A 57671-nucleotide genomic window follows, 5' to 3' on the forward strand; every position below is an offset into this window, starting at 1 on the left:
AATTTCTTTTGTTGGCTTAGTCGGAATTGTTCTTCCAACCATTTGATTTTTGCCTCTAGGACTTCTTTTTGTTTTTCTAAATCCGCATTTTTCGCTGCGAGTTCTTCAATTGTATCTTGTAGTTCATTCGTAGTTTTTCCCATAAAAATAGAATACCATAAAGAGAGGTGACATAGTTGGTCAATTCTCTCTAAATGATAACTTTTGCACTCATTTTTGGATGAGCTTGTTTTTGTTCAAGTGGAAGTCCATCCAGCAACCAGTTGAATTGACGAGGACTGATCGATAGCGGCTTAGTAGTTTGTCCATCTGGCCATTGAAAAACGCCATTTTCCAGTCGGCGATAATATAACCAAAACCCATTATGATCCCAATGAAGGATCTTTAGTTTATCTCGTTTCCGATTACAGAACACAAATAGATTGGAAGAGAAAGGATCCAGTTGGAAACTCATTTGTACAATCGCTGCCAAACCATCAATGGACTTTCTCAAATCTGTTGCACCCATCGCTAAATAGACTCGTTGAATAGGTGTTTTACTTAACATGGGATTGAAGAACCTGAAGTACTTCATTTAAAAGTGAATGGCTGAAGCCTTCTTTAATTTCAATTGAAACATCGCCTACCTTAACCGTTAAAGTAGCTGTATCTTCAATTAAGTTGGATGAATCAATGGCAACCCATTGCTTAAGAGGATAAGCGACGTGAGTCGCCTCAGTTTTCAATCTTTTCATCCAGCTATACATACTTTGAACACCTACTTGATTTTGTTTACACCAAGCTTTGACACTTGGTACTCGACTAGATCTGTAAGCATTGATGCGATCTTGCCACATTTGTTTACGTTCATCTACTGACATAAAAAACCTCCTAACAATTGATGTTAATGTGATTATCACAAAACACGGCAATTATTAGAAGGTGTGGAGTATTTGTCGCTTACATAAGTGGAAAGTAACCGAAGAAGCTCCTAGAGATCCAATCAGCGGAAAACGAAGACAAATAACTAGAAGAGCTGACACAAAAAAGAAGCCCTCGCAAAAATCGACGAGGCATTTAAAAAGCTACAGAAACAGGATAACGGCGAAGTCTCTGCAGATCTAACTGAAATAACAGTAAAAGATTTATTTGCGCGTTGGTTCGAACTAACAATGAAACGAAAAATAAAGGAAACAACGTTTAAGGAATATACGAATGCTGTTAATTATCGAATTGTACCTGTGTTAGGGGATTACCAAGTAAAAAAATTAAATACTCTACTCCTGCAAAAGTTTATAAATGATTTAACTGATGAAGGACTTTCCCCTCGGTATATAGAGTATCTTAATACCATTCTTTATGGCGCATTGGATGCTGCACGTAAATGGAAAATTATACAGACTAATCCTCTTATTGATGTGGATAAGCCAAGACCTAGAAGAGTAGAACAAAAAACGTGGTCTGTTAAAGAGATGCATATATTTTTAGATGTAACTAAATTAACGAATCCTCGTCTTTATGCACTTATCCACACCGCATTATTCACTGGTTGCCGTCGCGGTGAAATTTTATCCCTCACTTGGGATGATTTAGACATAGAGAACCAGTATCTTAATGTGGATAAATCATTGATATATAATAAAGATGGTTATAAGTTTTCCACAACAAAGTCGCAATCTTCTAACAGAGTGATAAAAATTGGTGACTCCGCAATAAATGTATTAAAGGGATGGAAAGCGCAGCAAAACAAAATGAAAATGGCTCTTCGTAACAGTTACGAGGACCTTAATTTAATCTTTGCTACACAAACAGGAAAACCCATTTATCCTAGATCGTTGACCACAGAATTTAATAAAGCAATAAAAATTGCTAATGTTCCCAAAATTCGCTTTCATGATACTAGACATACCCACGCAACTATTTGTCTAGAAGCTGGTATGACATTAAAAGAAGTTCAGGAACGCTTAGGACATAGCAGCATAAAAACTACCGGAGATGTCTATGCTCATGTCACTGAATCAATGAAAGAAAAATCAGTTGATCTACTTGAGAAATTCATCTCAAAATAAGTTTTTTGCAAGGTATGTGGTCAAATTGTGGTCAATGTGTACATACCTTGCAAAAAACCCTTGTTATACCAACGATAGCCTCGCCACTGCCTCCACATGTGTCGTCACTACTATGTGAACACAATTTATTATCCTCGTTGACTGTATGTGAACACAATTCGTTAGATGTTTTTGTGTTTTCTTTTTTCGCATTTCTTCGTGCAGGTTTAAATTTTTCACCATCAAGACTATTACTTAAACCTGTTTTATATACAAACGTAATCATCGCAGGATCTTTGTTTCCATCTTCATCTACTCCACCTACAATTACCTTATCAACGACACTTTCAAATACATATCGGTCAAAAGTTTCAATCACTTCATTTTGTTCCAAAACTTTCTTGAAAGCTAATAAGCGTTTTTTAATATCCTTTTCTTCTTCCAAGTTTGATAACGACTTTTCTTTTGTTTGAACCCTTTCATTAATATCTTGCATGAGTGAATTATATTTATCTTCATACGTATCTTTATCGATAATATTCTCCAGTCTCATATCCACTAATTTATTCTTTTTGTTTTCTAATCCTTGAATTTCTTTTTCCATTTTAGCTATTTCTTTATGAATCGTATTGGAGCTCAATGTTTCTTCCATTCGTTGCAAAAATTCCTCCAATACGTCTTTGTTATTATTACACATAATTCGGTAACTTTCTAGAAAAGCTTTTTCAATAGCTTCTTCGGGTATTCCTTTACTGTCTGGACAAAACTTTTTTCCCTTCTTTGTACTTGTAACGCACTGCCAAATCGTTTTACTATATTTCGTTGAACTATGCCATCTGCGTCTTGTTAATGTACTTTCACAGTAACCACAATCAATCATACAGCTAAACGCATATTTACGACTATACTTCTCTCGCTTCCCACCATTATTTTCTACTGTATTTCGCCCGCGATTTCTTCTTATCCTGATTTCCTGTGCTTTATCAAATATTTCCGCACTGACAATTGGTTCATGGTGATTTCGTAAATAGTACTGATCTTCCTCACCAAAGTTTTCTAATCGACGTTTTGAAATGGGATCTAATGTAAAAGTTTTTCCCATTAAAATATCGCCTTTATATTTTTCATTCTTTATAATTCCAAGTACAGTTGTTTCAGCCCATGTTGGAGTACCTCTCTTTGTTTTGTAGCCTAAATTCTCTAACTCCCTTGAGATGATACTACCTCCTGCTCCTTCAACATACCTTTGAAAAATATAACGAACAATTTCCGCTTCTTTTTCGTTTATTGAAATACTTTTATCTTCCGGATGATAGTCATAACCAAGACACCCTTGAAAACCGACTAGCTCTCCACGTTGCATTTTCATCTTTAATCCTTTTTTAACATTTGCAGATATATTTTCAACTTCCTGTTGTGCGACTGAACTTAAAACAACAAGTAACAATTCACCATCCATTGTCAGCGTATTGATTTTTTCATCTTCAAAATAAACGGCTATATCTCTTTCTTTTAACATACGAACATATTTCAACGTATCTAATGTGTTCCTTGCAAATCTAGATATTGATTTCGTAATCACCATATCAATATCTCCATTCATACAGTCATTAATCATTCGTTGAAAATCTTCACGTTTAGTAATCTGTGTACCTGTGATGGCTTCATCCGCATAGATATCAGCTAACACCCATTCTACATTTTTCTGAATTAAATCAGAGTAATAAGAGACTTGTGATTTATAGCTACTTAACTGATCTTCTGAGTCTGTACTTACTCTACAATATACTGCTACCCTAAGCTGTTTTATTTCTTTTCCACGTTTCTGGTTGGCTAAGTTACTATTGGCACGAATAACTTCTACCTTTGACATAACAGTTCCTCCTTTTGTGTTCCTACCTATTTTCTATTGTATCGCCAATAGAAACACAATTCAGCCTGTAATATCAGAAATAATGCCATATTCTTTCATTAATCTATTTTTAACCATGTAATATTCCTTTTCAGTAATCAATTTACGGGTTAGCAGTTGTTTTAACATAGCAATTTGCATACTATAAAGAATCAAATTCTGTTTCAAAAAACACGCCCCCTTATAATTAATCAATTAAAAATCAGACGGCTGTTGGTACAGCTCCACGGGAATTTCACCCCTGCAAGTATTCCTTCCAGCTCTATTCATAGCTTGCGACGCTTTGAACGCTCGAACCATGACGATAGAGGAGTATCATTATCCTATTTGATGGGTTATCGCCAGCAATCCACCACAATTGCATTAGATTCATAGATGATCGCACGTTTCTTCTATTGAAAGTCATAGCGCATGAATCAAGTGGCTCATCATCAGTAGAAAGTATCTGATTTTTCCAATATATACTGCAAGACGTTATCTCCCTTGCTTTCTTTGTCAAAGAACAAATATATGATTAATGAAATGAAAGGGAAAACCTAACCATATAATCAAATCTTGAAAGCTAAAATAGCTTGCATAAGCTTCGAACGTAAACGATCACGGGTATCTTCATCAATGCCCCAATACGTATTTCCTTGTTCATCATAAAGTTTACGCATGGACAAACTTGTCATGTAGCTTCCATAATGCAGAATAACCACTTCTATTGCTTCTGGCTCACCCTTATTTGCAGCTAAAATAATTAGGTATGGTAATAAACCACGTTCGTTGTCCTTTGTGTTAGCATCAATCATCCCATTCATCTGCATGTTCCTCCAAAAATCGCTTTAACCCATTAAAAGAGCTTGTCCGTCTATACTGAACAGTACTACGTGGAATCTCTAGTAGTTCAGCAATTTCTACATCTGATTTATCAAAAAAGTAGTAGAGTAGGACTGTATTACGCTTTTCTATTGGTAAAGTACGCATCGCTTCAGCAAGTAACCTTGGAGTGATTCTCTTACCAGCCACTTGTAGACTTTCTCCTTCTTCCCCTTCATATTGCTTATCTAAGGTATAAAGTAGATTTTTCTCTTGTGGTGTAAGATCAGAAAATGTCATCTCCTTTGCCTGCCTTTTTTGCCTTTCGTTGTAAATATTGATTGCTTCATTCTTCAATACACGTTTACAAAAAGCATTAAATGCACAGCGAATTTGCCACTCGGTACGATCTGGTTCTATCATGCATTTCCTCTCCCTTCGCAACTGCAAAGGCGGGTGATGATTTCCCCTTTCATAACCTTCAACAAGATTTTTTATGAAATGCCAAAAAAATCAGCACTTTTATTAAAAAAACCCAACTGAACTTCAGCCAGTTGGGCATAAATTTTAGATATTTCATTAGGTACTGTATGTCGATAGATTGAAAAACTTGCCATTTCATAGTGCATTAAAATTTCTCTTAAAATATTGAATGGTATATAGTTAATAGAGAAATTAATATACATGGAGAATTCCTCCTTTTAACCGCCATATCATTAAATTAGAACAAACTTAATACACCTCTAAAATCTTAATTTTTAGAGAAACCACCATTTTCAGCATGTTTATTTTGATTAATTTATTCTATGACTTATTTACAACTCGACAACGGCTTTACATAACTACTTTTTTGGAAAAAGTGTATAAGACCACGAATAAATAAAATCAGCTATAAAAACAATTCCCCAAATTACTCCAATCCCCAAGGTTACATCATTAGGATAAGGTGATTCTTCGGCTATTCCTTTATTTATCCATGAAAGATTACTTAAATACATTTTTATTTCTGAAATATTTTCTGTACCCACCCGCCAAAAAATAGCTTGAACTGATACAAATATAATTAAATGTATAAAAGAAGAAAGACGATACTTTTTTGCAATATATTCAGGGTTATTATTTCGATTTATAATTTTATAATCTTTATCCGACAATAATTCAATTCCACGTAATGTACCAATCTTTTTACGCATCCAGCGATCCAATTTCATAAAATCGAATATGCCAAATGTACACGCATAAATGATGAAAACAATAATAACAATTTGGAAGGTTGAAATTTCTCCCGTTTGCGAATAGACATATATCCCAAGCGCCCCTTCAATTATTAACATAAAGAGAAAGATAAAAATAAACATAATACTAAGTCTAGATTTATCAAAAAAGTATCGAAATATACCAAATAAAACTAGCGATCCAAATGACAACAATTCTATGAAAATAAACAGTTCCCAATTATATTTAATAATTAAATCCATAAAAAACTTCCTTTTTAATTTTTTAATTAATTAGTTAAAACAACAGTAATAGTATATAAGGGAACGCCTTGATATATTTATGAACGATTTCGATTTTCAATCTGATGTATCCAATTTAAATCTGCATCTAAATGTAAGAGCGTACCACTTATTAATAAATATTTATTCTCTTCACCTTTAATAAGTAACTCAGTCTTTAATTTAGTCAACTCCATTACATCTTTCATTATTAGTGCTTTTTGTTGATCAAGCATAATAATTTCTTGATCAAAATGGATTTTGCGAGCACAACTCCATTTGAAGTGGAAATCGTCTTTAGTAGAAGAGTAAGGTACAGGCTCTAACAACCATCTTGTTAATTCTTTTTCACCTTCCGGCTCTAACTTGTATAACTTTCTTTCTTGATCATCTATTCCTGCCGTGGAAACAAGTTGATCACGAATTAGACGATCAAGGGTAGTATATATTTGACCAGGATTAATTTTACCTTTGATTCCTAAAAGAGACTCTAACTCAATTTTTAATTCGTATCCATGATTTTCTTGATGGAATAGCAGTGTTAATATTCCATATTTTACTGACATATTTTCTCAACCTTCTTTGAGTGATGATAAAATATTTGTTTTACTAGCTGTCGTACTGGCAATCCAAGATGCAAAGAGACTTAGTAAAAGACCAGCAATCAATGCTACCCCAATATTATTAATAGGCATCTGAAAGGATATAAAATCCCCTAAAAGCTTTGATTTACTAATAACGTAGAGTAAAATCACACCCGATGCCACTCCTCCAATAACTCCTGCTAAACCTATGAGTAAACCTTCTCCAATCACCATTTTCCTTACTTGCTGTCTAGTAAATCCAATAGCTCTCATTGTTCCAATTTCAGATGTACGTTCCAAGGTATTCATCAAAAGAGTATTAGCTGTACCAATGCTTGCTAGACCAATAATTAGGAAGAGCATGATTAGTATTAATTCGTTCATACCAGACAGCGCAGAAGTAGTTGATTTAATTTCATCCTCGACTGTTTTAACTTTTGAAAGGTGCCCATTGAAATCCTTCCATAACTGATCACGTAATTGCTCACCGTTATATTTACTGTTTAATGTTAATAGCATATCAAAGCTATTTCCCCAACCAAATTCTTTATTTAAATGCCCCTCATCGATAAAACCAACATATCCTGAATAATGTGAGGTATCTACGACATCAATAACTTTAATTTTTTGTTTCCCTGAGGGAGTATTTACATTCATGTATTCTCCAACTTTTCCGCCCCATTCATCAAAAGCTCGTTTACCAAGCAGAATAGATGGTTCCTCTTGTAACTCTAGATATAGTGAATCTTTTCCTGAATCTTCAAATAAAGCTGGCCCATTATCATTGATGGCAAAAATAGAAAATTGTCTATCCTCAGCATTAATAGTTTCCCATGTAATAGGTGTCGCTTCTGTTAAAGGGACAACATTTGCAATAGAATCATAAGAAAATAAAGTTGTTATATCCTCACTAGACCAAGGAGCTTCTGATGTAATTCTTATATCACCTCCATACGTATTTCTAATTTCACTCTCATAACCTTCAGGTGCTGATTCTATAACAGAGCTTAACAATAAAATTACTGCTATCCCTATAGCAAGTATAGCGGAAGTGTTGGCATTTCGATTTAACTGCTTCGTAAGGCTATGGGTAGCTAATATTCCTGAATAGCCGAGAAATATTTTGAAAATAGGTTTAAAGATTTTACTTATTCCTTTTAACAAGAATGGGAACAGCAAAATAATACTTGCTAAAATAGCTAAATAGGAAACAAAATGATCGATAAATATAAAAGTAAGTAACCCCACTCCAACAATACCTCTAAATACATATTGTCCTTTTAATGAGTCTGTATGATTACCCATTTTTAATGTTAAGAGGACTGACGTTTTTCCAGCATTGTATATAGGGAATAAGGAAAAAATAATTGGGAATACAATTCCTATTACTATAGCCACAACTGTAGGCATTTTCCAATTTAGAGTGTAAACCATATCAAAATCAAACACACTGAGTAATGTTTGCATAAAAATGTCACCAAGCCAAATACCAATTGGTACCCCAATAATGGTACCAATTAATGACAATAGTATTACTTCAATCAAAACAAGCTTAGAAATAGAGGTTTGCAGATAACCAAAGCTTTTCATTATTGCAAATTCCTTTTTCCTTTCCATCACACTTGTATAAATCATATTAAAGACAATGAAGCCACTAATGAGCATTGATAAACCAGCAATTAAGTAAAAGAATGTATAGAGTCCCCCAATATCATTACTTTGTCGATCATCCGCGACAACTGGTTGAATATATACATTTGAATCCTTAAGTTCTTGCTGTAAAGATTGAAAAAGTTGTTCTCCTTCTTCATTTGTTTGAAATCTTACATAAGAAAGCTCATCATCCATACTTGTCCACTCTCTTAACATGTTAAGTGGAGCCATTACTCTAAAGCTGGTGGACTCAGCATCTTCCCAATTACTTGGACTTGCAAGTAATTGGGTATACTCAACAATTGCAGAAATTTTAGCTTCTCCCAAATCACTAAACCGAATGGTGTCTCCAACTTTTTTGTTTAATAGATTGGCTAGGACATCCGGTAATATCAATCCCTCATTGTCTAAACTACCTTCAATAACAGGAAGTTTTAATAAAGAGCTATTTTGATCATTTACACCTGTAATTCGTACGGACCGTTGATTCAGCGATTTATCGCTTAGATCAATGAATGCTTGTTTGTCAAGTACAAACAATGATTCAGTAACCATTGTATTATTTAATTTGGCTGAAACACTATCCTCTGAAAAAGTTTGTTCATCGCTTAAAAGCCAATAATCAGCATTTGCTACATACATTTGTTCATAGTACTTAAAAACTTCATTTGTTGTTCTATCTGCGATTAGCATGGATGTAATAAAAGCGACACCAATAATTATTCCAAGCAATGAAAAGAAAAATCTTTTTTTGTTTTGTGTTACGTTACGCCATGAAATTCGCCACATATTTAGCATAATCTTCTTCCTTTCTAGAAATCATTTGATCGATTACCCCGTCTTTGAACAGAATAATTCGATCCGCAAACCCAGCGGCGAAAATATCATGAGTAACCATGATAATTGTTTGATTGTATTCTCTATTGAATTTTGTAATTAAACCCAGAATGTCCTCGGCTGTATTCCTATCTAAATTTCCTGTTGGCTCATCTGCTAATAATACTGTTGGTTTGCTAACCAATGAACGGGCTATAGCCACGCGTTGCTGTTGCCCACCACTGAGCAAATTAGCTCTTTTACGGCCTAGACCTTTCAATCCAACAGAATTAAGTAACTCTAAAATTACCTGCTTTTTTTCTTTTGTTAAATTTCCATCGGCGTGAAGAGGAAAAGCAATATTTTCTTCCACACTAAGGTTAGGTAATAATTGATAGTTTTGAAAGATAAAACCTATATTTTTCCTGCGAAATATTGTTCTTTCCTTTTCTGTCATATTATTTAAATAACTATTATTAATAATTATTTCTCCTTCAGTAGGTACATCAAGGCCACCTAAAAGTTGGAGTAATGTACTTTTCCCTGACCCACTCGGGCCCATAATTGCCACAAATTCTCCTTCCTTAATTTGTAAACTGACGTCTTTTAATACTTCGGTTCTTTCTTGTCCTTGCAAGAATTCTTTTGTTAGATTTTTAACCTGGATCACTTTATCAAACCTCCTAATTCTAATATTATTATATACTAAGTATACAATAATTCAAACGATATATTTTTATAAAGGCTATTAAATTCATAAAACACCTTTAAACCAATGATATTCCCTGTTTATCGTATATACTAAGTATTTAAAATGAAATTTAAATACAGAGTTCAATAGTTCCAAATAATGAAAAAAAGAATATTAATAAAATGTCCAAATTAATAAGTAAAAGTTTTAACAATTTTATCTAACAATCATCCAGTTAGTATCTTTTTCTAAATAAAGTATATATTGTGAGACTTCCATTGTCTTTGTCGTTTCGTTCAAATACTTCACCGATAACCAAACTTTTATCTGTTTTCCAGATTGTTGGACCATAGGGTTAATCAGCTCAGAAAATATATAGTCTTTATTAATTGAAGGTAAGGCATAATTTTTCACATAATAAGCAAGCTCCTTCTCTGTTGCAGTCGGATAAAATGTAAAGAATATCTCCAAAAACTCTGTCACTTCTTGTACAGTATCGGAATCGACTGTACCATTACTTTCAGGTTGTTGTGGTTCATAATCTGATTTATTCGGCGTATTCCATAAGGTAGGACTTTGGGTAATAACTATGTTTCCTATGCTATCTTGATGAAGTAAAATTCGATAAGTAGAACTGATTTCTTTGCTATTCTTATCTTCTGTAATTTTTTGCTCTACTGTATAAACAACCGCATAAGTATCATCATCTTCTTGTGATATCGACCAAATATCAATATCACTCACACTCGAACTAGTAGGAATATCTGCTCTTACTGTATCGGTATTTAATGCTTGTAATTCCTCTGTTAGATAAAGACTTAATTTTTCTTCTCGTCGTTCAATAGACTCTTTATTGTTTTGCCACGTATAGTAATCTTTCACAAAGTTTTTCGTAAAGCTTTCAATTGCACTTGTGTCCACAAGTTTTGTTTCAATGACTTCTTTTTCATGAACTGTATGCTGATCAATTGCCGTAAAGTTCTTATAAATCCCAAAGACAAGGCTACTGATTAATACAATCCACAAAACCGTGACGGATTTCTTACGCGTTCCAACACTTTTTACTTTTGCTTTCGATGACTTTGTTTCCACCGTTTGTTTTTCTTTTTTTCTAAATATGTTTTTCATTTATTCCAACCCTTCCTATTGTTTAATGCGCCCTGCCCCAATTAAATGTTTTTGCCAATAAGCAGTCGTTAAGTCTGCATAGCCAATTGGATCACCTGCGTTATACATTTGATTGTCTCCAAGATAAATTCCAACATGGGTAACATACGTTCCAGAGTTATACGTTGAATGGAAAAACACTAAATCACCCGGTTTTGCTTCCGATAAAGATATATGTTCTGTAAAGTCATATTGTTGTTGTGCTGTTCTTGGCAAATTAATTCCGGCTTTTTGATAACTCCATTGTGTAAGTCCACTACAATCAAAAGAAGTGTTTGGGTTATCCCCACCAAATACATAAGGGTAGCCTTCGTACTTCAACGCTTCATCCATCACTAGTTGCACGATATCACCATCAAATTGTGGGGAGTGAAAATATTGATTAACTAAATCAGCGTAAAACATATTGCCATAAAGGTATCGCCAACCACCGTTCTTTTTTACCGCAATTGGGTTGGAATAAGCGGTTTTACTTCCTTCTGAATGTTTTTTCGCAAAGCTTTGGGCTAAGTCAAAACTATATTGTTTTCCTCTTTCCGCAACATAATTAATAAAACCGCCGCCATAGTTATACGCTTGTATAACCGTATTTCCATCCACTCCTTTAGATTCTGCTGATTGAATTAAATCCGCAAAATATCTTACCCCTTGTTGGATAGATGCTTCTGTATCTAATGAATTCGGCGGTAACCCCAATGACTCGCTCGATTGCATCACATCAACCAATCTTCCGCCACTTTCCACTTCCATAATTGCAAGTAATGTTGACACATATTCACTAATGCCATATTCTTTCGCATATTTCTCTACCATTAGTCGATGCTTTAATACATCTGCCGACACAGAGACGCTTCCCCCGCCATCAATGCCCGAATAATTTCCTCCTGATGAATCATCTTCATTAAAAATGAAGAGAGCCACAAAAACTAACAATCCCAAAAAGAGTATAAAGCCTACTCCATACGTAATGATCATTACTTTTAATCGCATGACCTTCATTGGCGTTCCCTCCTATTTGTAGGTACGGAACGTTTCTGAAGCTGTCTTTTCTTCATTACTTTGATTGGTTTACCTGGACGCTTCATAACTTTTCGTATTTCTTGTTTATTTTCCATTTCTGGACGTTCTTTAGAAGTTGTTCTTTTTCTTTGTAAATGCGACTGTTCAATTTGATTATGCATCCCATGGGCTAGCTGTTCTTGTTCGTTTGATGATGTCTTTTGTTGCCGTATAATTCTTCCCACAATCGATTCTCTTTGAGTAACTGGTCGTGTATGAGTAGCCTGATCACGAGAAGGTGCACGTTTTTTATCCAATGCTCGTCGTTTATCTGCAATCGTTTGGCGATGTTTCACTGTTCTTTCTTTTGTTGCTTTTTGTCTTTGTTCTTTTGCTTGTACCACACCTTCTTTAAAATCGTGAACTGGCTTTTTCAACTGTTCTGTTCCTTGCATCACTGCATATTTCGTATTCGTCGGTAAATCAACCAATTGTTCTTTTCGATGTTTGATATTTGCTCGAACCTGACTTTTTGCACCAAGTACTTTCCCAGTTACTTGACCAAACTTCTGACTTAATGAAGTTGGATTCGTCTGTTCGTCCGCCTTTTCTCGATTCTTTTTTGGTGATGATGTGAGCCGTTGTAATGGATGAAAGGGGGATGAACTCCCTTTTGTTTTTTTAGACTGACCAACTAATGCGCCAGCCGTCGCTCCAGCAGTTGCCCCTGCAAGCGTACGAGTAATATTACGTTGCAATCGGCGGCCACCTCGATTAAACATGCGATAAGGCCGACGCATCACTTTACGACCGACGTTTTGTGAATCATTGCTTTGTAAGCTGAACATACTCATGATGTCACCAAGTTTCATGTAAATGCCTGCGAATGTCACAATTTGCAAGAAAGCAATTAAGAAAAATGGATAGCTTGTTGTTAAGCTGTACAACATAGATGAAATACTAAAAGCAACTGTAATAATTAACGTGATACCCGCACGCAGCATAATCACATTAAATAACTTCATAATCGCTTGTTTCCCCATGTTTTCAAAAGTTGGTATCATGGATAATAGGAAGCTAATCGGTAAAAACATCGCATAAATAATAAACAGAATTTGCGAGAAAATCATAATACCCGATAATAAAAATACGAAAATGGATATTCCAATATTAAATAGAAATAAAAAGAAGACCATTCCTAAACGTGTCGTGGTCTTCGTAATCGTTAAATTTTTATTGTCATGATCCTCAATTTCCGCTTTAACCGCATTCTCACGATCTTTTCCGTTATTGGCATCTGGACTAATGGAAACTAATGTTTCAACTCGATCTTCGCCAATCTTTTCCTTGTCTGAATCATCAAATTGCAACAACATCCAAGGTTGCTCCACTTGAATAGAAAAGAGATTATTTCGTATCATATCCACACTATCTCTTCCTTGACTGGTGGAACTTGGCATCAAGATTTTTGTTCCTAAATCTAAACTTGCTTGGCTAATATCGGCTGAAAAATCATTGATTTTTGTAATGTATGTTGGTGCGTAAGCGATAAAGGAAGCAGACAAAATAAACACGACCAAAAAGTTTAAAATCGCTCGAATCGCTTTCGTTGTTTCTCGTTTCATTAATCCTGTATAAGCCACGTAAATTCCAATGACTAAAATAAACAGAAGTAGAAAACCGACATAAAATCCTGAACTACTAAAACCACTTGCTGTAATCCCGGCCAATGTTTGCATATTCTTCCCAATCGCATCTGCTGTTTGGGAAATGAAATCAAGAGAATAAGCTTGTTGAATTAAGTAGCCTGTGGCATTTGATAAATACAAACTGATAATCCAAATGAAGTTGGTAATCGTATAAAGTCCATACATGACTTGTTTACCAATTCCATCATTCCAGTTCCATGGCAACCAATCCCAACCTGTATCGACATAAAAGTCCAATTGGTAATGGTCCAATGGATAGAGAGAATACAAGTTATCTTCTGATACCATATCGTCGACTAACCCCGCAGCTTGCGCAAAAGTTCCAAGTAATAGAAGACATAGAAAAACGGCAGCACTAATGAGTACTGCCGTTAAAATTACTTTTTTAAATTGTCGTTTCTTCACATCATCACCTCGTCTCTTTTTCATTTGTAGGTGGCCGCGTATCAAAGGCATCAAATAAATCTTCAAAAACAGGATGGACTTGAATAATCCCAACACGTCCATATAAATCTTGAATCAAACATTGACCGTTTTCAAGTTCACGAAGTCTTCTTTGATTTCCTTCATCTTCTTTATCGACGCCAAAGAATTCTAATGTCTTTTTAATTTCATTAATATCTCTAGAACGAAAGGCAAACTTCACACCGATATTGTTTTTTAGTTTTTCATCGGTTAAATCATCCGCATTTTGTGTGACAAAATATACGCCCGCATTCATGGCACGTCCAGCTCTTACTAGTTTGTTAGACAGTGTTTTCCCTTGAGCGACTTGCAGGAAGGACCAGGCTTCATCTAAATCAACAATTTTAAATATACTTCGGTCAGAATGGATAAAGTCTAATGCAAAGGTAGAAATAACAATCAGCATAGAGACACTAAGCAACTCCATCGTCGTATATTCTTCAAAATTTGTTTCTGCATCTGGTAACACCAAATCCGCAACTTGAATCATATTTAACTGTTTTTCTAAACTAATCGAATTTTCCACAGTCCCATCCGAAAACAGAAGGTGAGCGAAGTCATAGTCAGTAAAACTTTCGATATGATCAGCAATAGGACCAGCTAATGGATTGGGGTCACTTCTTAATTCATGAATGACGAGAAGTAAGCCACGTTCTTCCTGTTGACCAACAGCTCGAATCGCTCGTCGTAATACAGGGAATTTATCTCCATCCCGACTCGATATACCTGTAAGGAAGGTAAGAATATCAATCGCAAGACTTTCCGAGTCCTTTTTCTTTTTCATAATGACAAAAGGATCAAGTAATCCTTTGTTGGAATCATCACTTGTTAAATTGACAATATTTATTTCATGAGCAATTTCAGGCAACGTTTCTTTCCAGTTTTCTCGTTCCGCTTTTGGATCAACAATGAGAGCTTGACCACCAAAGAGAACGGCATAATATACGAGTAAATTATTCGAGAATGATTTCCCACCACCAAGTGAACCTAAAAATGCGGAAGCAAGCGCATTAGTGACGGAACCTTTTACCCCTTGGCTTGCTAAACTAGGATTGAGATATACATTTCTTCCCGTATCTAAGTTGTAACCAAAATAAATTCCTTCTGTTTCACCAAGCATTTGTGTCGCACCAAATCCAAGCCCCGCTAAAAAGTCAGATGTAACGTACTGAATATAATCATTCATATACCGTTTACTAGCGGGAATAAATTCACTGTGTAACCCAATCATATCGCCAAATGGACGAACGAGTTTTACGTTTAAATCATCATAAAAATCTTTCACTTCATTACAACGTTGTTTGAGTTCATCTAAAGTAGGTGCAGAAACTCGAATAACATAGCTTAACTTATACATTGATTCTTTACTTTGATCGAGTACATCTTCTAATTCATTTACTTGTTCCAACGCTTCTAGCACATTACTTCCTGTTTCATTGTTGGATTCCCACGCATGATTATCTAAATCTTTCAGTTCTTTTTTCTTATTTCGTACAGTCGATAATGCTTTTTTATTCGTCACAATTTCTACATTCATGGATGTATCAATAGGGAAGGTGAGTTGTTGTTGCTGGTAATAAAAGATTTCATCTGAAGGGAATTCCAAATCACCTACAATCGAATTAATCGTAAAATATGCAACATAAGTTGTTTGTTCTTCCTGTTCGATTTTTAAATAACGCTGGTTTTCTTCCATTAAACAACGTGTTGGTTTGATAATATCATAACGTTTCACTAATGTTTCTTGTTTTAATTTTTTTAGTGGAAGCACGTAGTCATACTCTTCATAAGCAATATTTGATTGACCATGCAGATGTTCAATCAAATATCCAAAATCGTTTTTATCTAAGGGCCGTATTTTGAAACGCCTTGAAATTTTGTTTTGTAGCAAAGATTCCATTTTAGAGAAACGTCTCATTTCATCATGAGGCATGGAAACAAAATCGCCCATTAAATGATGGTTCACATCACGAACAAAAGAAGATAGTGAATTTTTGATTGATTTCCCCATTGATTTCATGCTGACTTCTTCTTCATTCAACAATAACTTAAAACCGATAAAGAAACGATAGTCTACCTGATGTTCTCCAATCATTGAAACAAGTGCTTCGGTTTGATCATCAATCCGTGCATAAGCAACATCTTTTAACCTTCCAGTAACTAAATCCTTACTACGTTCTTGAACAGAACGAATACTACTAGCCGTACTAATTTGTAGGGCATGAATTTTTCCATCTTGATTTTGTGCAATCAATTGGCGAAAGTGATCATGTACTTGAACTTTTTCATCTGGTGACAAAAAAGAATAATTATAGGGAAGCAATTCATAATAAGCAAAACATTCGCCGTCATGATTAAAGACGAGATTATTTTCTATATATTTAATCGGATAACGCATGCAGTTCACTCCTTACTGTTGTAATATTTTCTTTCATTTTCACTTGTTGTAATTTGATTGGTTTCGCTGCATAGGTTACTTTGGGACGAAAAAAGTAAGTCAACACAGATTTCAGAAAGCTATATGGCTTTTTTCCATCAAATGTTTTTTGACTCATAAACCATGTTAATCCAACTGGAATTCCCACATATTTTAATAACGCTCCATTGATCAATGAGAGTGGGGGAAGATTCCCGAGTAACATGACGAGTAGTAAAGAAAGTACAAACCACGACATTTGATTAAAGGTAACAGGGAAGGGCAAGCGAAAATCATTGATTGCATAAATGACTTTTTCAACTGACCAAATACGTGTATAACTTTTTAGTTTTTTCATAATTTCTCCTTTCAAAGAAGAAAACAGCCTGCATGTACACAGACTGTTTTCACATTTTTATATTTACTTATCCAACATATTCAAACACACCATGTAACGTAACAAGAAAACTCCCGTTTATTTCTAAATCTCTTCCAAGTGCTTGATAGTCAATATAGTTTTGTAAATTAGTAGGTACTTCACCAAGCATGCCTGTTTCTTCTACATAATATCGAGCCACATCTTCCATATCTTCACAATCTACATAACAGATAATATCATCTTGGTTTTCTAGTAATTCTTCCAAACTATCAAACCAGTAGCCTTGAATTTCAGATAGCTCATGGTAAATTGGTGAACCTTCTAATTCCTCTACCATGGCACATAACCGATTAATTTCAGAAATTGGGGTGTATTCACCAATATCAAATGGTAATTCATAATCATGTATGGCATATTCTTCATATTCACTATTTAAGCCAATGCGTTCTTTGACGTCTTCCATATCGATTGGTGGTGTAAACCAATCCCCAACCAATTCGCCCTCATTATATTTTCCGAGATTAGCGATATAAACTTGCATGTCCATTTAAGGTTCTCCTTTCCAAAAGGACTTTACTAGTAGATAAATTTTGTTATTTATTGTTTATATTCAAAAATTCCACGTGATGTCATCATAAAGTTTCCAGTAGCTTCAAGATAATGACCATAAGCTTCATAATCCATATACACTTGTAAACGTGGAGGAATATCGACACTTTCTTCTATAAATATTTTTGCAACATCAATCATACTTTCACTATTTGGATAATAGATAATTTCATCCATATGTTCTATCAACTCTTCAATACTACCAAACCACTGACGCTGAACTTCAGAAAGAACATCATATAAAGGGGAACCTTCAATATCACCAAATGCTTTACATATTCGATTAATTTCGGAAATAGGTGTAGTTTCTTCTATCTCAAAAGGTAAATCATATTCAAAAATAGCGTACTCTTTATATTGATCATCCAATCCAATACGTTCTTTCATTTCTTCAAAATCAATTGGTGGTTCAAACCAAGCCCCTCTAATTTGGTCCTCTTTATACCGATCAACATTTACAATAAAAACTTGCATCCTCATAGAAAATCACCACTTTGTAAAAAAAGATATAAAAAAACAGCAGCTCTCTATCTGCTGATACACAAGGTATGCTCATACACCCCTACCGCACTACCGTTTGGTGCACCATTTTTTTACAGAACATAAGAAGATCACTTATCTTCCGCAAAAAAACGGTATAATTTAAGCCCCTATAATTCTATTGAATAAACTTAACAATACATCTTTCACCCCACTTGCATTAAATACCAACCCTACTGCAACCAAAGCAACAATTAAAAATCCAATCAATTTAGAGAACTCTCGTTTAAAGCCTAAATAAATACCAATGACCACAATCGCCATTAACACTAAAGACTGCGCATTACTTAAAAACCAGTTATACAAATTTTGTCCAAAGTTCATCTTTCATTTCTCCTTTCAATTTCTAATATTTTGTCACTTGACGCATGCATTCGATAAACCATAAAACGATACCGCCCAGGATTGTAATAAAATGTATTTTAATAGTTTCATGGCAGTTCTCCAATCTATCATTTAATGACATCCTCTGTTTCAAGTGCCTGTTGCATCAATAATTGTTGATGACGTTTGGTTAATTTCGCTTGATCTAACATATCTTTAATCACGGTCGTTTGATTGATTTCATCTAGTTTAGTTGCCAGTTTCCAAGTAGGAGCGACTTGTCGAGCCAACCATCTAAGTGTTTTATCAAATGTGTAAGGTTCAGGTTTTGTTGTTAAATAAATTTTTCTATTTTCACCTAAATCTAAAAAACGCTGCCACTCTGTATTCATTGGCCAACTGCTTCGACGTTTTTTCTCGTCTTTATCGACAAATCGAATATACCGATTAATAATAGAAAAAGCAGTTCGTCCCGCATCTTCATACGTCATTAAATCAACAACCGCATGATACGCACGATCATTTTTCAAACGTATTTCAAAACGGTTTTTAATGTCTGTATCTTCAAGTGATGCACCGTGTTTCACGTATTGTTCGTAATCTTTTTCATACACACAAAAATACACATCGCTTTTTAAAGAGCCAATATATAACGTATTTCCCATATCACGTTTTTCTTCTCCATGAACCAATTCGCCAGAACGATAACTTTTAAAGCTGCGAAAAACGGAAATACATTCTTCATTTCTACATTTGTTCGTTAGAAACGGAATATCCAATATGCCTGTCTTATCATTGATCGCAAGGTCAACCCGTTTAAAGACACCATTTACTCGAAATACATCCATGAAAAAATCAAACCATGTACGTTGTTGAGCTAGTAGGAAATTTTCAAATTGCCGACATCCTTTTCCTTTCAGTTCAAGTAAACAGCCTTTATCCTCATCTGGCGAAACCATAACGACAATGTCGCCAAAGACATATTGTTCCATGTAAGAGTAAAACGCATAATCCTCATGGATCATATACTCCATTTTTAACCGTAAGATTTCTTCAATAACTGGCTTCGGGTTCGTTGTCAAAAAACGTATTCGCACGTAATCAAATAAAATTTCGAGTGGTGCTTCTGGATTAAATTGCTCTAAAATATCGAACATCGCTTGTTGTAAGGTTTGAGTTGGTGTCATTTTTCCTGTTTCAATCTCGCTAATATATTGCCTTGAAATTCCTACATGTACCGCTAGTTTGTTTTGAGATACGCCATATGCCAATCGTTTTTCTTTTAATTGTTGATACCAAGGTACTTGATTCATGTACATGCCTCCCAACACAAAAAAGATGTCAACTAAATCGTAAAAGCAGACATCTTCTTCATATGCTCCAAATCGTTGTGCCATCAGGTGTTATTGGCTTTTGGAACAGTTTCTTATTGTTTTTCTACCCCCCTGTTAGAAACGGGGGGTAAAGCGTGGCTGTCGCCACGCAGGCTTTGCCCAGCACAGCGGCTTACGCTTCGCACGCCGCCGCACTGGGCAGCCTTCATTGAGCTAGTTTCTCTATCTCTTTTAAAAAGTCATGATTCTTTGGCACAAGTGGTGTGTAAAATTCGGTAATCACATTATCTCCTTTATCGACATACCCGCGTCCTTTAATTTGTTTTAGGAAAAATTGCTTTTGGACATCCGATCCAAACATCATGCCATACCCTAGTTCGGACATTCTTCCTAAAGCAACCCGAAAATTAAATTGATCACGAATCCCATCCCCTAAATATTTTGCATCTGGTCGCTGACAGGCGAGAATAAGAAAGAAGCCGGCTTGACGTCCTAACATGACAATCTGTTTTAGTTTCGTTAATACAGCCGTACTTTCTTTAGAAGCAAGCATTTCCATAAACGCAACGTATTCGTCAAAGACTAAAAAGTGGGGAGCTAAGCCCAAATAGGCATAATTTTCTCCTGTTTTATATCCTTGCATTTGTTTCATTTCTTCACTTCGAGCCATCATCGCTTCATAAAAATGGTCAATACATGCCATCATGTCTTCCTTTTTATAATATACATCAGGCATGACCGTATTTAGATCGGCTAAATCTGCATTTTTCGGATCTAAAATATATAACTTCGCATTGGTTTTTAACAGTGCTTCAATCAACGTAAGAATAAAATACGTTTTTCCACCACCTGTTCCGCCAGCAATCAACATATGTGGCAGCTGATCATATTCCCAATCCATCGATTTCATGAGCTTTAAACTACCGTTTTCCGCAATGACGTCATCAATTGAAATACGGTTCGCAATCATATCATAAAAAAGAACGTACTCTACATAGGAATCATGTAATTCCTTTGACACTAATTCACAATACAAGCCACTTTCCAACTTCTTTTCTAAATTTAAAAGTGGTTCTTGATATTTACCAAGCGTTATTTCCACTTGAATATGAATCATGCCTTTTTCATACCGATAATACATCTTTGGAAAACGACTAATTTTTTCTTTCGCCTTACTAGATGGGATATCTTTGAAAAATCCTTCATTCATCACTTGTTTTGTTTCATACCACTGATTGTCTAAAATCATCTTTGCGAGCTTTTGTCGATGCATCAATTGTTTTAGATGGTTATAACAATACCGATAATAAACAAAAGCACATATTGCCACTATGATCAAACTAATGATTAATGAAGTTAATCCATATATACTTACAAATTGAGTTTGAAATGGATCAAGTTCCCACGTTGTCGAAAGTAAAAATTTTACATGAAAAGGGATAAAGTAAACAAGCCATACACCAAACAATCCAAAGAAGATAAATTGAAAAAAGAGAGATGCGTCACTTGGTCGGATTCGCTTCCCTCTTTTTTGATAAAGTTTCATTATTTATCTTTGTTAGGCGTAGATTTTTGATTGTTAGTGCTTGGTGTCGCTGTTTTCCCCTTTAAAATCAAGCCATCTGCCTTGATATACCAATCAACATCTGCACCACGAAAAGTTGCATTTGCGACTGTATCTGCGACAGGATTAATTAGTTCCACTTCCGCATTATAATCAAAATCTTTTAATGGAACAGAAGCAGGGATACTCACTTGAATCATGCGACCTTGTTCACGAGACTTTAAATCATAGGTGCGTTCTTTTACTTCAGATGATACTGTACCATCTTCATTTTGTAAAAACACTTCCCGACGTAGTGACGAAAACTTTAATAATCCAAATGTCTTTTCTTTATCAATCACAATTCCTTCAGCTAATCTCATGTTTTTTCCTCCTTATGCTTTAATCATGTCGTCAGCATGTAAAATGTATTTTGTGAAACCACGATCACCAATTTTATAACCTTCAGCAGTGATTTTAGCATTAACCAACTCCACTTTTTCTTCATGTTCAAAGAATTTCTCTCCAGCTTCTTGTGGCAAGTTCACCTCAATATCATCTGCACGTTGAATATCAGAATACAAATTATAACTACGTGACAATGTTGTCATACGCCCATTTATACGGCGCTGTTCCACCTTACCTTCACCTGCATATTCTAAATTTCCAAACGTTTTTTCCATATTTGGAATAACATATTTTAGTTCCATTATTCATTTTCCTTTCTGTACATTATTTTATTTGATTAAAATCTTTACTATTTACCTTCTAGCAGTTGGAGAACGAATTGTAAATTGTTTCATGCAAAATAACCCTCCTTAGTGATTATCAAATAAAATTATTCTCAATGAACTGCGACGTGAAAAAAAATAAAATCAATAAAAGATATTGATTTTATTTAACAGATCCTTTTGAAAGATACAAATACATCATGACATTTGTAGTTAAAATATCATTTCCCATAAAAAAACACTCAGAATGTTTAACTTCTGAGTGTAATCAAATCAATATATAATTATTCAACAATCGCGCCCGTTTGCGGAAAGACCGCTTCGAAAACCTTATTAAAGTAAAACACCAGTTGCTTGACATTACATTACTCCACGATATCCTATATTTAAAAAACTTTTTTCATAACCAACCCAGTAAACGGTGTCTCCCCTAAAACAAAAGTGATTGTTTCCACTCGTTTAAAATGATTTTTATGATAAAAAGAAATTGCACCATTATTTTCTTCCCACACCGCAAGCCAAAGTGATCCTTTATCTAATTGTTTTGCTATTTCAATAGCTTTATTAAGCATTTGTTGTCCGAATCCTCGATGTTGGAATTCATCTAACACATAAATTCTCTCAATTTCTACACTGTCCTCATCGTAAATCTTACTTTGTTCCTTTTCCTTGTTTAATTTAAGATAACCAACTAAATTTTCATTATCAAACATAAGATAGAAAAGCGAATCAGGATTGGTCACTTGTTCCGTTAATGCTTTATGCGTCAATGTGTTCTGAATATACAAAGACATATCTTTCTCTGTATTATCTTCCCCATACGTATCCACAAACGTTTTTATAGAAATTTCCTTAAGTATTTCAATATCTTCTAATCTACATTTTTTAAAATTAATCAAAGCTTCTCTACCCCTTCATACCAATCTAAATTAATCTTACTAAACTAATGATTTTCCTCAACATAATGGCCTTATATGCAAGATGGGCGCTGCTCTCTATTAAGGAATAGAGCCCGATTACCGGAGACTTGAATCCAAGATAATTTGCGTATGTTCTTCGACTAAAGCCTCCGTTTATGTAAGACTTGATTTTGAGATATATTGGAATAGATCAATAATGTAAAATATCCGTATTACTAGTAGAGGTAAACATTTAAGCAATCGGTCTAAAATATACTGTATAATTAAATGTTTCCTATTGGACTTCTGCATCCCCCCATTGGAATCCCCTTATGATTAATGTGCTTTTTCAGATTCACAATAGCGTTACCTTGATAAACTTGTTCCATAATTTTTTCTATTTTTTCGCTTTCTTGTTTACTTACTATTTGCTTCATAAGCATTTTTTTGAACCATTGACTAATTTCCGTCGGTAAAACATTCCCAGCAATGGAAGAAAGACGATCATATCCATGTAATACTTTTTCTTCTAAATCCATTTCTCCACCAGCATAAAAGGACAAAACGTTATGCATACCTTTTTTTATTCGTTCAATTTTTTCTTTATTGCCAGCATCTTTTATTCCAACCACTAAGTTATTCTTACTTAATTGAATAATATTTTTTTCCGATAGATCAAATCCAGTTCTTTTTGGATTGTTATATAAAATTGTAGGTTTATTACTAAGGTGGATAATCCTCTCTGTATAAACAAATGCTTCTTGTTGAGTCGGTATAACATAAGGGGGATACCCAAGCATGATACCTGAGATTTTTGAATGACAAATCTTTTCGGCTAATTCCTCTGCTTCTTTCTGTCTAATTGAAGCTACACCAAATATAATTTCCATATTACTAATAAGTTCTTCTTCCAGTTCTAATCCGTTTATTATTTCAATTTTCTCTTGGAGGTTTAGACTATGCTGTTCTCCAGTAGTTCCCGAGACAAGAACAGATTTTACTCCTTGTTTATACAGGCCTTTTATATGGCTTATTGTTCCTTGAACATTTATAGACTCATCTTCAAAAAAAGCTGTTGGTACGGCAATATGAACTTTTTCGGTTAGCATTTTATTATCCCTCTTTTCCTTTTTATATACTTGTACTAAAGTGCCTGTTAGCAGAATAATCGATATCCACTGGGCTGCTTTCCCGCAATTGTTTAAAAATCGAATTCACGATATAAACATCTAAACTATAAGATAGAATTGATCACTTCGTTTTCCTAGCTTTCATCACTTCGGCTAATTGTCGAGAGTTTGAATCTTTTTCTTTATTTAGTTTATCAATAATATTGATATAGTCCTCTTCATTTCGATTTTGACTCAATTTAAAGGCTGCTTGAACTTCTTGCACTTTTACTTTAAATCCAACAATACCTTTAGTTTGGTTTTTGGTTTTTGGTTTTTGGAGAGAAGTTCTCCCATAACGCAGCATTTTCACGGTGTTGTTCATACTTTTGCAATAGAGACTTTAGGTCTTCCAGCAATTCTTGTTCACTCATCAGACTAGCCGTTCCATATACATGGACAGCTTGATAATTCCATGTGGGGACATTTTCAGACTTGTACCACGAGGATGAAATATAAGCATGGGGCCCTTGATACATAACAAGAACAGGATCATCCCCGAAAGTTTTCCACTGTGGATTCGCATAAGCGAAATGTCCAGTGAGATAGTAGTCATCCCCTTGTTTATGCAACTCCAAAGGTAAGTGAGTCGCTATAGGTTTTCCTTCTTCTATCGTTACGATCGTGCCGAAAGAGTTCCTCTGAATAAAGTCTTTGATTTCAACAAAGTCTGTGACTCTAAAATGCTTTGGGATATACATCCTCATTCACCTCTCCACTTAATTATTAGAGCTTTTTAACCATTATTAAGTCCCTTTGTTCTTCATCCCCCATATAAAAAGAGTGCGCTCCCGTTTGAGTAAAACCCAATCTCTTGTAAAAAGAAATGGCATTTTTATTTTTTTCCCATACGCCCAGCCAGATCTTCTTTTTATTCTGTTCTATAGCAATATCCATAGCTTTATTGAACAGGTATTTACCAAGGCCAAGCTTTTGAAATTTATTAATAATATAAATCCGCTCAATCTCAAGGGTGTCACCATCCATTTCTTCAGTCTGGGCATCCCCGATATTAACCTTTAAATATCCAGCGACCTCATCATTAAAAGAAACTAAAAAGAAATGGGATAAAGGATTGGATAACTCATTTTCTACTTGGTTTATGTTAAAAGCCTCTTTCAAATAAGCCTTCATATTTTCTGGAGAATTCTGATCCTCAAACGTCTCCTTAAATGTTTCATAACCAATTTCTTGAAGTTTTCGTGAATCTCCCAATGTACATCTTGTCATATTTATATTCATAAAAACCTTTCGCTCCTCTCTACAATCAGTAACTTCTCTTGTTTCCTTTTTTTACGAATTCCCAGTCTTTTTCTATGTTTTTTCTTACTTTTAGAAGCAGATTGAAAATCGTTTCTACTTCTCTTCCGGAAAATCCCTCTAATGCAACATATTTACACACAAATTTTGCACCGATTCCAGTTGATCGATTAACATGAATCATACAACAATTAACTAGCCCAAATATTTTTTCGAGAACATTCATTTACCTTATATTCTTGATAATGGCGATAATTTAAAATGGACCAATTGGAGTTGGAACCTTATTAACCGTTTTTTTAGGAGAGCTAATACTTATTTATTTTTTACAATTTAATTGAGAGTTATTAGACCGCATATTAACACACGCTAATACATCACCAAATTGTGATAAATTCGATTAGCTCCATCCGCAAACTATTGATTTGATTGCTGTCCAGCCTTGTATATGTCATACACAACAGGTTAACATAACGCCACGGTTAGGAAGTATTTAACTCCATTGCACAAGAAGAAAAAGTTGCCCTGTAAAGGCAGCCATTACTTTAAGTTTCTTCACAATCTGAAACTTATCTATTTCTCTAGGACATTTGAAACTCTAATTTTTTACTGTAGTAAAAGTGCAACCGCACACTGCAAAAGTAATAACGCCAATATAATATTTATTATTCGATAATGTTTGAAATATGTCTTTTGTAATAACCCGCCGAAAAATATCCAAGTCAGGGTAGCAATCGTACCTACTATAGCAATAATCATTTCAAAAAATAAAAGCGTCTCCAGTGATGAGTAATAAGGTGTAATATATCCTGTTAATGCGGTAATCCCAAATAAAAATATTTTTACATTAACAATTTGCAGGACAAAGCCAATCCAAAAAGAGGGCTGTTTGTCAGATTTTTTATTGTCAGGCTTACTGATTGCAACCCCATAGGCAAGCCATAAAATATAAATAACTCCTGCATATGTAAGTACATTCATAATTGGATTTATTAAGTTGTCTAATCCAAAAATAAAGAAGGCACATAACGCTTGTACAAAAAAATAACCAGCAAAGATCCCGAAGTATAAAGGCTTTCCTTTTTTCCATCCATAATTCGTCATCGTATTTAACGCCAGAATATTACCCGGACCCGGTGTAAAAGCATTTATTAGTGCGTAGATAACAAATGAAAACAATACTTGAATTCCCATACAACATTCACTCTCCAATATAAATCATCAACATCCATAATTATAAGGGAGTTTCCCGAGTATAGCATAATACTTAAAAGCCATACCTCGATATAACTAAAAGTTATAACAGGCTGAATGGGAAGACAAATTTTCATTTATAATTCCTGTTCAACATTTTTTAAAGCATTCACATATATTTCACCAAGTCGCGACAACGTGACATCCCTATGCTGTATTATTCCTACACGTATAAGTTCATCTACATTAAGGGGAACAGCAATAATATCATCCCCATGAAGATACTTGGGAAAAATTCCCGAAGAAATGGTGTAACCGTCGAGACCAATCATAAAATTTACAATAGCTGCCCTATCACTGACTTTGATTCTTTTCTTCACACTTCTAGTACTTAAAATTTCTTCTGAAAAATAAAAAGAATTGTACTCTCCTTGTTCGAAAGAAAGGCAAGGGTAGTCATCTAATTCTTCCAAATTAATCGATTCTTTGTCAGCTAATGGATGTCTTTTACTAATAAACACATGTGGTTTTGCCATAAATAATTCTGAAAAGGTCAAATCCCTTTCTTTTAATAATTTTAATAAAATAGATCCATTATAATTACTTAAATAAATTACCCCTAACTCACTTCGTAAATTTTTAACATCTTCAATGATTTCATAAGTTTTCGTTTCACGAAGTGTAAACTCATATTCAGAAGCCCCAAATTCCTAAACAAGTTCTACAAAAGCATTAGCTGCAAAAGTATAATGCTGGGTTGAAATGGAAAAATGTTGCTTAGCTGGTTTGTCACTTAAATATTTTTCTTCTAGCATGTTAAACTGCTGTAATACCTGTCTAGCATAACCTAGAAACCCAGCTCCTTCATTAGTAATAGTAACCCCTCTATTTGTTCTAATGAATAGAGTAATTTTAATTTCCTTCTCTAGTTCCTTAATCGCATTCGACAAACTTGGCTGGGAAATGAATAAACTTTTTGCTGCTTCATTCATGGACCCCTTGCTTGCTACTTCTAATACATATTTTAATTGTTGTAAAGTCAAATTGAACACCTCTCTTTCAAAGTTCCAATCATTAATTTAACAATAGATTTTACGACTTTTCTATCGAACACATTCAAATTTATAGAATCCTCAAGAAGTTTTATTCCATTAAATGGCCCGTTTACCGAATATCATACTCATATATAATTTAACATAAAAATAATACTTCATAAAATAAAATGTATAGCAAATATTACTGAGAATTTCAGCGTTAATTAGTACTAAGTTGTTTTTAACATATAGTTTATATATGTTAATAAAGTCAAAACGGAAAGATTTATTGTATTTTACACAACTTATACTTCTTATAAACAATCATTCACACACCAAAAGACAACCATGTTTTCCCTATTTTTATCATGTACCAATTTACCATGAGGAAAAAACAGAAAGTCTTTAATCTCTATCTCATTCAAATTAAAGTGATTGTCAATCCAATCCATCACTTTTGCTTCATTTTCTTCCAAAAAAATCACGCTCCTACTTGTTTTAGACAATTAAAAAGCATGACAGATAGAATTTGTCACACGTTAGTTTGGTTATATTTATAAAACTTCTGCAATACCAGCCATAATATATTCGGCACATGGTACAGCAATCGCATTTCCAATTGCTTTGTATCTAGCATAATCACTTATAGCTTCATTTTTATTCCCAAGGGCTGTCCATCCCTCTGGTAATCCCATCAAACGTTCACATTCTAATGGAGTAAGCTGACGGATAAACCCTTCCTTTTCTTCTCCTTCGTACCAAAATGTAAAATAGTTCACGGATCCTGCGAGTAAAGTGGGAAATGGATCTCCTGTTTTTCCGAAACTGCCGTGAAACCCTTTTTCGTTTCTTTCCTTTGCCGTACTTCGCATTCTTCTTTCTTGAAAGGGACGGATGATGGGTATTTTCCCCCCTGCTTTTTGAGTAGATATTCTACTGGCAATGGTGGAGGATAGCTTGCTCTCTCCGCAAGACGTAAAAACCGATTGCAAATCGCGGGCTTTAAATAATATTTCTGTGGCACGTGACTCTCCAAAATCTGCCACGAGGAAGATACGTCTTCTTCTTTGAGCAAGTGTGGGCCTTCCCCAATATTGGGCATCCAACAATCGCCAAGCGATATCAACATCATTCCCTCGGACCATTCCGGCGTTTGCCCAGACTTCAGAATCAGGCATTGGAATTTCGGTATTTGTGAACGATTCAAGCACGGCCTTAAAATCCAGCCTGTTATTTGATGAAAAAGCTCCCATGACGTTTTCCCAAACAGCGATAACTGGATATGTTCCATTCGTTGCACACCTCATTTCTTCTATAATTCGGATTGCGTGAAAAAATAAACTCGATTGACTTCCTGTAAGACCTTCTCGTTTACCAATATTGGATAGGTTCTGACAAGGAGAACCAAATGTAATGATATGAACAGGTGGAATTTCTCCCTCTTTTACTTTTGTAATATCTCCTAAATGATAGATGTTAGGAAAATGTCGTTTCGTAATAGATATAGGTGCTTTTTCAATTTCACTTGCCCATATTGGTTGAATCCCGTAACGAGAAGCAGCTAATGGAAATACACCAATACCATCAAATAAACTTCCTAAAGTTAGTTTTTTCATATTCCACCTTCTATTCTCCATTTTTAGGCGTAAAAAAAAGACGCTCATTTTAATTGAACGCCTTACATTTTTTTATTCTATTGTGTTCCCACACCCCAGATCAATTACCACCGAAACGGTAATGTGTTTTTTCAGTACTTTATTTCTCGTTTTTTCACCTTCTCCCACAAACACGAAATGCTTGTGAAAGTGTTTAAAACTAAGGATTTCTATATAGTTTCTCTTTGTAGCAACGATACACACTCCACATGCGTTGTCTGCGGAAACATATCCACAGGCTGCACTTCTTCTGTCTTATAACCTCCATCTTCCAATACGCGTAGATCACGAGCTAAAGTCGCTGGATTACAGGATACATAGACTACTTTTCTCGGCTTCATATCAAGAATTGTCTGTAATAATGCTTCATCACAGCCTTTTCTTGGAGGATCTACAACTAACACGTCTGCTTCATTCCCTGCTTTATACCAATTGGGGATAACTACTTCTGCTTCTCCAACTGCAAATTCCACATTGTGGATATCATTTATGAGGGCATTTTTTCTTGCATCCTCAATTGCTTGTGGAACAATTTCGACACCGAATACTTGTCTTGCTTTTTTTGCTAAAAATAAAGAGATTGTTCCAATACCACAATAGGCATCGATTACTTTCTCTTCCCCATTTAGATCAGCATATTCCAATGCTTTCTCATAGAGCACCTTTGTCTGTTCTGGATTCACTTGATAAAAGGAGCGAGCAGAAATAGCAAACTTTACATCACCAATATAATCAGTAATGGTCTCTTCTCCCCATAGCACTCGAGTTATTTCTCCCATTATCACATTCGTTTTTTTGTTATTCACATTGTGGATAATTGATTTAATATTTGGGACTTTTTCAACAATTTCATCAACAATTGCCTTTCGATTGGGGATATCCTGTGTACGAGTGATTAATACAATCATTACTTCCTTCGTAATGGCCCCTCTTCTTACCATAATATGGCGTAAATCACCTTTATGGCGTGCCTCGTCATATGCACGAACTCCATATTTCGAACAAATATCTTTTACTGTATTTACGACATAGTCATTTTCTTCTTGCTGAATGAGGCATTGTTCCATATTAATGATTTGATGGGAGCGTTGTTGATAAAATCCGCCGATGAGACCACCTTCTTGTTCCCCGATTGGAACTTGTGACTTATTGCGGTAGCGCCAAGGATCTTCCATCCCTAGTGTTGGATGTACCGTCGTGTTAATTTTTCCAATCCGCTCTAGAACATCCATAACATGCTTATGCTTCATTTTCAATTGTCCTTCATAGCTTAAATGCTGTAATTGGCAGCCTCCACATTCCTTGTAAATAAGACATGGTGCTTCCACGCGATAAGGACTTCTTTCTTTTATTTCTACTAAACGACCGAAACCGTAATTCTTATTTGTCTTGATTACTTTTACGGTTGCTTTCTCTCCTGGAAGTCCATTGGGGATAAATAGGGGATAACCATCTACTTTTGCCACTCCTGAACCTTCATGGGTTAAATCTTCAAAAATTATATCTATTATATCGTTCTTTTGAACGGGTAATGTTTTACTCATTATCGTCTTCCTTTACATCGATATTTCCGAAAAAAATAAGCGTGGTAATTGTAACATATTATCAGGAAAGCGTCATGGGCTTACGGGAAATCTTAGGAAATCAAAACAAAAAGTGAGGGGATTTCTTATTCCTCTCACTCCTCGTTATTGTCTGTTTGTAACATTCCTTTATAATCCTTGATATCTGGTCGGTCTTCATCACGAATTTCTTCAATTGGTACATATAACTCAAAGTGACGATATAAATTAATAAATTCAGCAGGCAATAAGCCGCCAAATTCTCCATCAAGATTTAATTGTACTTTCTCATCGGAGCTAACTTTAATGTGATTGGCATTCGTATAAATGACATTCGGATCATTGATATGTTCCCCACGTAAAGCCAGTGAAGCAATTCGAATAAAGTCTGCAAGATTTGCCTTTTTTAAGATTAACAAAGAGAACAGCCCATCATTAATAGAAGCTCCTGGTGCTAACTTCTCAAAGCCGCCGACAGAATTGGTCAGGCCAACAAGAAACAACATCGCTTCTCCTTCAAACAGCTTGCCATCATATTCGATTTTCACATGTGATGCTTTAATGAACGGTAGCATTTCGACGCCTTTTAAATAATAAGCAAGCTGTCCAAGCATGGTTTTCAGTTTACTTGGAACCTCATAAGAGATTTCTGTTAAGTGTCCACCACCACTAATATTAATGAAATATTTATCATTCATTCTTCCAATATCAATCGGGATTGTATCGCCCTTTGCGATTACATCTACTGCACCTATAACATCTCTTGGAATATGCAGTGCTCTTGCAAAGTCATTTGTTGTTCCTACCGGTATAATTCCAAGCTTTGGACGATATTCTTGTTCTGCCATTCCGTTAACCACTTCATTGATGGTTCCATCGCCACCTGCAGCAATGACAAGATCAAATCGTCTTTCTACTGCAACTCTTGCTGCATATGTTGCATCCTCTGGTCCAGTCGTTGCATGACAAGAAGTTTCATAACCTGCCTCTTCTAATCTTTTTAGCACTTCTGGTAAATGTTTTTTAAAAGCTTCCCGACCTGAAGTAGGATTATATATTATTCTTGCCCTTTTCATTTTCATCATCCTATAATCAAGATTCATTTTTTTTCCATAGCCATTAACATCATATACGATACTTCTTGCTTAAGCAATTTTTAAATCTATCTATTACCATCGTATGTGACCATTGAATAATAAGTGTCCATGTTTCCAAGTATCTTCCCACATTATAACCCAATCTATCAGTTCACCATACTTTCCTAATTCTTATTACTGTTTTTTTCTATTAATCAAACGTTTGATTAACTTTTTTCCGACACAAAGCTCCATTATTCCGCTCCCTTAGAAGAAATCTGTAAAAAAGAAAGCAAACATTCGAGAAAATCAGCCATGCATATTCCATTCAAAAAAGGATGATTTCCCTCAAATAATACCCTGTCTGAGTCAAATCTATCCTCTTTTTATTATGATTAGTGATTCGTTAACTCTAACGTACCACTGTTAAAGACATGTATAGCAGAACCACCTTTTCCTTTTTGCAAGACTGCATTCGTCTTTCCTTCCTCCATTGTATTTTCTGTATTAGAAAACTCCCATTCTGCACGATCACTATTATTTATTACTGTATCATTTACAGAAACCTTCACATTATTTGTTTCATCCAATATTAAATCGATTGCTGGGACATTATTAACCGTCCAATTATTTTTTAAGTCACGTGGATTTAAAGTGACATCATTATTTAAATCAATAATATCTAATTTCTTACTCGTTGGCACAAGAATCGTCGTATGTATAGAAGAATAATCAGTATAGAATTCAGACATGCGATACGGTAATTGCTTTAAACGAATAAACAAAGTATCTCCCTTTTGAGAAACATGAAGATAATCTTCTGGTTTGGAAACAACTACATCCTTTGATTGAACTGTTCGGAAAGTTCCAAATAAGGATAGGACGTCATCGTTTGTTCCTTCAATTGTAATCGGACTTTGCTGATTTTCGGACTCAATGACAATTCTTTTAATATCAGCCTTCATCGCATAATTGAATTCAGGTAAATCTCTAGTTATCTCTTCTCTTTTTAATCCTTGTTCCAGAATATCCATAATTCCAGAGGATTGGAGAAAGACCATTGATATGCCTGCTGTCCCAATGATCCCAACGACAATAATACTGAAAAGATCAAAGCTTAAATACGGCTTTTCTTGCTTAGAAGAAAACAGATATAGCAAAATCTCTATTCCCAAAACAACTAAAATAACCGGCCACCAAACTTTTAAAACACTCACAATTTTCCAATGAAAAAACTGTGTCAGTAACAAAAATACGCCAAGGAATAATAAAGATAAACCCATTGAAAAAGTGCCCACTCGCCATTGCCTCATTCTCTTCTCCCCTTCTGTCAGCATTGGCTTCTTGTATGAATTCAAAAAGCCAATAGCCATCTCTATCTTTCTTCTACATTTCTTATATTTTTTTCTTCTTTGTTCCTTTTAGCAGATGAATACCGCCGATTATAAGAACTAGGCACACAATTCCCGTCTGAAAATATTGATAAAAGAAAAATCGTAAATCTATATCTATTACTTCTCTGATGATGGGTGAAAAGATCGGTAAAATAATATTGATTATTAAATAATATAAACCAATTACAAGTAGACCAATCCCAAACCATTTTTGATAATTAATCAAATAAGCAATGACCGGGACATCCTCCAATTCCTCTTCTCCTACTTTTGATGCTTTTTGTAATCCATCAAAGAAGCTGTAGAACCAAATGATAGGAATAACGAATAAAAATAGTCCTAATCGTAATTCATTAAGGATAAAAATAGAGAACAAGAAAGCAGCCATTAGCTGAATCCCTCTTTGCTGCAAGCCTAAATATAAATGGCCCGCTCCTGGAAAAACAGATAAGAAGGTTGCAATAAATTTACTTTTCTTTCCCTCTTCTCTATTCTTTTCAAAATCCTGAAAGATTGTAATATCTTCAAGCTTTTCCCCTTTCAGTTTTTTATTATACTGCTGGGAAACGTCATAAAAACCGTAAATCCAAATAACAGGCAAAATCGCCAAAAATAACAGGAATTCATTCGTATAGGTTAGGAAAGCAATAAATAAAATCATAATCCCTAACCCTAGAAAAGTTGTTAATAATGTTATTCCTCGATAGACTAAGCCTAACTGAATATGACCTAAGCCAGGGACAAATGATAAAACAATCGTATAAAAACGCTCTGATTCAGCTGTTTTTACTAATACAGGTGCTACGTCTCCAGCCTCTGTATTACTAGCCAAATTAACCCGTTCTTTTAAATAGCTACTGGTCGTGATTAATGTGTCGATAAAACTAATACAGTAGATAATGAAACCAATAATAATTACTATAAATGTTAACTCATTGAGGTACCCTGAACTAAAAATCACAATGGACATAAATGCTAGTCCAAAGACAGCCATCCCATATAAAAAGCCTCGCAACCTTTTCCCAATATAAAAAAGACCACCACCTGGAAAAAATGCTAAGATTGTTGCGACAATCGGGTTTTTCATTTCTTAAAATCCTCCTTTTTACTACTATCAAATGAATCCATCCAGGCAAAGGTCTTATCCACTAAACCTCCTGATTTTGGCTCTTCTTTCAAAGAAACTTCCGCTTTTTGGATTGTTTCTGTATGTTTTATAATCGATTGAAAAAATCCTGCCGACATCAGAATCAATGTAAGACTCGCGGCAATTGCATAATGGAATATGGATGATTGATAAAAAGGACGTTTCCTTTCCTCTATTTTTTCTATCTCCATATTTTCAAAGGATATTTTTTGCATAATATCATTCATAAAAGCTGCTTCATCTGAAATCGAAGGAAGTATCTCCTCTTGCATGTCTACTGCATCTATATACAATTCTAAACATTGATCGCATGTATACAAATGATTTTCAAGAAATGCTCTTTCTTTCTCATTCAGTTCATCGTTTACATACTTCATCCAATCATCTTTAGAATAATGTGTTGTCATAAAAATTCTTCCTCCTTCCAATGTGTTTTGATCCAGAGTCTTGCGCGATACAGCTTCGTTTCAATTGTTTTCACTTGAACATTTTGCTCTAATGCCATTTCTTGATAACTTTTTTCTTGAATGTAAAAACCATAAATGACATCCCTGTAATTAGCGGGTACTTCCTCCAGTCTTTTTTGCACAAGCTTTTGTCGTTCCCGCTTTAGCACTTCTATTTCTACATCATCGGCCAGAGAGCCTCCTATGTGGGATTCCAATTCTTCTGTCATCTCTTCTTTTCTTCTTTGTTTTTTTCTTCTCATATCAATAGCATGATTGACAGCAATTCTTGTTATCCATGTTTTAAAACCTTGATTCTCGTAATTGGGGAGAGAGGTATAGATTTTAATAAACACTTCTTGAGTAGCATCTTCTGCTTCTTTTTGATCTTTCAAAACACTGTATATAGAACGAAACAAATAGTCCCGATGCTTTTCCACTAACAAACGAAATGCGTGATCATTTCCTGCTTTTACTTTTTCAATTAACACTTGATCACTAATGGCCTCTCCCCCCTTTCCTAGCCATTCTATAATAATAGACGTACAGTGTCGGTCATTCCCCTACAGTTTTTTATTATTTTGGGCTGATTATTTTTTTCATTTACCGAGCAGCGTAAATATACGATGACTTTCTGGGGAAGATGTGATCCCGCAGAGCTCATTGGCCCTACGGAAAGCAACGTATATTAAGGCTACAGGTTATTAGTTACAAACTTTATGAAAATGCCTCAATATTTTCTTCCTAAATGGTTTCTCCTTTGTAATAGTACCATTATTACTTGAAACTTTTTAGCCTTACTTTCGTATTTATTCTGTAGCAATTTAATCAAAGGAGAATGTGTATGCATTATTTATTTGCATTACTGGCTTTAACATTAAACCCATTTCTATGGAAAATCCATCTAAAAAAACGAAGGTTTCTTATCTTTCAAGTCATGCGATTGCTTGCTGGAATCCTTATTATTTTTTGTCTAGATTATTTTCAGTTAATCGATCATTCCTTACAGGCCCTTTTTAAATATGGTGCTATTTATTTTGCTTTCTTCTTATTACTAGATTTACTTTTTGGAAAAGTAAAGGGGTATAAAATAACTGGAATTCTCTTTTTATACTTTGTCCTATTTAGTCTATACGTCCAATTTGTCTATCCATTAACCATTACCGGAGATAAATATCATTTTGTACAAGAAAAGGCTACTGTTATTGAGAAGGAAGCTGTTTCTACTAATGAAAAACATATCGTAGTTGTACCGGAGAGCTATGCACGATATCGTAGTGAGAAAAAACTCGGGGAACTTCCTCATCCTTCCTATTATGATTTAGGAAACTCTACTCTACAAAAAATTGACGATCATCTATACTGGGTAACGCCAATTGAATATACTGGCTTTTTTAAATGGATAAAAGGGGATGACGTCCCTGGTTTTATTAAAATGAGTGCAGAGGATGAAAATGAAGATGCCGTCTTAGTTAAAACTTCTATGAAATATGTTCCATCTGCCTACTTCCAAGAAGATTTAAAAAGACTAGTCAGAAATAAACATAAAGATACGATTTTGCTTGAAGCAAGCTTCGAACCAGATGATAATGATAAGCCATACTATGTTGTACCTTATGGACAATACAATAAATTCCGAGAAATTGTTGACATTAAAGGGATTTATATCGTTGACCCAGCCACTGGAAAAATTGAAGACTATACAATGAACAATATACCTGCATTTATTGACCATGTTATTCCTACAAGCGTAGCGGAAGATTGGAATGAATGGTATGGTAAATATATTCATGGCTTCTGGAATACCCTTTTTGCAAAAGAAGATATGAAACTACCAACCGCCTGGGACAACATGGATGAAGTGAATGGTGTCTTCAATGAAGAATTACAATTGCATTGGTTCACTGACTTCACCCGTCCGAAATCCGATAGCGGAAGTATGGTTGGTTACTCCATGATTAATGCTCGTACCGGTGCACTTACCTTCTATACAGAGGCAAATGGATCGTTAAATGGGAAATCTGCTATCAATGTGGCAGAGAAAACCTTTCGAGCGCAAAAATATGAAGCCGGCACTCCACTACTCTATACGATTTATGGGCAGTTCACATGGGTTGTTCCACTCATGGACAGCAATCACGTGTTAAGAGAAATCATGTTGATTAATGCTAAGGATGAAAAGGTTTATAGCTATAGCACAGAGAAAACAAAACTTTTTAATGATTATAAATATGCCCTTGTCACGCTATTGAAAAATGATAAAACCGTTCCTAACAATATTGCCGATCAAAAAACGATAACTGAGACTGTCAGCTATGTATATAAATCAGAGGTTGAAAATAGTACGATTGTAAAATTCATGGTGAAAGACAATAAAACTATTTTCCAAGTTTCTTCAAACGATTTCCCTTATAGTATCTTCCTAGAAAAAGGGATGGAAATTTCCGTTGATTATGTTGATACAGATGAAGTAATTGTAACGGTTGAAAAATTGGAAATTAATAATCAAGCATTAAACGAATAAAATAAGATTCTTGGATATTAAAAATGCAACAAAAAAATTGCTCTATTATTTATAATATAGGGAGAAGGGAACAAACTTCTCCCTCTTTCTGCATAGAATAAAAGGAAGAGAACAAAGATAGTGTTTTAAACTAGTAAACTTTAAATGATGGAAAAGGAGAAATGCATTTGATTATTTTAATCCTATCTTCCTACTTAATCGGTTCTTTACCGGCTGCCTTAATTATCGGTAAAGTTTTTTATGGCATTGATATTCGGAAACATGGCAGCTTTAATCCAGGAGCGACTAATTCCATTCGCGTATTAGGCAAAAAAGCCGGGATTGCTGTTCTGCTGCTTGATGTTGGGAAAGGAGCTCTTGCGGCAAGTCTACCGTACTTGCTTATGGTAGATGTTAATCCGTTATATACTGGATTAATAGCTGTTATTGGTCATTGTTTTCCAATCTTCGCTGGGTTTCGCGGTGGAAAAGCTATTGCCACAACAGCCGGCACTCTTCTCGTTGCCAGCCCAGCCTTGTTTTTAATTGCCTATTTCGCCTTCTTTGCTGTTATTTTTGTAACAAAATATGTATTCATAGGTAGTATTTCCGTTGGGATAACGATTTTCTTATATGCATTATTTTCTCCCAACATCCAGCATGACTGGCTCTTTTTCTTGTTTTTATTACTATTAATCTTTTTACATCGCTCTAATATTATTAATTTTATTCATCGTCAAGAACCAAAAATAAATGATAAAAACATAAAAAAGGATCGAATTAACCCGAAGAAAATAGTCTAATTCCCCTTCATTGGACAAGCTTTTTAGGAAATTGTTGATTGTCGACTTTTCCTGGGAAATACTGTCGAATGAATGGAAATCAAAATAAAGGAGTTGCTCTTTTTGGAATTGCTCCTTTACTTTGATTTTGGAGGTTGTGGAGGGGAGTGCTGGATGAGGGTGGTTTGGCTGATTTATTGTGGGTTTGGCTGATATCCTTCTTACTTTGGCTGATTTATCGCTGCTTTGGCTGATATCCTTCCTACTTTGGCTGATTTATTGCTGGTTTGGCTGATTTATTGCTGGTTTGGCTGATTTATCGCTGCTTTGGCTGATATCCTTCTTACTTTGGCTGATTTATCGCTACTTTGGCTGATATCCTTCTTACTTTGGCTGATTTATCGCTGCTTTGGCTGATATCCTTCTTACTTTGGCTGATTTATCGCTGCTTTGGCTGATATCCTTCTTACTTTGGCTGATTTATTGCTGCTTTGGCTGATATCCTTCTTACTTTGGCTGATTTATCGCTACTTTGGCTGATATCCTTCTTACTTTGGCTGATTTGTCGCTACTTTGGCTGATTTGTCGCTACTTTGGCTGATTTGTCGCTACTTTGGCTGATTATTCTTCTTACTTTGGCTGATTTATTGCTGCTTTGGCTGATATCCTTCTTACTTTGGCTGATTTATCGCTACTTTGGCTGATATCCTTCTTACTTTGGCTGATTTATCGCTGCTTTGGCTGATATCCTTCCTACTTTGGCTGATTTATTGCTGCTTTGGCTGATATCCTTCCTACTTTGGCTGATTTATCACTGCTTTGGCTGATATCCTTCTTACTTTGGCTGATTTATTGCTGCTTTGGCTGATATCCTTCCTACTTTGGCTGATTTATCGCTACTTTGGCTGATTTCCTTCCTACTTTGGCTGATTTATCGCTACTTTGGCTGATATCCACGTTCGACTAGAATATATATACTTATTCCCCTCCTTCATCCATAAAAAAAGCCGCCAACAAAGTCGTTTTTCAACATTTACTGACAGCTATAAGGAGATAAATCCCCTTCTTATCTTTTATTCATTTCTTCGACTAACAATTTATTGACCATTTGCGGATTAGCTTGTCCTTTTGTTGCCTTCATCAACTGACCGACAAGGAAACCAATTGCTTTTTGTTTTCCATTTTTAAAGTCTTCAATGGATTGAGGATTGTTATCCAATACTTCGCCGATGATTTTCAGCAATGCACCTTCATCGGAAATTTGGACAAGTCCTTTCTCTTTAACAATTGCTTCAGCATCTCCGCCATTTTCAATCAACTCTTTAAACACTTGCTTTGCAATTTTACTAGAAATGGTGCCATTTCCAATGAGTTTAATCATGCCCGCAAGGTTTTCTGGAGTAAGCTTTACTTCCGCTAGCTCTTTTTGCTCTGCATTTAAGTAGGCAGAAACATCTCCCATTACCCAGTTTGAAGCAAGTTTTGGTTCTGCTCCGTTTGCAACGGTTTCTTCGAAGAAATCAGCCATTTCCTTCGTAACGGTTAATACTTTTGCATCGTACTCTGGTAAGCCCCATTCTTCCATATAACGTTTTTGTCTTGCATCTGGTAATTCTGGAATTTCTGCGCGAATTCTTGCTTTCCAGTCTTCATCGATATACAAATCTGTTAAATCCGGTTCTGGGAAATAACGATAGTCATCTGAGCCTTCTTTTACACGCATTAGCAATGTTGTATTTGTCGCTTCATCAAAGCGACGTGTTTCTTGATTAATTACTCCGCCTGAAGAGACAACCTCTCTTTGACGTTGTTCTTCATATTCTAATCCTTTACGTACGAAGTTAAAGGAGTTCAAGTTTTTCAATTCCGTTTTTGTTCCGAATTCCTCTTGGCCTACCGGACGAATCGAAATATTGGCATCGCAACGCAAAGAACCTTCTTCCATTTTACAGTCAGATACGCCTGTATATTGGATAATGGATTTCAATTTTTCTAAGTACGCATACGCTTCATTTGGTGTGCGGATATCTGGCTCAGAAACGATTTCAATTAGCGGCGTTCCTTGACGGTTGAAGTCCACTAACGAATATCCTTTTTCATGATTCAGTTTCCCTGCATCCTCTTCTAAATGAACACGGGTAATGCCGATTTTTTTCTTATAGCCATCGACTTCAATTTCAATCCAGCCATGTTCACCAATTGGCTTATCAAATTGGGAAATTTGGTATGCCTTCGGATTATCTGGATAAAAATAGTTCTTACGGTCAAATTTTGTTTCTGTCGCTATTTCGCAATTTAATGCCATAGACGCTTTCATGCCATATTCTACTGCCTTTTTATTTAAAACAGGTAGTACGCCAGGATAGCCTAAATCTACTACTGTTGTATTTGTATTCGGCGCAGCACCAAAGTGATTGGGACTTGCTGAGAATATTTTTGATTGTGTTTTTAACTCTACATGGACCTCTAGCCCAATGACTGTTTCAAATTCCATTTTTTTCACCCCTTACAGCGTTGGTTTTTGGTTATGATAATCTGTCGCCTGTTCAAATGCATAAGCTACTTTATACACAGATGCTTCATCAAAATGTTTTCCGATAATTTGTAAACCAAGTGGTAAACCGTTAGAGAAGCCACAAGGAACCGAAATCCCTGGAACACCAGCAAGGTTTACTGGAATCGTTAGAATATCATTGGCATACATTGTTAATGGATCGTCTACCTTTTCCCCTAGCTTAAAAGCAGGTGTAGGGGTAGTTGGCCCCACAATAACATCATACTTTTCAAATACATCTTCAAAATCTTTTTTGATTAGAGTACGTACTTTTTGTGCTTTTTTATAATATGCGTCATAGTAGCCAGAGCTTAAAGCAAAGGTTCCAAGCATAATTCTACGCTTTACTTCATCTCCAAATCCTTCTGCGCGAGAACGTTTATATAGTTCAATTAATGTTTCGGCATTATCCGTGCGATAACCATAGCGAACACCATCAAATCGAGATAGGTTTGCTGATGCTTCTGAAGAAGACAATAAATAGTAAGTTGCAAGGGCATATTTACTATGTGGCAAAGATACTTCTTCCCATGTAGCTCCTAATTTTTCCAATACTTTTAATGCATCAAGAACAGATTGGCGAACATCTTCGCTTACTCCTTCTGCTAGATACTCTTTCGGAACCGCTATTTTCATGCCTTTGATATCTCCAGTTAGACCTTTTGTAAAATCAGGCACAGCTACATTTGCCGAAGTGGAATCCATTGGGTCTAATCCGGAAATAGCATTAAGCAAGAAAGCATTATCTTCTACCGTACGTGTAATTGGTCCAATTTGATCCAGTGAAGAAGCAAATGCAACTAAACCAAAACGAGAAATTCTTCCATATGTAGGTTTTAAACCGACAACCCCACAGAATGCTGCTGGTTGACGAATGGAACCACCAGTATCTGAACCAAGAGAAAAAAATACTTCTCCTGCAGCTACGGATGCTGCAGATCCACCTGATGATCCACCAGGAACTGTTTCAAGATTCCATGGATTTTTCGTTTTTTGATAATAAGAATTTTCTGTAGAAGATCCCATAGCAAACTCGTCCATATTAAGCTTTCCAATTGTTATAGCTCCTGCTGCTTGCAGCTTGTCCATAACAGTAGCATTATAAATCGGCTGGAAATTTTCTAAGATTTTGCTAGAACATGTTGTTCTCAAGTTTTTTGTCACAATATTATCTTTAATACCAATCGGCATTCCAAATAAGCTACCTGAATGTTCCCCGTTTACTAATTTGTCATCTAATGCACTTGCTTGTGATAAAGCATTGTCTTCATCTAAGGTTAAAAATGCTTGTACTTTCTCATCTACATCTTTTATGCGATTATACGATTCTTTTACTAAATCAGTTACTGATATCTCTTTTTTATGTAATAGTTCTTGTAAATCCGCCATCTTTTGATCAAAAAGACTCATGTAATTTCCCCTCCTTACTCAATAATAGATGGAACTTTAATTTGTCCATCTTGATGATCTGGTGCATTGCGTAAAACTTCCTCAACAGGTAAGCCTTTTGTTGGTACATCTTCACGTAGCACATTTTTCATATCTAAAACATGGGAAGTTGGCTCGATTCCCTCTGTATCTAATTCTTTTAGTTCTTCTGCAAAAGAAATAATAGCATCTAATTGCTTTTGAAAAAGCTCTGCTTCCTCTTCTGTTATTTCAAGTCTAGCAAGATTGGCAACATGCTTTACTTCTTCCTTTGTAATTCTTGACATATATATGTCACCTCCATCATTATACGTACAACACAATAATCTGATAATATCAAACAAATCATTAGGAAAGCAACCGAAAGAAGGAATATATCTTATTAGAAGGCGTTTTCCTCAAAGATTATGAATTTCCACCGCTATCGACAACTTATTTCATCTCATTAATTTCCAATAAAACCAGTCTATTAAAAAAGCTCTACCTTTAATCAGCACAGTTTATTCTATTATACCATCTTGTCTAACAGGGTGTTCTTACCTTACTATTACTCCATAAAAAAGAAGAGGTACTTTCCTCTTCCTTTTTACTGCATCTTTTCACTTGATGAAAGAAGTGGTTCATACATCATTAATGCATGATTTTCTGTAATATACTCTTCTTCCAATAAGACACCTCTTTTATTAAATTTTTTTCGATAAATTTGATTGTGACGAATATAGCCTCCGAAATAAGCTGGCATGATTTGATGCGCCTTTTCAAAAACCTCATAACGAATTAAACTGGGCGATGCCCCTCTCCATTCTCCTTTTAAATGGGAATTCGTCACTTCCAGGCATAGCTGAAAAGTGGCATCTGTTTCGTTCTTGATTTGTAGGTCCAAATAATTATAGGAACATGTTGCTCCACTACCAAACGGCTGTGTTCGGTTGGAATCTGGAAAAACATCATAACTGTGGCGATGTCTTTCTACTACAGTTAAGGGTGTATGCAATGTCATCCAATAGATAAGATTAGAAAGCTGGCATAAACCGCCACCTACTCCGGTTCGATAGCTTCCGGCATAAAGAACCATCCCATCAACATAGCCTTTTTTATAAGTTGGCTTTCCAATCGTTCTCCAATACGAAAATGTTTCTCCTGGTTCTAGGACAATCTGATTTAATGCCGAAACCGCAATCTTTAAATTTATAATTTTATTATATTGCAGCTTCATATCAACATCCTTTAATTCCCTTAGCAGCATGGTTTTATGGGTAAAATAGGAATGAGGTAAAAACGCCATCTGTTTTTTCTTCGCATATTGTTTCCTTGATATAATCCATTGGGCATATCTCTTGGTTATATAAAACTTTTTTCCGAAGTAAATACGAAGGGGTGACCTTTTTTTAGGTCTTAACGATGTTATATCCATACATACTCTCCATTAATTTCCTTTTTTCTAATAATTTCTTCAAGCTTAGAAGAAACTCCTTCCTTTCTATACTTATTGTTAGATAAAATAAATTTTGAAGAAGATAAATTGCTTTATTTCTTTCCCTTCTTGGCAAATCGATAGGAAATTAAAGCAAAATTCGATACAATAGTTTATATTTAGAAGAAGACTAAAAAGCTAGGTGACGAAAGATGAATGAATTAGACGCTTTAAAATTAGAAAATCAACTTTGTTTTCTTTTATATGCGAGCTCGCGAGAATTAACGAAGAAGTATAAACCCTTATTAGAGGAACTAGATGTAACGTATCCCCAGTACTTAGTACTTTTACTACTTTGGGAACATAGAAGTCTTAGTGTAAAGGAGATGGGGAATTACTTATACCTTGATTCTGGCACATTGACACCGATGTTAAAGAGAATGGAACAGCAGCAATTGATTCAGCGGAAACGTTCCCTTGAGGATGAACGCTCTGTGCTCATTACCTTAACAGAAAAAGGTACGTCTTTACAGCAAAAAGCAGAATGTATTCCGACAGAGATTACCAAGCTTTTTGGCAAAACGCCTGAAGAGGTCAACAAATTAAAGCAAGCTCTTCTAAAGCTTTTACAAAACCTGACTTAATTCCATGCAGATGGATAAATTGAGATGAACAAAAAAAGAGAGCAGAAGGAATATCCAACCTCCTTCTGCTCTCTTTTATCTTATTAAGCTGTAACAACTTCTAATTGGACATCAATATTTCCTCTTGTTGCTTTAGAGTATGGACAGAAATTATGCGCCTTGTGTACAAGATCCTCTAGAACGGTCTTTTCAATCCCAGTTCCTTTTACAGATAATTTCACACTTAATTTGAATCCTTGATCTGTTTCGTCTTTAAGTAAACTAACACTTGCAGTCGTTTCTGATTCGAATTTCACTTTTTCTTTTTGTGCCATTAATTGTAATGCTCCGTCAAAACAAGCTGCATACCCTGCTGCAAATAATTGCTCAGGATTTGTTGCATCCTCTAATTCCTTTGCTCTTTGCGTGCCTGGCATAGCTGTATCAAATTGAATAACATAATCTTCAGATTCTACTCTACCTTCTCTTCCTCCAGTTGCTGTAACAGATGTCGTAAGTATTGTATCGCTCATCATTCATTCCTCCAATAATATATTATTTTTACCACTACACACATGGTACACAATTTAATTTTACAAAACAAATATTTTGTACTCTTTTTTTAAATTACCTTTTTAAAGAAAAATAAACATGCCTATGTCACCAAAAATATGCCCCTTAACTTACGCTCCAAATAACTCGAGATAGATTAATTAATTACTTACAACAACTTCCCTCCATCATTAAAGGCTATTTTCGTAAAGTTTGGTGCTATTGCACGCAGCCTGAATACACTTCGCTTTCCCTGAGGCTACAGAAATCTACGTGTATTCATACTGCTCAGTTTTTCCAAATAATTAATTTTTAGATATCCCCTAATAAAAAAGCCCAAAAAGATTTCTCCTTTTGAGCATTTCCTTATTTACTAAACCATTTTCCAATCGTCGTAAATAATCCCTTTTTGTTATTCTCTTTGAAAGTTTCTGCTTCTATATCATCTGTTTTTTGTTGGCCTACATAAATATTTTCTGTATTTATCGCATGATCGTACGCAATTAATAAACCTATATCACTATCTGCATCTTTATTAGTGACAATCGTATATTCCATGTGTACTTGATTCGCTTCCTTGATGTACTTGGATAAGTATGAATAGTCTAAATGGCCATTTAAATATAATTTTGCTCCACTATTTTTTTTCATAGCATTTGTTATCTCTTCATAGAGTGATGGTTCAATTACTTGTGACTGGTTTAATGCAACCACCACTCTTTCTCTAAGGGTACCAAGAAATTTTCTACGTTCCTCTGGCTTCGTTTCCTTTGCTCCGTACATGCCCTTTTGCATATAATCATCTAAGTTAGGGTTTGACGACATACTCACAACTCCTTCAAATAGATTCCTCTTCCATACTATACTCTACTCTGCTTATAAAAAACCTTGTATCTTTTGAAAATTTTTAGTCATTATACAAAAAAAGAGGACAAGCATTACTTTCCCTCTTTGAATGGGGAGCATAATGCCTAGCACTCTCTCTTGTCATTACTGATAAATATGAATATACGGTTCGTCTGCATCAACATCACGAACAATTAATGATTCTGGACCGTATACAGAAGTAATACTAACCTGTACAGAGGAATTATTATTTGGTGGAAAATGTTCCATAACCTTCCCCGCTACAAATTGGGTGAAGCCGAGCGCCTCTGCTTCTCCATAAAACTGAATTGGGATCTCGATACTTAAATTCTGCATTTTATCATTAACATAGAAGGCTCTTCCTACCACACCGTTAAAGTTTGGAAAATACTTTTCTATATCTTGTTTAAAATAAGAAAACGAGTCAACTTCTGATTTATATTTTGTATCTGAGCTTGGGAATAATACATATTTTTCATTAATGCTTTCCCAGTCACCTATACTTTTGCTGTTTCCTGCAACTTTTGAGTAAGCAAAGAAGTTTCCAGGTACAACAGAAGAGCTTTCTTTTTGTTCAAAAAGAGAAATAATGATTGGAACCTGTTCAAGTCCTTCCACCTCTCTAATTCTTTTTACTACTTCTGCTGCAATTTTCTTTCCTTCTTTTTCAAGCTTTGTTCGATCTAGTTTAAGTTCTTTTGCCGCTCCCTTTTCTTCATAGGAATAGACAGAATTCATAGCTAAACCAATTGATATTCCACCAAGCTTCAAACTATTATCATCGGTTTTCACTAAGTAATCATGCTCCAGTATATGGGCTAAATAAATAGGCTCTTTTCCGTTTTCCTTGCCAGCTGGATTTAAGCCTTCAGCATTCTTACTTGATTTTCTCCCCAGCCAATTTGAAATCAAAGTACGATCTAAATACTGCCCTTCTTGGAAGAAGTATTTTTCTGGGTCATAGGCATTTTGTGCTATTCGCATTAAGCCTGTTTCAAATTCGGCAATATCATAGCGTGTATTTAAATTATTAACAACTAATCCCCTTGCTTCAGAGGCTTTAAATGGAACAACCACCTTATAATAATCGTCGGAGATTTTATAGTTTGGCAGGATGGCCGTTTCTGTTGTATTACTATCTACATCTTCTGTCTTTACTTTTTCTTCTTTATTAAAGTTTGGTGCACAAGCTGATAGGATCAATACTAGTACCAATAACATCATCACGTGTTTTTTCATTCATTAAACACACCTTTATTTTTCAATTCTTCCATAAGTCTTTCCTCATCCCAAACTTCAATGCCAAGTTGCTCTGCTTTTGTTAGTTTGCTGCCTGCATCTTCTCCTGCAATAACCAAATCTGTTTTCTTGCTTACACTTCCTGTTATTTTCCCACCAAGTAATTCGATTTGTTCTTTTGCTTCATTACGAGAAAGTTGTTCTAACTTTCCAGTTAAAACGATTGTTTTGCCAGCAAAGACGGAATCTGCCTCTTCTGTCGCTACTGGTAATGGACCTGTATATTCCATATTAACGCCATAAGCTTTTAACTCCGTAATTAATTCCAATACTTCTTCCTGTTCGAAAAAAGTGACGATGGAATCAGCCATTTTTTCCCCAATTTCATTAATGGCTGTTAAATCCTCTTTGGTTGCTACCATAAGCTGATCCATATGTTTGAACTCCATCGCAATCGTTTTTGCTGCTTTTGCTCCCACATGTCTAATCCCTAAGCCAAATAATAGCCTTTCAAGGGAATTTTGTTTTGAATTCGCAATTGCCTGTAATAAATTATTAACAGACTTTTCGCCCATTCTTTCTAATTGAATCAATCGTTCAAATTCCAATGTGTATAAATCGGCAACATCTTCAATTAATTTTTCAGAAAATAATTGGCTTATTACTCGTTCACCAAGTCCATCTATATTCATTGCATTTCTAGAGACAAAATGAATTAAGCCTTCCCTGATTTGCGCTGGACATTTTGGATTGATACAGCGTAATGCCACTTCTCCTTCTAAACGGACAAGTTCACTAGCGCATTCCGGACAATGAGTAGGCATTAGAAACTCTACTTCTTCTCCAGTTCTTTTTTCCACTAGAACATTCACTACTTCTGGAATAATATCGCCGGCTTTTTTGACAATTACCGTGTCACCAAGTCTAATATCTTTCTCACGTATGAGGTCCTCGTTGTGTAAAGAAGCCCTTTTCACTGTTGTCCCAGCAACTTTTACTGGTTCTAGTAATGCTGTTGGTGTTACAACACCGGTTCTACCGACATTTAGTTCAATATTAAGAAGCTTTGTCATTACTTCTTCTGCTGGGAATTTATAAGCTATTGCCCATCTCGGACTTTTCACTGTTGTTCCAAGCTGCTCTTGATGAGCTAAATTGTCTACTTTTATAACAATACCATCTATTTCATATGGCAAGTGTGGACGTTTGTCCTGCCAGCTGTCGATGTACTGTATAACATCATCAATCGTTGTACATTTTTTTCTTTCTTTGTTCGTCTTAAAACCAAGTGTATCTAATAAATCAAGACCTTCGCTATGTGATTGGACACCAGTCTCACCCACATCTCCGATTGCATAAAGAAAAACATCCAGATTACGTGATGCAGCGATTCGTGGATCTAATTGGCGTAAAGAACCTGCTGCAGCGTTTCGAGGATTTGCAAATGGTTCTTCCCCAGTTTCGTCTTTTATTTTATTAAGAGCCTCGAATGATTTTTTCGGCATAAATGCCTCTCCACGAACTTCTAAACTCACCGGTTGATTTAAGCGAAGAGGAATGGAACGAATCGTTTTTAGGTTGGCTGTAATATCTTCACCAGTCGTTCCATCCCCTCTTGTTGCGCCTTGCTCAAATAAACCATTTTCATATCGAAGAGAAACAGCAAGTCCATCTATTTTTAATTCACAAACGTACGAAAAATTATCGCCGATAACCGCGCGGACCTTCCGATCAAAATCGCGTAAATCCGCCTCATTAAATGCGTTCCCTAGGCTCAACATTGGTTTTCGATGTTGAACCTTCGAGAACATATCCAATATTTCTCCACCAATTCGCTGGGATGGTGATTCATTGGTTTTTAAGCTTGGAAATTGTTCTTCCAAACGAATCAATTCATTTAATAATGCGTCGTATTCTGCATCAGGAACAGAAGGATTATCCAGAACATAATATTCATACCCATATTGATTTAATAAATTATGCAGCTCTTTTACTCGCTTTTCTGCAAGGTTTTGTTCCATATACCCTTTTCCTTTCTTCCTTATCCTTTTTGAATCGGTGCAAATTTGGCCAATAGTCTTTTAATGCCTACTGGACTAGGAAAAGCAATGTCTAGCTCTTTTGAATCGCCTTCTCCTTTTACACTAACAACCGTACCAGTACCCCATTTTCCATGAACAGCTTTGTCTCCTATATTCCATCCAATCCCTTCTCCACCTGTAGCAACAGTAGCAGGACGAATAACAGCCTTTCTTGTTGGCTGTTGTTGCACATAGGAGTTTCGAGTTCCACTTTGTGATGGAGCCATTCTTTGTCGATTGTTAACTGGACTTAGACCTTCTAGTAAATCTTCCGGAATTTCTTTAACAAAGCGAGATGGTGGATTCATATTAGTACGTCCAAATAACGTTCTCATCTGCGCATTTGTCAAATATAATTGCTTCTCTGCCCGTGTAATCCCTACATATGCAAGGCGGCGTTCCTCTTCCATTTCCGTTTCTTCCATTAAAGAACGGGAATGAGGGAATACGCCTTCTTCCAAGCCGATTAAGAAAACTATTGGGAATTCTAAACCTTTTGCTGAGTGCAGCGTCATTAAAACAACAGAATCTGCTTGTTTTCCATCTTCATCTAATTTATCAATATCAGCAACCAATGCTAGATCTGTTAAGAAAGCAATTAATGATTTATCATCGTTTGCTTCTTCAAAGTTCTTCGATACTGACATAAATTCTTCAATATTTTCTAATCTGCTTTGCGCTTCAATCGATTTTTCTGCTTTTAACATGTCTACATATCCAGATTTATCGATAACTTCTTCAACTAGCTCTGTCACAGATAAATATTCCTGCATTCTCGTGTAATTTTGAATCAAATCACGGAATTCACTCGCAGCCTTTGTAATCTTGGGACTTAAGCCAATTAATTCAACAGCTTCTAATGCTTGATACATGGACATATCATGCATTGCTGCGAAATTCGCAATCTTATCAACCGAGCTAGATCCAATTCCACGTTTAGGAACATTGATTACCCTTTGGAAACTAATATCATCATCAGGATTAGCAATTAAACGTAGATAAGCAAGCGTATCCTTAATTTCCTTTCTATCGTAGAACTTTATACCTCCAACAATCGAATATTCAATATTTGACTTAAGAAGCATTTCCTCCATTACACGGGATTGTGCGTTCGTACGATAAAGTATAGCTATATCTGATAAATTAAGGGAACTTTCTCTTCTTAATTCTTGAATTTTCCCGATAACAAATTGTGCTTCCCCTTGCTCACTATCCGCTCGGTAATAGTAAATCTTGTTGCCATCTTCATTTTCTGTCCATAAGTTTTTATCTTTACGACCAGAATTATTAGCAATTACCTGATTTGCAGCCTGAAGAATGCGTTTTGTGGAACGGTAGTTTTGTTCCAACATAACTACTTTTGCATTCGGATAATCCTTTTCAAAAGAAAGGATGTTTGAAATATCAGCACCACGCCATGCATAAATGGACTGATCGGAATCACCCACTACACATAGATTGCGGAATCTGCTTGCTAGAAGCTTTACAAGCATATATTGCGATCTATTCGGTTGCGATAGGTAAGACTTTGAAGTAATCTCCATCTTTTCCCCCGCTTAGCACCGTACGTGAGACTTTCACCTCATACGGCGCCCCATCAACTACTAGCTCGTTACATTATCAATTACACAGTTGCCCACTTTTTTACGAAGAGCGTTAACTTTACTCAGTTGTTCTTCATTAAGATTCAGTACATTAAGGTACTTATTAATGGCGCTTTCCTTTACCGCATGGATTAACTTATGGACTTCCTTACATATAAATATAAGGTTTTGATAAGCGTCCGTTCCACCTTTATTTCTAGGCTTTTTATGATGGAGTTCCATTTCCCCAATGATTAAATCTTTACGTGTTATTGCACATTTACCTAATTGAGCAATATATTTTGAGAGTCGATTGTCATTGTATTCCATACTCTCCGATTTTATTGGGTTTTCCATCAAATAATGTACCATGATCGGTGGTACAGCCTCTTGGCTATTGTGAACCAAGATTCGTCCACTTTCGGTATAAGAGTTTTTCTCCTGAGTAAAGTTCAAAGGGCTTTTGTGTTTCACCCCATCTATCGGGAATAAAATCATGCCACACGCAAAGAATTTCTTTTTATTAAGATAATCTTTATATGCTTTTTGAAAGAATGGTGTGATAACTCCCTTTGAACTCTTTGCTTTTTTAAGCTTGTTATACAGGATTCGTTTGACTGAGTAAGAAATTTCACTGAAATCCTTTGTCGTATGTGTCGCATACCGATAATAATTGTGAATTCCCAAGATAGTTGAGTTAAATTTAGTTACTTCAGCCTTATTCGGTTTTCTTCGAATAAATTCAGCTTTTGTTTTTATTTTCTCAATTACCTTGCGTCGTGATTTATCTGTCATATGCGATTTAACAACACGCTTTTTGCCTTTTGGAACTACTTTGAACTTAAACCCTAGAAACTCCGAATAGTTCTTACGTAAATTGACTACTCTCGATTTCTCATTGCTGATTTCAAGGCCTAATCTTTCCTTTAACCACTGCTTAGAAGATTCAAATATAATAAATGCGGTTTTGTGGTCTCGACAAAAGATTTTAAAGTCATCTGCATATCTTACAATAAACATTTCCTTTAACTTGGTATACCTTTTAAGGGTGGCGTATTTCACCGTTTGGTCAAACCGCTGTTTTCCACCAATTACACGTATCTTTGTGTAATCCTTTCTCGTCTTAAATGTTTCCCACTGATTACTTATCCACCAGTCGAATTCATTCAATACTACATTTGAAAGTAATGGAGAAAGAATTCCTCCCTGTGGAGTTCCCTTAGTAGGTTTCCCAATTCCTTTAACCTCAGCTTTGAGCATCTTACTTATAATCGAAAGAATACGTTTATCCCTAATTCCAATTGTCCATAGTTGTTTAAGCAACTTCCCATGATCAACGTTATCGAAGAAACCTTTAATATCAACATCTACTACATAATGTAGTTTGTTTTTGTTTGCTAATGTTACAGCCCTTGAATATGCGTGGATTTGACTCCGATGAGGTCTGAATCCATAGCTATGTTTATGAAAGCGAGCCTCGCATATAGGTTCAAGAACTTGTAATAAGCATTGTTGAATAAGTCTATCTTCAATAGTAGGAATTCCTAAAGGACGAATGCCGCCATTTGGCTTTTGGATTTCCTTACGTTTCACTTTATGAGGTTTATAATCATCTAGGCGATTTTTAACATATTGTACAAGCATATCAGGGCTTCTAAGTCCGATTTCGAATATAGTGTTTTGATTCACTCCTGCTGTCTTACTTCCCTTGTTTTTCTTGATGTTACGAAAAGCAAGTTTAACATTTGCAGGGTTTACAACTAATTCATATAACTTATTAAAAGTTTTTCCTTCCGAACTTAGCTGATATAACTGGTCAAACATGTCTTGCGTGTTGTAATACTCATTGTTTCTCAGCTTTTGACTTTTTAACTCCTTCGGCTTTGCATGGGTTTCAGTCAATTACTCACCTCTTTACATTCCCAAATTGGGTTTGTAATTTCAGCTTTCATTTCTCTTAGTCATACTCGAACCTGAAATTTCTGTGATAATAATGTCGTCTTCTAACAGTTGACTAATGGCTATCCCTCCACTGTTTGTTATCACAGTTTCTTTGGTACTGTGCCATTACCTTCACCGACATAAAAGAGGTTATACATATACACTTTCGACATATATGCTTTCCCTGCTACCGCTTCATAGAGTGCAAACTCTCCACGTTATCGGCTTACCACGTTCCAAGAATCCTATCTATTCATTCACAATCCGTAGGTGATTCCTCTAGCCCTGTTAGCTGGATGGTGCCTGTAACACCATAAGGTATTTCATAAAGACAAATTTTACTCTACCTCACTAACCCCGACATGCGGGACTATCCATTTCGAATAGCTATACCTCTAGAGCCGTACATTCGGAATTTCGTCAATAGATGGCTGTGACATCTAATTTCTCACCATAGACTATCTTGTAGAACCCCGGTCTATCAGCCATACCCTCTGCCTCCAGAGAGCTTTCCTCGTCTTTCTCGTTAGGATGACCTTCAACCGACTTCACCGAGCTTATAACCTTCAAGTGTTTTGCACCACCTGAACGCTATTCGGAGGATTAGGCGAGCCTTTCAGGGCGTTACCCCATCATTCGACTCTTCAGATTCTTAGTTCTCCTAGCTTTAAGCTAGTGGCTAATCTTTTCAATTAGCAACGTGTCGCACTATCCTGATACTCATCCACATGAATATATTGAAATTTACGCTGATAGTATTCCAACACTTCTGGTACTCTTTGAAAAAGATGGATTGTCTGCATAATTAAATCATCGAAATCTAACGCTTGGTTTTTGCGTAAACGTCTTTGATACTCTGTATATACATCACTAACAATTTGTGAGAAGTAATCGCCTGCAGTCTTCGCAAATTCTTCTGGAGTAACGAGTTCATTCTTTGAAGAACTAATACTTGCTAGAATAGCACGGGGATCATATTTCTTCGGATCAATATTTCGGTCTTTCAATATACCTTTAATAACAGACTGCTGATCTGTTGTATCCAATATCGTAAAATTCCGGTTATAGCCAATTCGATCAATATCTTTTCTTAAAATGCGTACACACATAGAGTGAAAGGTTGATATCCATATATCTTCACTTGCGCCACCTAAAACAGCTGCAATCCTCTGACGCATTTCCTTTGCTGCTTTATTTGTAAACGTAATTGCCAAGATATTGTATGGATTCACTCCCTTTTCCACCATAAGATAAGCAATTCTCTGTGTTAAAACTCGAGTTTTTCCACTTCCCGCTCCAGCCATAATTAACAAAGGGCCATCTGTTGCTTTAACAGCTTCCTTCTGTTCAGGGTTTAATCCATTTAATATTTTATCTGTTAAAAATTGCATCTTTTCACCACCATAAGAACATATATTCTATTTTAACTTAGATTTATTGTATATTCAACGATTGCTCTTTTTTATTTCAACAGTACGCAATGCAGCAGATAAATCTTTGTAAATAATATTTCCGACTACCACGACATCTGCATAGTTTCCCATTTCCTCTGCTTGTTCTAGCGTTTCAATTCCTCCACCATAAAACAGTACCGTTTCGTTCAACTGACTTTTAGCTGCCTTTACAAACGAAGGGTCACCATAGGCTCCACTGTATTCCAGATAAAAAATAGGCAAATGAAACATTTTCTCTGCCATCAATGCATATGCAGCAACGTCCTCTTCGGATAAATCCATTTTCGCACTCGTTAACTTCGCTGCTTTACAGTCTTTATTTAACACACAATAACCTTGGATTAAGAATTCATCCCAATCCATTAGTTCTCCATATTCTTTTACTGCTTCATGATGAAGACCAGTAATCCATTTTGTATCAGTACTATTTAAAACTGTAGGAATAAAATATAAATCAAATCCGGGTGAAACCGAATCTATTGTTGACACTTCTAATATACAAGGAACCGTGTAACGACGGACACGAGCCATTAGGTTTAGTACATTATCTAACGTAATACCATCCGTTCCACCAATGATGATTGCATCTGTACCAGATTCACATAAACTATCAAGTGCCTCATCAGAGATATCCTTATTTGGGTCTAATTTAAATACATGACGCCATTCGCGCACATCATACATGCAAACTTCCTCCATTCTAACCATTACATCATTTCATTATAGCATTAGATATTCCATCAAAAAAGAAATCCTTCTGTTTAATTGCTTGTAAATATTTCATAAACATTAGAAAAGGGCAAACACCTTGCTTACCGCCATACAAACGGGAATGGTATCGTCTGAAATAAAGGAAACACGGTGAATGGTCAGAAAGCCCATCAGCACCTGGGGATCGGAGTTAAACACCAAATTAACTTCCAAAACCTATTCTTTTTCAACTCTTAAAAAGAATAGGAGGGAACCTCTCTTTTTACTATTGGACGAAAAGGAATTCTCGATTGTTTCATTTTTAACAAAGTAAATATATTTAGATTTCTTCTAGAAAAGGTTAATTTCCCAATAAAGTGAAACTTTCATCAGTGGGGGTTTTCCTTCTTCTCCCACTGATGGTTAGTTGAACCAATCGGACCTTTACGGACAGTTGCTCTCCCTCCTATCTTCCTCGTATTCTCATAAGCTTGAGGCGGGAGGCTTACTGGCCGTTAAGAGTGGGATAAAGTGAAACTTCTATCAGTGGGGTTCCTTCCTCCCCACTGATAGTTAGTTGAACCAATCGGACCTTTACGGACAGTTGCTCTCCCTCCTATCTTCCTCGTATTTTCATAAGCTTGAGACAGGAGGCTTACTGGCCGTTAAGAGTGGGATAAAGTGAAACTTCTATCAGTGGGGTTCCTTTCTCCCCCACTGATAGTTAGTTGAACCAATCGGACCTTTACGGACAGTTGCTCTCTCTCCTATCTTCCTCGTATTTTCATAAGCTTGAGGCAGGAGGCTTACTGGCCGTTAAGAGTGGGATAAAGTGAAACTTCTATCAGTGGGGTTCCTTCCTCCCCCACTGATAGTTAGTTGAACCAATCGGACCTTTACGGACAGTTGCTCTCCCTCTTATCTTCCTCGTATTTTCATAAGCTTGAGGCAGGAGGCTTACTGGCCGTTAAGAGTGGGACAAAAAAAGGACTGTCCAAAAAGAGAAATCTTCAAGTAATAGGAGGTAGCGAGGCTCGTCGTTAGCTACGTACATATTATCTTGTGATTAAATCTCTTATTTAGGACAATCCTTAATTCTTATTCTTCTGCTTTTGTCGGTTCTTCTTCCTTAATACGTGATAGTGCTAATTCGTATGCATCGTTTCCATAATTTAAGCAACGTTTTACACGAGAAATAGTTGCAGTACTTGCACCCGTTTCTTTTTCAATCGTGTGATACGTATTGCCTTCTCGAAGCATCCTTGCAACTTCTAACCGTTGTGATAATGATTGAATTTCGTTCACCGTACATAAATCATCAAAAAACTGATAGCATTCTTCCAATGTTTCGAGGGAAAGAATAGATTTAAATAACTGATCCAATTCTCTTCCTCTTAATTTATCAATTTGCATAGGAAACCTCCATTTTTTCTTTTGACTCTTTTAATGAATAAGCTTTATTGTTTTAAAAACAGTTTTTATAAACCCGCAGACAGAATACACTTCGCTTTCCATGGAAGTCTACATGTATTCTGTCTACTCCGTATTAATCTAAATTTTTTCTATTGTTAACCAACAATAATCTTTTAGAAAACTGACTTTTTAAATAGTCAATCATTCTTTCCATATAACAGCATCCTTTAGTCCAGGAGTAGAAGGAATAATATTAATCCAAGTCTTCCCAGGTACAAATCCAACCTGTTTGTCTCCTTTAAATGGGAGAATGCGTCCGTCTATATTTTTCCAATTAACCTCTTGCCATTTGCCATGCTGCAATAAATAAGCCTGGCCGCCAGATGTTAAATCAATTTCTTTTCTTCCTTTATTGTCAACTACCTTATGGCTAGTCTCTACAATAAAAACATTATCAACTGCAACAGATGCATTTGTTTCATTATCTACCGTTTGTTCTCCATTTGAAAAACGAATATATTTCTGTGCATCTTCGTCATAGATAAACTGCGAATTAAAACTTGGGTTTTTACCATAATTAATACTAACCGATTTTGCCTCTTCTCCCTCCATCGCCTCTAACTCTGTTGCTTTTAGAAATAGTAAAGGTTCTGGTGCCCCTGTGAGCGAATAATTATTTGCCTTTGCGCCCTTCTCAATATTGGCAAAGCTTATGTAAGAATTATGAGGAGCAACTCGGGCAGAAGACCTTTTAAAGAGGGTTCCATCATACTCCATCCCATTTAAATTATCAATATAACCGTTAGTAAGTAGCTTTTTCGCTTCCGGACTATATCCATGGGCAATATACAAGCTATTATACCCCTTTGCTAGCTCGATATAATAATCTCGGGAACTACGGACTGGACCAACTACCTTAGGCTTATAACTTTGATAAACCGCTAGAAAACGAGTGACTTCCCCTTCTGCTAATAATTCATACACAATATCTGCATCTGTAAGTCCTGTTTGGGGTCTCGCATCAGGATGATTATTAATCATAACAGTAACTGCACGGTCTGTACTTTCGGTGTTGCTAGGCAACCCAGTAAGTGGATACAAAGTAGCAAGATCTTCTAGCCCTTGATCATCTTTGACGCCATTTCCAGTTTGATTACCATTATGATTGCTTACATCCTTTGGTTCATCATTACAAGCAGTTAAGGTAAGAAGCAGAAATAGAAAAACAAACAAACTTTTCTTCATAGTCCCCTCCTATTTTTCAATCGACACAACGGAATGCTTTGTGACTTTAAAACCTACTCCCTTTTAGGGAGCAGATCTTTACTTATTAAATATATCAGAATATTCTAATTAAACAATGGGACTCTTTTATATTTTAACGCATTATCGCTGGAAAGAGTACATTTTTATTCATTACATCATATAATCCTTTTTGTGTTATTCGAATATATGGTAAATGGGTAGAGGTAAAAAATACAATCGTATAAATTGGATCCTCATATTGATAGCCCT

General features: G+C 35.6%; 53 protein-coding genes and 6 pseudogenes (2 of these 59 only partly in view). 5 read left to right on the top strand and 54 right to left on the bottom strand.

Translation table 11 applies throughout. From position 1 onward, the window contains the following. The 3 genes in view from tnpC to tnpA are tightly spaced (at most 47 nt apart) and all read right to left on the bottom strand, a layout consistent with a single transcriptional unit that may run on beyond the window. Positions 1 to 143, bottom strand: the start of a protein-coding gene (tnpC, locus tag NST60_RS08210) for an IS66 family transposase (protein WP_101729548.1). It extends 1453 nt beyond the left edge of the window; only the first 143 of its 1596 coding nucleotides appear in the window; the start codon lies at positions 141 to 143; its stop codon lies beyond the left edge, outside the window. A gap of 47 nt (positions 144 to 190) precedes the next feature. After that, positions 191 to 547, bottom strand: coding sequence for an IS66 family insertion sequence element accessory protein TnpB (gene tnpB / locus NST60_RS08215; RefSeq protein ID WP_016205487.1), 357 nt, complete (start codon positions 545 to 547; stop codon positions 191 to 193). Further along, complete coding sequence (gene tnpA, locus NST60_RS08220) at positions 537 to 860, bottom strand: IS66 family insertion sequence element accessory protein TnpA (RefSeq protein ID WP_101729549.1); 324 nt, start codon at positions 858 to 860, stop codon at positions 537 to 539. Before tnpA ends, tnpB begins: the two co-directional genes overlap by 11 nt. Positions 861 to 1109: 249 nt before the next feature. Between tnpA and NST60_RS08225 the strand changes: the two genes are divergently transcribed. Then, positions 1110 to 2048: a tyrosine-type recombinase/integrase gene (locus tag NST60_RS08225; RefSeq protein WP_224427773.1), complete on the top strand. Its 939-nt coding sequence runs from the start codon at positions 1110 to 1112 to the stop codon at positions 2046 to 2048. 31 nt (positions 2049 to 2079) lie between these two features. Here the strand turns inward: NST60_RS08225 and NST60_RS08230 are convergent, their stop codons facing one another. From NST60_RS08230 to NST60_RS08355, 26 genes and pseudogenes are all read right to left on the bottom strand, one after another. Then, the gene (locus NST60_RS08230) at positions 2080 to 3900 is read right to left on the bottom strand and encodes a recombinase family protein (RefSeq protein WP_341098618.1); all 1821 of its coding nucleotides are present in this window, start codon (positions 3898 to 3900) and stop codon (positions 2080 to 2082) included. A gap of 60 nt (positions 3901 to 3960) precedes the next feature. Further along, on the bottom strand, positions 3961 to 4107 hold the full coding sequence (locus tag NST60_RS08235; protein WP_050349802.1) for a hypothetical protein: 147 nt from the start codon (positions 4105 to 4107) through the stop codon (positions 3961 to 3963). A gap of 380 nt (positions 4108 to 4487) precedes the next feature. Further along, on the bottom strand, positions 4488 to 4742 hold the full coding sequence (locus tag NST60_RS08240) for a helix-turn-helix domain-containing protein (protein WP_341098620.1): 255 nt from the start codon (positions 4740 to 4742) through the stop codon (positions 4488 to 4490). Next, positions 4726 to 5163, bottom strand: coding sequence for an RNA polymerase sigma factor (locus tag NST60_RS08245; RefSeq protein WP_341098621.1), 438 nt, complete (start codon positions 5161 to 5163; stop codon positions 4726 to 4728). Before NST60_RS08245 ends, NST60_RS08240 begins: the two co-directional genes overlap by 17 nt. Before the next feature lie 71 nt (positions 5164 to 5234). Next, on the bottom strand, positions 5235 to 5426 hold the full coding sequence (locus NST60_RS08250) for a hypothetical protein (protein ID WP_341098622.1): 192 nt from the start codon (positions 5424 to 5426) through the stop codon (positions 5235 to 5237). A 156-nt stretch (positions 5427 to 5582) separates the two neighbouring features. Beyond that, on the bottom strand, positions 5583 to 6218 hold the full coding sequence (locus tag NST60_RS08255; protein WP_341098623.1) for a hypothetical protein: 636 nt from the start codon (positions 6216 to 6218) through the stop codon (positions 5583 to 5585). Positions 6219 to 6295: 77 nt separating this feature from the next. Further along, on the bottom strand, positions 6296 to 6802 hold the full coding sequence (locus NST60_RS08260; protein ID WP_341098625.1) for a PadR family transcriptional regulator: 507 nt from the start codon (positions 6800 to 6802) through the stop codon (positions 6296 to 6298). A 6-nt stretch (positions 6803 to 6808) separates the two neighbouring features. Then, positions 6809 to 9271: an ABC transporter permease gene (locus NST60_RS08265; RefSeq protein WP_341098626.1), complete on the bottom strand. Its 2463-nt coding sequence runs from the start codon at positions 9269 to 9271 to the stop codon at positions 6809 to 6811. Beyond that, entirely contained in the window at positions 9240 to 9959 is a 720-nt protein-coding gene (locus tag NST60_RS08270) for an ABC transporter ATP-binding protein (protein WP_341098628.1), read from the bottom strand. Before NST60_RS08270 ends, NST60_RS08265 begins: the two co-directional genes overlap by 32 nt. 237 nt (positions 9960 to 10196) lie before the next feature. After that, the gene (locus NST60_RS08275) at positions 10197 to 11108 is read right to left on the bottom strand and encodes a conjugal transfer protein (RefSeq protein WP_445304392.1); all 912 of its coding nucleotides are present in this window, start codon (positions 11106 to 11108) and stop codon (positions 10197 to 10199) included. A 15-nt stretch (positions 11109 to 11123) separates the two neighbouring features. Beyond that, positions 11124 to 12137, bottom strand: a complete 1014-nt coding sequence (locus NST60_RS08280) for a bifunctional lytic transglycosylase/C40 family peptidase (RefSeq protein WP_341099811.1) — start codon at positions 12135 to 12137, stop codon at positions 11124 to 11126. 5 nt (positions 12138 to 12142) lie between these two features. Then, on the bottom strand, positions 12143 to 14284 hold the full coding sequence (locus tag NST60_RS08285) for a CD3337/EF1877 family mobilome membrane protein (protein ID WP_341098629.1): 2142 nt from the start codon (positions 14282 to 14284) through the stop codon (positions 12143 to 12145). Further along, entirely contained in the window at positions 14265 to 16718 is a 2454-nt protein-coding gene (tcpF, locus tag NST60_RS08290; protein ID WP_341098630.1) for a conjugal transfer ATPase TcpF, read from the bottom strand. Before tcpF ends, NST60_RS08285 begins: the two co-directional genes overlap by 20 nt. Then, positions 16702 to 17094, bottom strand: coding sequence for a conjugal transfer protein (locus NST60_RS08295; protein WP_341098631.1), 393 nt, complete (start codon positions 17092 to 17094; stop codon positions 16702 to 16704). Before NST60_RS08295 ends, tcpF begins: the two co-directional genes overlap by 17 nt. Positions 17095 to 17161: 67 nt before the next feature. Beyond that, positions 17162 to 17662 (bottom strand): antirestriction protein ArdA, encoded by a 501-nt coding sequence (locus NST60_RS08300; protein WP_341098633.1) that lies wholly within the window; start codon positions 17660 to 17662, stop codon positions 17162 to 17164. Between the two features lie 50 nt (positions 17663 to 17712). After that, entirely contained in the window at positions 17713 to 18204 is a 492-nt protein-coding gene (locus tag NST60_RS08305; RefSeq protein ID WP_341098635.1) for an antirestriction protein ArdA, read from the bottom strand. A 162-nt stretch (positions 18205 to 18366) separates the two neighbouring features. After that, positions 18367 to 18588: a hypothetical protein gene (locus NST60_RS08310; RefSeq protein ID WP_341098636.1), complete on the bottom strand. Its 222-nt coding sequence runs from the start codon at positions 18586 to 18588 to the stop codon at positions 18367 to 18369. A 128-nt stretch (positions 18589 to 18716) separates the two neighbouring features. Beyond that, entirely contained in the window at positions 18717 to 19916 is a 1200-nt protein-coding gene (gene mobT / locus NST60_RS08315) for a MobT family relaxase (RefSeq protein WP_341099812.1), read from the bottom strand. A gap of 211 nt (positions 19917 to 20127) precedes the next feature. Next, the gene (locus NST60_RS08320; RefSeq protein WP_095260122.1) at positions 20128 to 21468 is read right to left on the bottom strand and encodes an FtsK/SpoIIIE domain-containing protein; all 1341 of its coding nucleotides are present in this window, start codon (positions 21466 to 21468) and stop codon (positions 20128 to 20130) included. Further along, positions 21468 to 21848 (bottom strand): YdcP family protein, encoded by a 381-nt coding sequence (locus NST60_RS08325; RefSeq protein ID WP_341098638.1) that lies wholly within the window; start codon positions 21846 to 21848, stop codon positions 21468 to 21470. The genes NST60_RS08320 and NST60_RS08325 overlap by 1 nt, the downstream gene beginning before the upstream one ends. 12 nt (positions 21849 to 21860) lie before the next feature. Then, positions 21861 to 22175, bottom strand: coding sequence for a YdcP family protein (locus tag NST60_RS08330; protein ID WP_341098639.1), 315 nt, complete (start codon positions 22173 to 22175; stop codon positions 21861 to 21863). A gap of 407 nt (positions 22176 to 22582) precedes the next feature. Beyond that, a complete protein-coding gene (locus NST60_RS08335) occupies positions 22583 to 23095 on the bottom strand; it encodes a GNAT family N-acetyltransferase (protein ID WP_207452476.1) in 513 nt (170 codons plus the stop codon). Between the two features lie 284 nt (positions 23096 to 23379). Further along, positions 23380 to 24204, bottom strand: coding sequence for a dihydrodipicolinate synthase family protein (locus NST60_RS08340; RefSeq protein ID WP_341098642.1), 825 nt, complete (start codon positions 24202 to 24204; stop codon positions 23380 to 23382). A gap of 142 nt (positions 24205 to 24346) precedes the next feature. Next, positions 24347 to 24965, bottom strand: a pseudogene (locus tag NST60_RS08345) (FMN-binding negative transcriptional regulator). A 25-nt stretch (positions 24966 to 24990) separates the two neighbouring features. Further along, positions 24991 to 25506 carry a GNAT family N-acetyltransferase gene (locus NST60_RS08350; protein WP_341098643.1) on the bottom strand — a complete coding sequence of 172 codons (516 nt, stop codon included), beginning with the start codon at positions 25504 to 25506 and terminating at the stop codon, positions 24991 to 24993. A gap of 25 nt (positions 25507 to 25531) precedes the next feature. Beyond that, positions 25532 to 25654 (bottom strand): annotated as a pseudogene (locus NST60_RS08355) (MarR family transcriptional regulator); the annotation flags it as partial. On the opposite strand from NST60_RS08355, the pseudogene NST60_RS08360 reads away from it, so the two are divergent. After that, positions 25650 to 25865: pseudogene (locus tag NST60_RS08360) on the top strand (YitT family protein); the annotation flags it as partial. The pseudogenes NST60_RS08355 and NST60_RS08360 overlap by 5 nt on opposite strands. A gap of 265 nt (positions 25866 to 26130) precedes the next feature. Here NST60_RS08360 and NST60_RS08365 read toward each other — a convergent pair. The 10 genes and pseudogenes from NST60_RS08365 to NST60_RS08410 form a co-directional block, all read right to left on the bottom strand. Continuing rightward, positions 26131 to 26718: a LysE family transporter gene (locus NST60_RS08365; protein ID WP_341098644.1), complete on the bottom strand. Its 588-nt coding sequence runs from the start codon at positions 26716 to 26718 to the stop codon at positions 26131 to 26133. A gap of 137 nt (positions 26719 to 26855) precedes the next feature. Further along, positions 26856 to 27761 (bottom strand): annotated as a pseudogene (locus NST60_RS08370) (LysR family transcriptional regulator). Between the two features lie 305 nt (positions 27762 to 28066). After that, on the bottom strand, positions 28067 to 28228 hold the full coding sequence (locus NST60_RS08375; RefSeq protein ID WP_341098646.1) for a hypothetical protein: 162 nt from the start codon (positions 28226 to 28228) through the stop codon (positions 28067 to 28069). Between the two features lie 78 nt (positions 28229 to 28306). After that, positions 28307 to 29368 (bottom strand): DNA cytosine methyltransferase, encoded by a 1062-nt coding sequence (locus tag NST60_RS08380; RefSeq protein ID WP_341098648.1) that lies wholly within the window; start codon positions 29366 to 29368, stop codon positions 28307 to 28309. A 209-nt stretch (positions 29369 to 29577) separates the two neighbouring features. Then, positions 29578 to 30951 (bottom strand): 23S rRNA (uracil(1939)-C(5))-methyltransferase RlmD, encoded by a 1374-nt coding sequence (gene rlmD, locus NST60_RS08385; RefSeq protein WP_341098649.1) that lies wholly within the window; start codon positions 30949 to 30951, stop codon positions 29578 to 29580. Between the two features lie 134 nt (positions 30952 to 31085). Continuing rightward, positions 31086 to 32045, bottom strand: a complete 960-nt coding sequence (locus NST60_RS08390; protein WP_016205064.1) for a diacylglycerol kinase — start codon at positions 32043 to 32045, stop codon at positions 31086 to 31088. Positions 32046 to 32440: 395 nt separating this feature from the next. Beyond that, complete coding sequence (locus NST60_RS08395) at positions 32441 to 33358, bottom strand: LiaI-LiaF-like domain-containing protein (RefSeq protein ID WP_169187787.1); 918 nt, start codon at positions 33356 to 33358, stop codon at positions 32441 to 32443. A gap of 82 nt (positions 33359 to 33440) precedes the next feature. Next, positions 33441 to 34526 (bottom strand): hypothetical protein, encoded by a 1086-nt coding sequence (locus NST60_RS08400; RefSeq protein WP_169187786.1) that lies wholly within the window; start codon positions 34524 to 34526, stop codon positions 33441 to 33443. Then, positions 34523 to 34993 (bottom strand): anti-sigma factor family protein, encoded by a 471-nt coding sequence (locus NST60_RS08405; protein WP_016205061.1) that lies wholly within the window; start codon positions 34991 to 34993, stop codon positions 34523 to 34525. Before NST60_RS08405 ends, NST60_RS08400 begins: the two co-directional genes overlap by 4 nt. Then, complete coding sequence (locus NST60_RS08410) at positions 34990 to 35523, bottom strand: sigma-70 family RNA polymerase sigma factor (protein WP_084668785.1); 534 nt, start codon at positions 35521 to 35523, stop codon at positions 34990 to 34992. The genes NST60_RS08405 and NST60_RS08410 overlap by 4 nt, the downstream gene beginning before the upstream one ends. 353 nt (positions 35524 to 35876) lie before the next feature. Here NST60_RS08410 and NST60_RS08415 point away from each other — a divergent pair, with 353 nt between their 5' ends. Both NST60_RS08415 and plsY read left to right on the top strand, forming a co-directional pair. Continuing rightward, positions 35877 to 37556 carry a hypothetical protein gene (locus tag NST60_RS08415; protein ID WP_169187785.1) on the top strand — a complete coding sequence of 560 codons (1680 nt, stop codon included), beginning with the start codon at positions 35877 to 35879 and terminating at the stop codon, positions 37554 to 37556. Between the two features lie 161 nt (positions 37557 to 37717). Beyond that, on the top strand, positions 37718 to 38338 hold the full coding sequence (gene plsY / locus NST60_RS08420; RefSeq protein ID WP_101729553.1) for a glycerol-3-phosphate 1-O-acyltransferase PlsY: 621 nt from the start codon (positions 37718 to 37720) through the stop codon (positions 38336 to 38338). Between the two features lie 1045 nt (positions 38339 to 39383). Here the strand turns inward: plsY and gatB are convergent. The 4 genes from gatB to NST60_RS08440 all read right to left on the bottom strand — a co-directional run bounded on the left by gatB (position 39384) and on the right by NST60_RS08440 (position 43713). Next, on the bottom strand, positions 39384 to 40811 hold the full coding sequence (gatB, locus tag NST60_RS08425) for an Asp-tRNA(Asn)/Glu-tRNA(Gln) amidotransferase subunit GatB (RefSeq protein WP_016205056.1): 1428 nt from the start codon (positions 40809 to 40811) through the stop codon (positions 39384 to 39386). Positions 40812 to 40823: 12 nt separating this feature from the next. Next, positions 40824 to 42281, bottom strand: coding sequence for an Asp-tRNA(Asn)/Glu-tRNA(Gln) amidotransferase subunit GatA (gene gatA, locus NST60_RS08430; RefSeq protein ID WP_016205055.1), 1458 nt, complete (start codon positions 42279 to 42281; stop codon positions 40824 to 40826). A gap of 14 nt (positions 42282 to 42295) precedes the next feature. Continuing rightward, positions 42296 to 42586, bottom strand: coding sequence for an Asp-tRNA(Asn)/Glu-tRNA(Gln) amidotransferase subunit GatC (gatC, locus tag NST60_RS08435; protein WP_016205054.1), 291 nt, complete (start codon positions 42584 to 42586; stop codon positions 42296 to 42298). A 299-nt stretch (positions 42587 to 42885) separates the two neighbouring features. Further along, positions 42886 to 43713 (bottom strand): VanW family protein, encoded by an 828-nt coding sequence (locus NST60_RS08440; RefSeq protein ID WP_016205053.1) that lies wholly within the window; start codon positions 43711 to 43713, stop codon positions 42886 to 42888. Positions 43714 to 43925: 212 nt separating this feature from the next. Between NST60_RS08440 and NST60_RS08445 the strand changes: the two genes are divergently transcribed. Next, positions 43926 to 44357, top strand: a complete 432-nt coding sequence (locus NST60_RS08445) for a MarR family winged helix-turn-helix transcriptional regulator (protein ID WP_016205052.1) — start codon at positions 43926 to 43928, stop codon at positions 44355 to 44357. An 83-nt stretch (positions 44358 to 44440) separates the two neighbouring features. Here NST60_RS08445 and NST60_RS08450 read toward each other — a convergent pair whose 3' ends face one another. The 11 genes and pseudogenes from NST60_RS08450 to NST60_RS08500 form a co-directional block, all read right to left on the bottom strand. Further along, positions 44441 to 44869: an organic hydroperoxide resistance protein gene (locus NST60_RS08450; RefSeq protein ID WP_016205051.1), complete on the bottom strand. Its 429-nt coding sequence runs from the start codon at positions 44867 to 44869 to the stop codon at positions 44441 to 44443. Positions 44870 to 45254: 385 nt separating this feature from the next. Continuing rightward, complete coding sequence (locus NST60_RS08455; RefSeq protein WP_016205050.1) at positions 45255 to 45713, bottom strand: YueI family protein; 459 nt, start codon at positions 45711 to 45713, stop codon at positions 45255 to 45257. Positions 45714 to 45878: 165 nt separating this feature from the next. Then, entirely contained in the window at positions 45879 to 46994 is a 1116-nt protein-coding gene (locus NST60_RS08460; RefSeq protein WP_016205049.1) for a CamS family sex pheromone protein, read from the bottom strand. Further along, the gene (gene ligA / locus NST60_RS08465; RefSeq protein WP_101729555.1) at positions 46991 to 49015 is read right to left on the bottom strand and encodes an NAD-dependent DNA ligase LigA; all 2025 of its coding nucleotides are present in this window, start codon (positions 49013 to 49015) and stop codon (positions 46991 to 46993) included. Before ligA ends, NST60_RS08460 begins: the two co-directional genes overlap by 4 nt. 20 nt (positions 49016 to 49035) lie before the next feature. Then, a pseudogene (locus NST60_RS08470) lies at positions 49036 to 50583 on the bottom strand (3'-5' exonuclease); the annotation flags it as partial. A 96-nt stretch (positions 50584 to 50679) separates the two neighbouring features. After that, positions 50680 to 52560, bottom strand: coding sequence for a group II intron reverse transcriptase/maturase (ltrA, locus tag NST60_RS08475; protein ID WP_318010528.1), 1881 nt, complete (start codon positions 52558 to 52560; stop codon positions 50680 to 50682). A gap of 746 nt (positions 52561 to 53306) precedes the next feature. Next, positions 53307 to 53990: pseudogene (locus NST60_RS08480) on the bottom strand (UvrD-helicase domain-containing protein); the annotation flags it as partial. A 54-nt stretch (positions 53991 to 54044) separates the two neighbouring features. Beyond that, complete coding sequence (locus NST60_RS08485) at positions 54045 to 54737, bottom strand: heptaprenylglyceryl phosphate synthase (protein WP_101729556.1); 693 nt, start codon at positions 54735 to 54737, stop codon at positions 54045 to 54047. A 1104-nt stretch (positions 54738 to 55841) separates the two neighbouring features. Further along, complete coding sequence (locus tag NST60_RS08490) at positions 55842 to 56156, bottom strand: YerC/YecD family TrpR-related protein (RefSeq protein ID WP_016205045.1); 315 nt, start codon at positions 56154 to 56156, stop codon at positions 55842 to 55844. 201 nt (positions 56157 to 56357) lie between these two features. After that, entirely contained in the window at positions 56358 to 57401 is a 1044-nt protein-coding gene (locus NST60_RS08495) for a DUF3048 domain-containing protein (protein WP_169187780.1), read from the bottom strand. A gap of 133 nt (positions 57402 to 57534) precedes the next feature. Continuing rightward, positions 57535 to 57671, bottom strand: the end of a protein-coding gene (locus tag NST60_RS08500) for an adenine deaminase C-terminal domain-containing protein (RefSeq protein ID WP_341098654.1). It continues 1606 nt past the right edge of the window; 137 of the gene's 1743 nt are visible here — the last part of the coding sequence; its start codon lies beyond the right edge, outside the window; its stop codon occupies positions 57535 to 57537.

Origin of the sequence: Niallia sp. FSL W8-1348 (genome assembly GCF_038006745.1) — a bacterium.
Classification (GTDB): domain Bacteria; phylum Bacillota; class Bacilli; order Bacillales; family Cytobacillaceae; genus Niallia; species Niallia alba.

Coding starts and splice junctions, on each gene's coding strand:
- tnpA (WP_101729549.1), bottom strand. CDS start 860: ATGTCAGTAGATGAACGTAAACAAATGTGGCAAGATCGCATCAATGCT.
- NST60_RS08285 (WP_341098629.1), bottom strand. CDS start 14,284: ATGAAAAAGAGACGAGGTGATGATGTGAAGAAACGACAATTTAAAAAA.
- plsY (WP_101729553.1), top strand. CDS start 37,718: ATGCATTTGATTATTTTAATCCTATCTTCCTACTTAATCGGTTCTTTA.
- NST60_RS08400 (WP_169187786.1), bottom strand. CDS start 34,526: ATGAAAAACCCGATTGTCGCAACAATCTTAGCATTTTTTCCAGGTGGT.
- NST60_RS08280 (WP_341099811.1), bottom strand. CDS start 12,137: ATGCGATTAAAAGTAATGATCATTACGTATGGAGTAGGCTTTATACTC.
- NST60_RS08440 (WP_016205053.1), bottom strand. CDS start 43,713: ATGGATATAACATCGTTAAGACCTAAAAAAAGGTCACCCCTTCGTATT.
- NST60_RS08340 (WP_341098642.1), bottom strand. CDS start 24,204: ATGCTAACCGAAAAAGTTCATATTGCCGTACCAACAGCTTTTTTTGAA.
- gatB (WP_016205056.1), bottom strand. CDS start 40,811: ATGGAATTTGAAACAGTCATTGGGCTAGAGGTCCATGTAGAGTTAAAA.
- NST60_RS08305 (WP_341098635.1), bottom strand. CDS start 18,204: ATGAGGATGCAAGTTTTTATTGTAAATGTTGATCGGTATAAAGAGGAC.
- NST60_RS08460 (WP_016205049.1), bottom strand. CDS start 46,994: ATGAAAAAACACGTGATGATGTTATTGGTACTAGTATTGATCCTATCA.
- NST60_RS08380 (WP_341098648.1), bottom strand. CDS start 29,368: ATGAAAAAACTAACTTTAGGAAGTTTATTTGATGGTATTGGTGTATTT.
- NST60_RS08310 (WP_341098636.1), bottom strand. CDS start 18,588: ATGAACTTTGGACAAAATTTGTATAACTGGTTTTTAAGTAATGCGCAG.
- NST60_RS08275 (WP_445304392.1), bottom strand. CDS start 11,108: ATGAAAAACATATTTAGAAAAAAAGAAAAACAAACGGTGGAAACAAAG.
- NST60_RS08405 (WP_016205061.1), bottom strand. CDS start 34,993: ATGACAACACATTATTCTAAAGATGATTGGATGAAGTATGTAAACGAT.
- NST60_RS08365 (WP_341098644.1), bottom strand. CDS start 26,718: ATGGGAATTCAAGTATTGTTTTCATTTGTTATCTACGCACTAATAAAT.
- NST60_RS08230 (WP_341098618.1), bottom strand. CDS start 3,900: ATGTCAAAGGTAGAAGTTATTCGTGCCAATAGTAACTTAGCCAACCAG.
- NST60_RS08260 (WP_341098625.1), bottom strand. CDS start 6,802: ATGTCAGTAAAATATGGAATATTAACACTGCTATTCCATCAAGAAAAT.
- NST60_RS08245 (WP_341098621.1), bottom strand. CDS start 5,163: ATGATAGAACCAGATCGTACCGAGTGGCAAATTCGCTGTGCATTTAAT.
- NST60_RS08390 (WP_016205064.1), bottom strand. CDS start 32,045: ATGAAAAGGGCAAGAATAATATATAATCCTACTTCAGGTCGGGAAGCT.
- NST60_RS08490 (WP_016205045.1), bottom strand. CDS start 56,156: ATGCAAATTGATAAATTAAGAGGAAGAGAATTGGATCAGTTATTTAAA.
- NST60_RS08320 (WP_095260122.1), bottom strand. CDS start 21,468: ATGAAACTTTATCAAAAAAGAGGGAAGCGAATCCGACCAAGTGACGCA.
- NST60_RS08295 (WP_341098631.1), bottom strand. CDS start 17,094: ATGAAAAAACTAAAAAGTTATACACGTATTTGGTCAGTTGAAAAAGTC.
- NST60_RS08450 (WP_016205051.1), bottom strand. CDS start 44,869: ATGAGCGATACAATACTTACGACATCTGTTACAGCAACTGGAGGAAGA.
- tnpB (WP_016205487.1), bottom strand. CDS start 547: ATGTTAAGTAAAACACCTATTCAACGAGTCTATTTAGCGATGGGTGCA.
- gatC (WP_016205054.1), bottom strand. CDS start 42,586: ATGTCAAGAATTACAAAGGAAGAAGTAAAGCATGTTGCCAATCTTGCT.
- NST60_RS08415 (WP_169187785.1), top strand. CDS start 35,877: ATGCATTATTTATTTGCATTACTGGCTTTAACATTAAACCCATTTCTA.
- NST60_RS08495 (WP_169187780.1), bottom strand. CDS start 57,401: ATGAAGAAAAGTTTGTTTGTTTTTCTATTTCTGCTTCTTACCTTAACT.
- NST60_RS08395 (WP_169187787.1), bottom strand. CDS start 33,358: ATGAGGCAATGGCGAGTGGGCACTTTTTCAATGGGTTTATCTTTATTA.
- NST60_RS08445 (WP_016205052.1), top strand. CDS start 43,926: ATGAATGAATTAGACGCTTTAAAATTAGAAAATCAACTTTGTTTTCTT.
- NST60_RS08265 (WP_341098626.1), bottom strand. CDS start 9,271: ATGCTAAATATGTGGCGAATTTCATGGCGTAACGTAACACAAAACAAA.
- NST60_RS08255 (WP_341098623.1), bottom strand. CDS start 6,218: ATGGATTTAATTATTAAATATAATTGGGAACTGTTTATTTTCATAGAA.
- tcpF (WP_341098630.1), bottom strand. CDS start 16,718: ATGCGTTATCCGATTAAATATATAGAAAATAATCTCGTCTTTAATCAT.
- NST60_RS08330 (WP_341098639.1), bottom strand. CDS start 22,175: ATGGAACTAAAATATGTTATTCCAAATATGGAAAAAACGTTTGGAAAT.
- NST60_RS08455 (WP_016205050.1), bottom strand. CDS start 45,713: ATGTCGTCAAACCCTAACTTAGATGATTATATGCAAAAGGGCATGTAC.
- ligA (WP_101729555.1), bottom strand. CDS start 49,015: ATGGAACAAAACCTTGCAGAAAAGCGAGTAAAAGAGCTGCATAATTTA.
- NST60_RS08250 (WP_341098622.1), bottom strand. CDS start 5,426: ATGTATATTAATTTCTCTATTAACTATATACCATTCAATATTTTAAGA.
- NST60_RS08485 (WP_101729556.1), bottom strand. CDS start 54,737: ATGTATGATGTGCGCGAATGGCGTCATGTATTTAAATTAGACCCAAAT.
- NST60_RS08350 (WP_341098643.1), bottom strand. CDS start 25,506: ATGAATATAAATATGACAAGATGTACATTGGGAGATTCACGAAAACTT.
- gatA (WP_016205055.1), bottom strand. CDS start 42,281: ATGAGTCTTTTTGATCAAAAGATGGCGGATTTACAAGAACTATTACAT.
- NST60_RS08240 (WP_341098620.1), bottom strand. CDS start 4,742: ATGAATGGGATGATTGATGCTAACACAAAGGACAACGAACGTGGTTTA.
- rlmD (WP_341098649.1), bottom strand. CDS start 30,951: ATGAGTAAAACATTACCCGTTCAAAAGAACGATATAATAGATATAATT.
- NST60_RS08325 (WP_341098638.1), bottom strand. CDS start 21,848: ATGAGATTAGCTGAAGGAATTGTGATTGATAAAGAAAAGACATTTGGA.
- NST60_RS08300 (WP_341098633.1), bottom strand. CDS start 17,662: ATGGACATGCAAGTTTATATCGCTAATCTCGGAAAATATAATGAGGGC.